Raw genomic sequence first — 57079 nt, forward strand, 5'->3', positions numbered from 1 at the left:
CGTGTGTGTTGACGATGATGGCGGATGAGTTTGGGGGTGAGATTCCGGTGGGTCCGTTTGCTTTGATTGGGGATGATTCGATTGGTCGGGGGATTGTGGAGACCTTGTCGGGGTCGCGGTCGCCGGCGGTGTTGATGGCGAATCACGGCCCGTTCACGATCGGGGTCGATGCGCGGGCGGCGGTGAAGGCCGCGGCGATGTGTGAGGAGGTGGCGCGTACCGTGCATATCGCGCGTCAGGGGGGTGAGCCGGTGCCGATCGAGCAGAACCTGATCGACCGCCTCAACGACCGCTACCAGAACGTCTACGGCCAACACTAACGAACCCGTCCGCCCCGAGCCGGTGCCCCGCCCCGAGTCGCCGCCCGGCACGGTGCGGGCCGCCCCTGAACCTTTTTCAACCTACTGTCTATCAACGCAATTCAAAGGAGAAGACTCATGACTGCTCTACCCAACCCCTTCGACGGCAAGGAGATCTGGTTCCTCACCGGAAGCCAGGACCTGTACGGCGAGGAGACCCTGGCTCAGGTCGCCGACCAGTCCCAACAGGTAGCCGCCTGGCTCGACGCCGCCGATGCCATTCCGGTGCGCATCGTCTGGAAGCCGGTCCTGAAGGACCGCGACGCCATCCGCACCGCCATGCTCGCCGCCAACGCCGACGACGCCTGCATCGGTGTGATTGCCTGGATGCACACCTTCTCCCCGGCCAAGATGTGGATCGGTGGCATCGACGCGCTGTCCAAGCCCCTGGTTCAGTTGCACACCCAGTACTCGCAGTCCCTGCCGTGGTCCACCATCGACATGGACTACATGAACCTCAACCAGGCCGCCCACGGCGACCGCGAGTTCGGCTACATCCTGACCCGCCTGAGCCAGCCCCGCAAGGTCGTCGTCGGGCACGCCACCCAGGCGGCCACGCAGGCCAAGATCGGCACCTGGGCCCGCGCCGCCGCCGGCTGGGACGCCCTGCATGCCACGCGCCTGGTCCGCTTCGGCGACAACATGCGCAACGTCGCCGTCACCGAGGGCGACAAGACCGAGGCCGAGCTGCGCCTGGGCGCCAGCGTGAACACCTGGGGCGTAAACGACCTGGTCGAGGTCGTCGACGCCGTCACCGAGGCCGAGATCGATGCCCTCATCGAGGAGTACCTGGACGCCTACGACGTCGTCGAGGAACTGCGTCCCGGCGGCGAGCGTCACGAGTCCCTGCGCTACGGTGCTCGCATCGAGGCCGGCATGCGCCGCTTCCTCCAGGAGCGCGGTGCCACCGCCTTCACCACCAACTTCGAGGACCTCGGCGGGCTGCGCCAGCTGCCGGGCCTGGCCGTCCAGAGGCTCATGGCCGACGGCTACGGCTTCGGCGCGGAGGGCGACTGGAAGACCGCCCTGCTCGTGCGCGCTGCCAAGGTCATGGGCTACGGCCTGCCCGGCGGCGCCTCCCTCATGGAGGACTACTGCTACGAGATGACGCCCGGCAAGGAGAAGATCCTCGGCGCCCACATGCTGGAGGTCTGCCCCTCGCTCACCGAGTCCAAGCCCCGCCTGGAGATCCACCCGCTGGGCATCGGGAACCGCGAGGACCCCGTGCGCCTGGTCTTCGACGCCGACCCCGGCGCCGGACTCGTAGTCGCCATGTCCGACATGCGTGAGCGGTTCCGCCTGACCGCCAACCTCGTTGAGGTCGTCGGTCCCGACGAGCCGCTGCCCAAGCTGCCCGTCGCCCGCGCCGTATGGGAACCGGCTCCCGACTTCTACACCTCCACCGAGTGCTGGATGCAGGCCGGCGCCGCCCACCACACGGTCATGACCACGGCCACCACCCTGGAGATGTGGCAGGACCTGGCCGAGATCGCCCGGATGGAACTGGCCGTCATCGACTCCTCCACCACCACCCGCGGCTTCGTGCAGGAGCTGCGGAATAACCAGGTCTACTACCGCCTCACCCAGGGCTGAGATCAGACCTGTCCGCGGTGGGGCTCGCCCCGCCGCCCCGGGGCCGCCCCGGCGTCGTCGACCGTGGACCCACGCACCGACAACGCCGGGGTGGTCTCCACTGGCCGCGGCTCCAGCGGCCCCGGTGCGGGTGAGCCCTCGCTACCAGTCGCGTCCGCTCCGATACTGAGCAGCGACAACGCCCCCTGGCGATGGCCGGCAGATCCAGGTCCACGCTGGTGATCGTTGGGGTGGCGAAGGCGGCGGCGTCGGTGTTCCCGCGGCCGATCACGGCCACCTCCAGAGGTACCCGTACGCCGCGTCGTCGTAGCGCGCTTACGGCGCCCGCGGCCAGCGCATCGTTGTGGCACACCACCGCGTCCACGGGGAGCCCTGTGTATGCCAACCGTGCCACCGCCTCGACTCCGCCGAGCATCCCGTCAGGAGAACCGACACGCAGGACGGCATCGTCGTCGACGCGCAATCCCGACTCCCGTAGGCCTCGCACGCAGGCGCGCGTCCAGCGGTCGGCGGCACTGGCGACGCCGACGACGGCGGGACGGATTCGTCCCAGCGACCGCAGATGGGCGGCGACCAGCGCCGCCTGGGCATCGAGCGGGCAGCTCACTCGCGGCACGCCCACGGGGCCGGAATCGGCGATGAGCGCCAGGGGTGCGGGGGATGACGCCTCACCGGCCGGCAATGACGCCGGATCCAGCGCCCGGGGCACCAACACCGCGGCATCGGAGCGCCTCGCCCATGAGCCGGCCAGGATCTCCTGCTCGTGCTCCGCCTCACCGCTCGTCAGTTCCAGAATCACGGTCGTGTCGTCGGCGGCACGCATCAATTCCTGGGCCAGTGCGGCGTACAGCGGCTGCTGCAGGGTGGGGATCGCCAAGGTGATGCTTCCCCGCCGGCCTGAGCGCAGTGCCGAAGCGCTCGGATTGAGCCGATAGTCCAGCGCCGTGACCGCTTCCAGCACGCGCCGGCGCGTAGCGGTAGAAGCGCCGGGCGCGCCGCGCAGCACGTTCGAGACGGTCTTGGTGGACACGCCCGCCCGGCGGGCGACATCGCTCATGGTCACACGCGCGGCCACGGCGTCTCACCCCCGACGGTGGAGTCCCGGGCCAGCAGTGTCACATCCTCGATGACGGTGCGGGCGGGAGTGTCCGGGACGGCTATGCGCCGTCGCAGCAGTGAAACGGCGTCCGCCGCATATGTGCTCAGGTTCGGCGAGACGGTGGTCAGCGACGGGGAGGAGTAGCGCGCCAGTTCAAGGTTGTCGATGCCGGTGACGGCCACGTCCTGCGGCACTCGCAGCCCCGCCGCCGCCAGTTCATGGAGCGCGCCGAGCGCGAGCCCATCGTTGAAGCCGATCACGGCGTCGAAGTCGACGCCGCGCTCCAGCAGCTTTCGCACGGCGGCGGCGCCGTCGACGGGACGCCACTCGGTGGAGGCGACCAGGCGATGCTCGTCGAGGTCGAGTCCGTGCTCCTCCATGGCTGTGCGCAACGCCTCGGTGCGGGTCAGGCCCGCCGCATGCGTCCACTGGCCCGGTGCGGCCACGCCCAGCGCGGCGACGCGGCCGCGTCCGAGGGCCTGCAGGTGAGAAACGACCAGATCAATGCCGCGCTCGTTGTCCATGGCGACGCGGTCGACGGCGTCGTGTCTCCGCTCCCCGAGAAGCACCAGCGGGCGCTGTGCGGCCGCGGCGGCGATCTGCTCGGGTTCCATGCCCTGCCAGTACATGACGGTGCCGTCCAGGTCGGGATGCTCCGCCAGGAACTCCGCCTCGCCCTGCCCCCGCTCGCCGGTCACCCCGAGCACCACCGCCAGGTCGTGGCGGTGCGCCTCGGCGGCAATGCGGTCGGCGATCTCGGCGAAGAACGGCTGATTCAACTCCGGCACCGCCAGCCCGATGGCTCCGGAGCGACCGGTGCGCAGCGAGCGTGCGGAGGTGTTGGGGGCATAGCCTGCGCGCGCCACGGCGTCCAGCACTCGCTCGCGGGTAGTGGGGGAGACCCCCGGCTCGCCGTTGACCACCCGCGAGACGGTCTTCGGCGAGACGCCCGCGAGGGCGGCGACGTCGAGGAGCGTGGCGGCCATGCGCGGCAGCATACAGAAACGCACGCCGACTGTGTCGCGACGCACGTTCAACGATGTCAAACGTTGTCAATTCGCCTTTGTTTCCCCGTTCGCTCCAGCTGTGCGCTGGTACGGCAGAAGAAGTCGGGTTGATGTTCGTTCGTGGACGGCGCCGTGGGGATTGACAACGTTGAAGTAGAGGGTCACCATGGTGACAACGGCAGCGCGCCGGCACCGCCCGCCGGAGGCGCGGCCCACAACCGACTCAAAGGAGAGGATCCCTTGACAGCACGCATCTCGGTCGACGCCGACCGCCCCATCGGCCGTATCTCGCCCCGCATGTACGGCTCCTTCGTGGAGCACATGGGGCGCTGCGTCTACACCGGCATCTTCGAGCCCGACCACCCCACCGCCGACGCCAACGGCCTACGCCAGGACGTCATGGAACTGGTGCGCGAGCTCGGTGTCACCACCGTGCGCTACCCCGGCGGCAACTTCGTGTCCAACTACCGTTGGGAGGACGGCGTCGGCCCCATTCAGGACCGGCCCCGGCGGCTCGAGCTCGCCTGGCACACCACCGAGCCCAACACCTTCGGCACCGACCAGTTCATGACCTGGTGCGACCAGGCCGGTATCGAGCCGATGCTGGCCATCAACCTCGGCACTCGCGGCGAGACCGACGCCGTCAACCTCCTCGACTACGTCAACGGCCAGGCGGACACGCAGTACGCCAACCTGCGCCGCACCAACGGGCACGAGGACCCCTACAACGTGCGCATGTGGTGCCTGGGCAACGAGATGGACGGTCCCTGGCAGGTCGGCCACAAGAACGCCGAGGACTACGCCTACCTGGCCCTGTCCACCGCCCGCGCCATGCACATGGTCGACCAGAACCTCGAACTGGTGGCCTGCGGCTCCGCCGCCTGGGAGATGCCCACCTTCGGCGACTGGGAGCGCACCATCCTCGACCTGGCCTACGACGAGGTCGACTACATCAGCCTCCACCGCTACGTCGACCCCGACGCCCAGGACCGGGCCAGCTTCCTCGCCGCCGGCGTGGACCTGGACCGCTTCATCGACGGGGTGATCGCCACCGCCGACGCCGTCGGCGCCAAGCACCGCTCCAACAAGAAGATCATGGTCAGCGTCGACGAGTGGAACGTGTGGCGCCTGGGCGCCTGGAACTCCATCGAGCACGGCTTCGCCCCCGACGACTGGCCGGAGGCCGCCCCCCGCATCGAGGACGTCTACACGGGTGCCGACGCCCTGGTGGTCGGCGGCCTGCTGATCTCCCTGCTGCGCCACGCCGACCGCGTCAAGGCCGCCTCCATGGCGCAGCTGGTCAACGTGATCGCCCCGATTATGACCGAGAAGGGCGGACGCGCCTGGCGGCAGACCACCTTCCACCCCTTCGCCATCGCCTCCCGGATCGCCCGCGGCCAGGCCTACGACGCCGTCGTCGCCAGCCCGGTCACCGGCACCGAGCGCTACGGCGAGATCGACGCCGTCGACGCCGTGGTCACCTGGGACGAGGAGACGGGAACCGGCTCGCTGCTGGCCCTGAACCGCTCACTGACCGATGCGGTCGACGTCACCGCCGCGCTGGGGGCCCTGGGCGTGAGCCGCGTCAAGGCGGCCCAGATCATCGCGCCCGACGACCTCGACGCCGTCAACACCGCCGACGACCCCGACCGCGTCCACCCCGTCCCCCATGAGGTGACGCTGGCCGACGGCGTGCTCGCCACCACGCTGCCGCCCGCCTCCTGGCTGGCGGTCGAGCTCGCCTGAAAGAAAGGAGCCCGTAGCGTCGGCGGCGGGCCGGCCCGCCCCTCTGTCGACGCCCCACCCGGGCGGCGCGTACGACTCGACAGCCCGTACGTGCCGCCCCAACGGGCGTCACTCACTCACGACTGACAAGGAGGTCACGTTGAGTCAACCATCGATTCCGTACGCGCTCCCGAGCAGACGTCGCTTTCTGACCGCGGCCATGCTTTCGGGCGCCGCACTGGCCGGAACCGGCCTGCTGGGCGGCTGCTCGTCCTCGGCATCCGCCTCCGACCGCACCAAGATCCAGCTCTGGCACCTGTTCACCGGCGGTGACGGCGGCGTCTTCCAGGCCATGATGGACACCGTCGGCCAGCAGAATCCGCAGCTTGAGATCGACCCCGTGGTGCTCACCTGGGGCGGCCCCTACTACACGAAGCTAGCGATGTCCTCGGTCGGCGGGCGCTCCCCGGACCTGGCCGTCATGCACGCCACTCGAGTGATCGGCTACGCCCCCGGCGGGCTGCTCGACACCTGGGATCTGGACCGGCTCGCGGACCACGGCATCACCCCCGAGATGTTCCCCGATCTGCTGTGGGACAAGTGCTTCGTGGACGGCCGGCTGTACGCCGTCCCGCTGGACTTCCACGCCTTCATCCTCTTCTTCAACACCGAGCTGTGCGACCAGGCCGGGTTGCTCGCCGCGGACGGCACCCTGACCGGACTGGACTCCCCCGAGGGCTTCCTCGACGCCGGCCGCCGTCTGGCGGAGGTAACCGGCGGGCAGGGCATGTCCTTCGGCTACACCGGCGACGGCGCCCAGGTCTCCCGCATGTTCTGGGGTCTGTACGCCCAGACCGGTGCGGAATGCACCCTCATTCCGGGGCAGGAGGCGCAGATCGACCGAGACGCCGCCATCAAGGTCACCTCCCTGATCAAGGACATGCTCGACGGCACCGTCGCCGAGCCGGATATGGACTACGGCGGCGCCATCGCCTCCTTCTCCACCGGCCGCACCGGCATCACCTTCATGGGCAACTGGGAGTACCAGACCTTCCTGAACGCCGGCGTGCCCCTGGACGCCATGCCGATGCCGAACATCTTCGGCACCCCGGCCACCTTCGGTGACTCCCACGTATTCGTGCTCCCGCACCAGACGAGTGTGGATGAGGCCAAGCGCGATGCGGCCTACGAGGTCGTGGCCGGCATGCTCAAGAACTCCCTCGACTGGGCGGCCGGCGGGCACACCCCCGCGAACGTGGAGGTCACCTCATCCTCCGCCTACGCCGAGCTCGTGCCCCAGTCCCACTATGCCGACGCCATCGACCAGGCCGTCTTCGAACCAGCCGCCTGGTTCACGGGATCCGGCTCCGATTTCCAGGCCCGCGTGGCGGAGGTCATGCAGTCCTGCTGGCTGTCCGGCTCCCTCACGCCGGAGCAGGCCGTGGATGGACTCATCGACCGCTTTAACCGCATGCTCGCCCAGAACCCGCCGGCCTGAGTGAAAGGAGACCCGCTATGACTGTTAGAACCGCAGCGAATACGGCAGCCGGTACGGATCCGGCTGCGGCCTCCACCACGAGGACCGGTCGCCGGGCCGGCGCGAGCCGGAGCGCACGGGACTCCTCCCGCGCGGTTAGGCGACTCGGCTCCGGCATGCCCTTCGTCATTCCCTTCCTCATCGTCGCCTTCCTGTTTCTGATCGCCCCCATCGTCTACGGGCTGTGGCTGTCTTTCACGGAGCAGTCCCTGATGGGCAACGGCGGCTGGGTGGGACTGGCCAACTATGTTGAGACCTTCGGTGACGCGACCATGTGGTCCACTCTGGGCCACACGCTCGCCTTCACGCTCATGAGCACCATCCCGCTGGTACTCGTCGCCCTGATCATGGCACTACTGGTGTACACCGGCATCCCCGGCCAGTGGTTCTGGCGGCTGTCCTTCTTCGCCCCCTATCTCCTGCCGGTCGCCGTCGTCGTGCAGATCTGGACCTGGCTGTTCAACTCCGATGTCGGCTTCATCAACTACTGGCTGGTCAGGTTCGGGCTGGACAAGGTCGGCTGGCTCACCGACGTGAACGTGGCCATGTGGTCCATGGTCATCCTGACCGTCTGGTGGACCGTGGGCTTCAACTTCCTGCTGTACCTGTCCAGCCTCCAGGCGATCCCGGACCTGCTGTACGAGGCCGCCGAGGTCGACGGCGCCGGCTTCTGGCGCAAGCTCTTCTCCATCACGCTGCCGCAGCTGCGTGGCACCACCGTGCTGGTGGCCACCTTGCAAGTGATCGCCTCACTGAAGATCTTCGACCAGATGTTCATCGCCTTCGCCGGCGGATCGGGCCCCGAGGGCTCCACCCGCCCCATCCTCCAATACATCTACGACACGGGTTTCACGAACTACCGCATGGGTTACGCCTCGGCGATGTCATACATCTTCTTCATCGTCATCATTGTCATCACCGTGGCCTTCCGGTTCCTGACCCGCTCTCGGAAGGACGCCAACAATGAGCGCTGAGTCCATCGCCCCGCCGATTTCCTTGCGCGACCGGCACCGCCGCGAGCGGGCCGAGCGCAATGCGGAGATCCGCCGCACCCGCGGTCTGCTGTTGGGAGACAGCAAGGTGGCCCGCGTCGTCGCCTTCCTGATCCTGGCCCTGTTCGCCCTCACCTGGCTGTTGCCGCTCGCCTGGGCGATCGACACCTCCTTCAAGACCGAGGTACAGGCACAGTCACTGCCGCTGCAGTGGGTTCCCGACGGCGGCTTCACCCTGGAGAACTACCGCACCGTATTCGCGCGCGGCGAGGTGTTCACCTGGATGGGCAACACCTTCCTGATCGCCACCGCGGTCACCATCCTCACGGTCATCATCTGTGCGCTGGCCGGCTACGCCTTCTCCCGCACCATCTTCCGTGGGCGCAAGGCGCTGCTCGCGCTGACGATCGCCCTGATCATGGTTCCCGGGCAGATCCTGATCGTGCCGCTGTTCAAGGAGATGGTGCTGCTGAACGCGGTGGACACCTTCGCCGGTGTGATCCTGCCACAGACCATCGCGCCGATGATGGTGTACATCTTCAAGCAGTACTTCGACCAGGTTCCCCAGGAACTGGAGGATGCCGCCCGCGTGGACGGCGCCGGGAACTGGCGCCTGTTCTGGAACATCATCCTGCCGGTGTCCCGGCCGATTGTCACCGCCGTGGCTATCTTCGTGTTCATCGGTGCATGGAACAACTTCATGTGGCCGTTCATCGTCACCAACAACCCCGACCTGATGACGTTGCCGGTGGGGCTGTCCACGGTGAAGAACGCCTACGGCACCATCTACGCCCAGACCATGGCCTCCGCCATGATCGCCGGGCTGCCGCTCACGATCCTGTTCATGCTCTTCCAGCGCCAGATCATCAAGGCCGTGGCCACCACCGGCCTGGGCGGCCAGTGAGGGCGCACGGGATCTGTCTGGCCGTGCAGCGGTCGCAGCCGGTGGCGGCCTTACTGACCTTGAAGCAGGTTCCTGAGTTGACTGACCGTCTCCGCTCCTTTCATATCGACGTCGGCGAGGAGCGGATAGACGGCGTCCTCCTCCACTTCAAGAATGCCCTGGGTCGGGTGGGTGAGCGTATACAGCCCCGGTTCATCGGAGGCCGTCAAGAACAGAACCGCCTTATCGCCGCCAATTTCGGCCAGAGGCGCCTGCCCATCGGATTCCACCGGCTCTTGCCGGATGCGCACCGATGCCACGTCCAGGCCCGTCGGCGCCAGGACCTCGCTGGCATCAACGACTGCGGTACCGTCCGGATCGATCGGTACGCCATCGACGCTGCCGATGATGACGAGGTCCGAGGCCTCGGCGAGTGCCTGGACGTCTTCATAGGACTGCGGCAGGATCGGTTGGTAGGAGCCGTCTGTGATGGACTCGGCTTCGGCGTCGGGCTTACTTGGACGGTCGAGCCGAGTGACCGCAAACGATCCTACGGCTAGCACCACGGCGGCCGCAGCCGCGACGGGGATCAAGAACCGGGGCGAGCGGGTGGCCCGTTCAAGCGGTGAGGATTGCTGCGCGGGACGGCCGTGCTGGGGATCGTAGACGTGGCCGGTTATGTCGGTGAAGTCCGCTTGTGCGCGCCGCGAGAGCGAGGAGTTCCGTCCGGGGCCCCGGGGGCGGGAGTTCCTAATCCTGCGCTCAAGATCGTTCATTGACTGGTGTTCTCCTCTCGTATGCACTTGTCACTCCGGCTCCTCGAGAGCGGCGCGCAACCGCTTCTTGGCTCGTAGTAGGCGCACTCGGACAGCGACTGTCGTGATATCGAGTACGGATGCCATCTCGGATCGCGTCAGCTCCTCCCAGTACGCCATTCGTAGTATTTCGCGGTCGTCGGCGCTGAGTGACCTCATGGCCTGGCGAACCAGGATGGAGTCATCAATCGCGGTCTCGATCGACTCGTGTGCGTCTTGGGTGCCGCTCATCGAGTCGAAGTACTTCGTGTCACGCTCGTGTCTGCGGTACTGGTTGGCGATCAAGTTGCGGAGTGTCTTGTAAAGCCATGGAACGCTGACCTCTCCGCCCGATATATGGTGCTGCCAGGCTATTCGGAAGGTCTCGGCGGTAATGTCCTCCGCCACCGCCTGCTGTCCGAGGCGCTGTCTGGCGATTGCTAGCATGTGGGGCTGGTGATCGGTGTAGATCTGCTGGAATGTCTCGACGGCATCGGACCGCGTCAAGGTAATATCAGAATGGGCGGCTGCGGAGGAGGCCTGACTTGTCGGTGAGTCGGACCTCCCCCGCAGCGATGAATGAGTCTCATTCGGGGGCATCGTTGACCATGAAGTACTCGTCGTATCCGGGGCTCGGGGAGGGCGTCACGGGAGCGGACGGGAAGTAGCCTCCACCCAGCGAGACCTCCGGGCCGATGGGGATGGTGCCTCCGCTCGGCAGGTGTATCTCGGTCCCGTCAGACGTGACCTCGGTTCCCTCGGGGAAGACCATACCCACAGGCTTCGGGCCGGTCTCCGTGGCATGGTCCGCGCCGCTGCCGGCTTCCTGTATGCAACCGCTGTGCTCGTCGACTTCCAACTGCCCTTGCCAGAGCGCATCCAGATAGATTCGCTCCTCATCTTGGGCGACCTCATAGGTGAGCACGTATGGCTGCTCCGTCGGGCCGGTGTGTACGTCGTCAGCCTGGTTCCCCGCGCATCCTCCCTGGGCCATCACCGCCAGGGCGACACCTATGGCGGCGGTGCGGCGCGCGACAGTGCGGCTGGTGCTGGTCATCTGGCTCTTCTTCAACCGGCTCAATGTCGGTCGCCTCCTTGACAGCGGCACCTGCTGGGCCTCAGCAAACACGTTCCGCGGGAGTGCGGTGAACTCTTCTGGCGGAGTTTCGCGGAATACCGGCCTCGGGTCGACGTCGCTGCGGGCTGTGCGCATTTGTGCCTCCTCGGGTCGGTGGATGTTTCAGACGCCGGCGTTCCGATTCGGAACGAGATGGGTTGGCGACTGGTATATGTCTGGGCGGGCGGTCGCGTTACATCCCAACGGGAACCGTCGACTAGCATTGCACTCAACCGGAAAACAATCCGGGGCGGCGGCCCCACGAGAGTCTGGAAGCAACCATGCAACACCCTTCGCTCAATGGAGAGCTCATCGACCTGCGCGCGGGCGACTACGAAGCCCGGATCGCCACCGCAGGTGCCACTCTGGTCCACCTGCGCCGGCAGGGGCGCGACCTGGTCATCCCCTTTGATGCCGAAACCGCCCTGCCCGGCGCCTGGCAGGGCAAGACGCTGGTCCCCTGGCCCAACCGCATCGCCGACTCCCACTACACCTACCGCGGCGTGGATTACCCGGTGCCCTGCAATGAGCCCGAGACCGGGGCCGCCCTGCACGGCCTGGTCGGCTGGACGAGCTTCGCCGTCGCCGAGCCCGAAGCCGCCGGCGCTGCCACGCCGGAGGCGGCCGAGGCGGTCACCCTGGTACTCAGTCTGCCCGCCTCCTACGCCTACCCCTGGGCGCTGGAGGTCGCCGTCCGCTACGCGTTGGACGCGGGCACGGGCCTTACCGTCACCACCACAACCACCAACGCCGGCGCCGCCGTCTCCCCGGCCGCCGGCATCGTTGGCGCCCCGCTCGAGGGCGGGATTCCCGCGCCCGCTCCTTACGGCGTCTCCTGCCACCCCTACCTGACCCGCTCGGTCCCGCTGGACGAATGTGTGCTGCAGGTGCCCGCCGACCGCGTGCTCGACGTCGACGCCCACATGGCGCCGGCGGGGGAGCGGGACGTGACCGGCAGCGACTGGGACTGGCGCGCCGGGCGCCTGGTGGGGAGCACCGCCACCGACAACGCCTACACCGGGCTGCCCGCCGGTGCCTGGCAGGTGCGGCTGACCGGCGGCGAGGGCGAGCACAGCGTGGTCATTAGCGCCGCGGCCCCCTGGGTGCAGGTCTACAGCGGTGAGCACCTGGGACGGCGGGGCGTCGCCGTCGAGCCCATGACCTGCCCGCCCAACGCCTTCAATACCGGACAAGACCTGGTCACTCTGGCTGCGGGCGAGTCCCACACCTTCACCTGGCGGCTCTGGGAGGAGGACTGAGCCGGTCCGCGGGTACGCCGCCCATGTCTGCGCAGGCAGTGCCCGGAACCGTGGGGCGCCGTCCGGGAATGATGGACGTCGCCCGCCTGGCCGGCGTCTCCCACCAGACCGTCTCGCGCGTCATCAACCGCCCCGAATCCGTCCGCCCCGCCACTTTGGCGAAGGTCCGGGCCGCCATCGATCAGCTCGGTTACCGGCCCAATATGGCCGCGCGCGCCCTGGTCACCGCCTCAACCCGCATGATCGGCGTGGTCACCACCGGATCCCACTTCCAGGGGCCCGCATCCACCACCGCCGCCATCGAGGTCGCCGCCCGGCAGGCCGGCTACGCCACCCTCGTCACCGCCCTCAAGCGCGAGGCCGACGACGCGGAGAAGGAGATCCGCGACGTCTTCGACTTCCTGATCGAACGCGGCGTGGACGGAATCATCGCGGTCGCCCCACAGACCTGGATCGCCACCTCTGCCGAACGGGTCGCCCGGGCGGTGCCGCTCGTCGTCGTCGCCGACGGCCTGACGCCGAGCGAGCGCATCCATGTGGTCTCGGTGGACCAGGAACTGGGCGCACGCATGGCGGTGGGACACTTGCTGGGACTAGGGCGAAAGCGCATCGCGCATCTCGCGGGACCGGCGGACTGGTACGACGCCCTCGCCCGCGCTCGCGGCTGGCGCGCCGCCCTGGAGGACGCCGGCTGCGAGATCCCGCCGATGCTGACGGGGGACTGGAGTGCCGAGCGCGGCTATGAGGTCGGCGCCGAAATGGTGGCGCGCGGTCTGCCCGACGCCGTCTTCTGCGCCAACGACCTGATGGCCCTCGGCGTGCTGGCCGCATTGCGCGACCAGGGGGTGCGCGTGCCCGAGGAGGTGGCCGTGGTCGGCTTCGACGACACTCCCGGCACGGCCTTCTTCTCCCCGCCGCTGACCACGGTGCGCCAGCCCTTCGACGAGCTCGGCGTGCTGTGCATGGAGGTGCTCCTGCGCGCGATCGACGGCGAGGCCGGCACCACCCACTCGATCTCCCCAACCCTGCGCGTGCGCCGCTCCAGCTGCTGACGCCTGAGCGGCCGACGGCCACTCATTGGCGGCCGGTCCTGCACCGGCTCGAGGGAGACTCGTCAAAACATGGATGTTAAGGTTCACTCTACATGAGTGGGTTGTTAACCGATCTAAAAGGCGGATATTTAGCCACTTGGTCCGTGTGTGTCGGTGGTTACGGGAGATTGTTGACACGCCGAAAGTGAACGTTCACACTAGTGTTGGATCCCGCGGACGGCGTGCCGAGGCGTTGTGTCCGCGGGGCTTCCTGAAGATCTCGAAGAGGAGGCTCAACATGTCTCGACCCCAAGTCCCGACTCTTTCGCGTCGCTTAGCTCTCGCCGGTGGTGTCACCGCCGCGGTGGCGACGGCGCTGGCCGCCTGCGGTGGGCCCGGCGCGACAGGCGGAGCCGGAAACGACACCGCCGGCAAGGAGCCCGCGGAACTCAAGATCGGCGTGGCCATGCCGACCAAGTCATCTGAACGCTGGATCAAAGACGGTAACAACATCAAGCAGCAGCTCGAAGAACTCGGCTACAACGTCGATCTGCAGTTCGCCGAGGATGACATCCCCACGCAGGCCAACCAGATCGACAACATGATCACGCAGGGCGTCAATCTGCTCATCATTGCGCCCATCGACGGCACCGCGCTGTCCGGTCAACTGGACTCCGCCGGCGAGGCCGGTATTCCGGTCATCTCCTACGACCGCCTCATCCGGGACAACGAGAACGTCAGCTACTACACCAGCTTCGACAACTACGACGTCGGCACCCAGATGGGCACCTCACTGCTCATCGGCATGGGCATTCTTAACGCCGATGGCGAGGACGCAGGTGTTTCACCGGACGAGACCTACAACATCGAGCTGTTCGGTGGTTCTCCGGACGACAACAACGCCCCCTTCTTCTTCAACGGCGCCATGGACGTCATCCAGCCGTACCTCGGCAGCGGCGTCATCACCGTCAAATCCGGTCAGACCGACTTCGACACCGTGGCCACCATGCGGTGGGATGCCGCCACCGCCCAGTCCCGCATGGACAACCTGATCACCTCCACCTACTCCGACGGCAGCCGGGTGGACGGCGTCCTATCGCCGCTCGACTCCATGTCCATCGGCATCCTCGGCGCCCTCAAGGGCGCCGGGTACGGCACCGATGCGCAGCCCTACCCGACGGTGACCGGGCAGGACGCGGAAATCGCGGGCATCAAGTCGATCATGGCCGGAGAGCAGTACTCCACCATCTTCAAGGACACTCGCGAGCTCGCCGACGCCGCGGTGCAGATGGCCGTGGCGGTGCTCAGCGGCGAGGAGCCCGAGGTCAACGACACCGAGACCTACGACAACGGGGTGAAGGTCGTCCCCTCCTACCTGCTGAAGTCCGAGATCATCACCAAGGACAACGTACAGAGTTCCCTCGTGGACACGGGCTACATCACCGAGGACGAACTCAAGTGACCGGAATTGCTTCGTGGTACCGGGTGCATCGGTGCCCATCCGTGACAGGAGTCGGGGCTGAACATGGCAACTGATAACATTCTTGAGATGCGTGGCATCACCAAGCGGTTTCCCGGGGTGGTGGCGTTGGATGACGTCAACTTCGCGGTGAGGCGCGGCGAGATCCATGCCATCTGCGGCGAGAACGGGGCCGGTAAGTCGACCCTGATGAAGGTGCTGTCGGGTGTGCACCCGCACGGCACCTACGAGGGGCAGATCCTGCTCGACGGCAAGGAGGTGAGTTTCTCCGACATCAAGGCGTCGGAGAGCGCGGGCATCGCCATCATCCACCAGGAACTCACGCTCAGTCCGTTCCTGTCCATCGCGGAGAACATCTTCCTGGGGAATGAACGCTCATCCCGCGGCGTCATCGACTGGCACCGCACGAACACCGAAGCCCAGAAGATCATGGCCCGCGTGGGGCTGGCGGAGAATCCGGCAACCCGGGTTCAGGACATAGGTGTGGGCAAGCAGCAGCTTGTGGAGATCGCCAAGGCCCTGTCCAAGGACGTGCGCCTGCTCATCCTGGACGAGCCCACCGCCGCCCTCAACGACGACGACTCCGCCCACCTGCTCGACCTAATACGTCAACTCCAGGAGCGGGGCATCACCTGCATCATGATCTCCCACAAACTCGGAGAGATCAGGCAGATCGCCGATTCCACGACGATCATTCGCGATGGGCACACCATCGCCACGCTCGACATGCATCGCAAGGGCGGTGTCGAGGAGGACGAGATCATCCGCCTCATGGTCGGCCGCACGCTGGACCAGCGCTTCCCCGATCACGTCTCCCAAGTCGATGGAGAGGCGCTGCGACTCGAGGGCTGGACCGTGCACCATCCCGCCGACCCGTCGCGCACCGTCGTCGACGCCGCCGACCTGGTGCTCAGGCACGGTGAGATCGTCGGCCTCGCTGGCCTGATGGGGGCCGGACGCACCGAGCTGGCCATGAGCCTGTTCGGCCGCTCCTGGGGTAGCGACATTTCCGGCAGAGTCTTCAAAGACGGCCGCGAGATCCAAATCAAGGACGTGGCCTCGGCCATCGCCAACGGCATCGCCTACGTTTCGGAGGACCGCAAGCGCTACGGGCTCAACCTCATCGAGTCCATCAGGCGCAACGTCTCATCGGCATCCCCGCGCAGATTCTCCCACCGCGGCGTGCTCGATCTTCATGAGGAACGCGCCGTGGTCACCGAGCTGTGCGGTCAGATGGCTGTAAAGGCACCCACCATTGAATCCGTCGTCGGCGGACTGTCGGGAGGCAATCAGCAGAAGGTCGTGCTCGCCAAGTGGGTGGCCGCCGCGCCGGACGTGCTGATCCTCGATGAGCCCACCCGCGGGATCGACGTCGGCGCCAAATACGAGATCTACCAGATCATCAACCAGCTCGCGGACGCGGGCAAGGCCGTCCTCGTCATCTCCTCGGAGCTGCCCGAACTTCTGGGCATCTGCGATCGCATCTACACCCTTTCGGCTGGGCGCGTCACCGCCGACCTGGATCGCGGCGATGCCGACCAGGAGACGCTCATGCGCTATATGACTCAGATCAAGGAAGACTGACCAATGTCCAATACATTCTCAACGCTCAAGGGAGCCTTGCGTACAAACCTGCGGCAAGGGGGTCTGGCGATTGCACTCGTCGTCATCGTGATCTTCTTCGCGATCGTCACCAATGGCCAGATCCTCTCCTCCCAGAACGTCTCCAACATCATCGTGCAGAACGCCTATGTGTTGGTTCTGGCGATCGGCATGCTCTTCGCCATCCTGATGGCCGACATCGACCTGTCGGTCGGCTCGGTCGTGGCTCTGACCGGGGCCGTCGCGGGCGTGGTGACCGTCAACCATGGCATGCCCTGGTGGGCCGGAGTCATCGCCGCCCTGATCACCGGTCTGCTCGTCGGCGTGTGGCAGGGGTTCTGGATCGCCTTCGTCGGCATCCCCGCCTTCATCGTCACCCTCGCCGGCATGCTGATCTTCCGCGGGCTGACCATGATCGTGCTGCACAACCTGTCCATCTCCCCGTTCCCGAGCGGATTCCGGGAGATCTCGTCGGGCTACCTCAATGGATTGCTCGGCGGGTACGGGTACGACGTATTCACGCTGCTGCTTGTCGCCATCGCACTCGCCGCATATGTGTTCTCCGAGGTGCGCAACCGGAGGCGTTCCATCGCCAATGAGGTTCCCGTCTCCGCCTCCGGGACCTGGATCGCGCGCATTGTGCTCGTTTGCCTGATCGCCATGGCCTTCGCCTGGAAGATCGGCACCTACAAGGGCACCCCATACGTGCTGATCATCCTGGCGGCACTGATTCTGCTCTACTCCTTCGTCGCCGGGCGCACCGTCATCGGTCGCCAGATCTACGCGATCGGCGGGAACAAGGAGGCGGCGGCCCTGTCCGGCGTCAAGGTGCAGTGGGTCCGCTTCTGGGTGTTCGTCAACAACGGGGTGCTGTGCGCCCTCGCCGGCATCATCTTCACCTCCCGGCTCAACATGGCCGGACCCAAGGCCGGCCAGGGCTTCGAGCTCGACGCCATCGCCGCCTGTTTCATCGGCGGTGCGGCCGTCACCGGCGGTGTGGGCACCGTCGTCGGCGCCATCGTCGGCGGCCTGGTCATGGCCGTGATGAACAACGGCATGTCCCTGCTGGGGGTCGGCATCGACTACCAGCAGGCCATCAAGGGCCTGGTCGTACTCGGCGCCGTCGCCTTCGACCTGCTCAACAAGCGTCGTCCCGTGACCGCCTAGGCGGAGGGGCGCAGCAATCCGTTCGAACCGCGGGCGGTGGTGGGGCGACACCGGCCCACCACCGCCCGCGGTGGTAAGCAGGCCGCGCTACCGGGGCGGCGCCGCGGAGTCGCGGATGACCAGGCGGGTGCTCAGCCGCACGGGCGTGGTGGTCAGCATGGGGCGGCCGTGGTGATTGTCAACGATCATGCGGACCGCCTCCTGCCCCATGCGGAACAGCGGCTGACGCACCGTCGTCAGCCGCGGCGCCGCCCAGCCGGCCATTTCCGTGTCGTCGAAGCCGACCACGCTGAAGTCCTCCGGGATACGCAGCCCGGCCTCCCTGGCCGCCTCGTAGATGCCCAGGGCGGTGGTGTCCGAGGCGGCGAAGACCGCGGTCGGGCGCTCGCCCTCCGGCAGCCGCAGCAGCCGACGTCCCTGCTGCAGGCCGGTCTCGTAGGTGAAGGGGCCGGAGGAGATCAGGTTTGCGTGTACGGGCAGTGAGTGCATCTGCAGCGCGGACAGGTACCCCTGGTGGCGTTCGCGGGCGGGTACCGAGTCGTCCGGGCCGCCGACCAGGGCAATGCGCTCGTGGCCGAGCCCGATCAGGTACTCGGTGGCGTCCACGCCCCCGTTCCAGTTGGTCGCGCCGATGGAGGCTATGCCGCGCTCCTGCTCGCCGGAGGGATCGATCATCACCACGGGCAGGCCGATGCGCCTGGCACTGGTGTGCTGCTCGCGGGTGAGCGAGGAGGTCAACACGATCAGGCCGAGGTAGTCGGTGGCCTTCAGCAGTGTGAACCACTCCGGTTCGAAGGGCACCGGGTGCGCGCGCTCGGCCGGGGTGGGCGTGTAGGTGGTGTGCAGGGCGACCCCGGCGTCGAGCGCGGCGGTCGCGGCCCCCTTGAGCACTTCAATGGTGTAGGCGGTGGCGAGGTCGTCGGAGACGATCGCGATCGGCGGGTAGGTGCGGGCCGGCGTCGTCTCCGGGCGCACGTAGCCCAGATCCTCGCTGGCGGCCAGGACGCGCTCCCGTGTCGCCGCAGACACATCAGCGCGGTTGTTCAGCGCCTTGGAGGCGGCCGACTTGGAAACGCCGGCCGCCGCAGCGACGTCGTCCAGGGTCACTCGCTGCCGAGATTCCACGTCTTCTCCCCTCAGGACCCGCCGGGCCCGTGTGCTTCCAGGAGGTTAACAGGACTATTCGAGGTTCTGATGCAGCGCGGCGAGCCAGGCCACCTGCTCGCGCCACTGGTACGACTCGCCGCCCTCGTGCCCGTTGAAGGGGTAGACGCGGATCTCCGGGCGCGCCGGTGCCGGGACGGCCGCCTGCCCCCATCGGTTGCGGGCGGCGAAGACGGTCGACGGCGGGCAGGTGGTGTCCATCAGCCCGGTGGAGAACAAGGCCGGGCAGGTCGCCCGCGCGCCCAGCAGTGCACCGTCGAAGTAGGCGAGCGTGCGGCGCACCTGTTCCACCTCGTCGCGGTGCACGGCCAGGTAGCCGGCGATATCGGCATAGGGCGGGTCGTCCGTCAGCCCGACCGCGCGGGTGAGCGCACACATGAACGGCACGTCCGGCATGGCGGCAATGACGCGGTGGTTCAGGCCCGCCGCGGCCAGCGTGAGTCCGCCGCCCTGCGAGACGCCGGTGACGGCAATGCGGGAGGCATCCACTTCCGGCAGGACCGCGGCGGCTTCGACGGCGTGGTGGGCGTCCACGAACAGCCGCCGATACAGGTACTCCTCGGGGGACTGCAATCCGTGCGTGGCGAAGCCGGCCGCGGCCGGGCCCGTGCCGTGCGGGTCCGGCGTATCACCCCCGGAGCCCCAGTGCGAGCCCTGGCCGCGGGTGTCCATCACCAGGTGGGCGTAGCCGGCGGCCGCCCACGCCAGGTTGTCCTGCGGCAGGCCGCGGCCCCCGCCCATGCCGAGGAACTCGACGACGGCGGGCAGCGGTCCGGACTGGTCGGCCGGGGCGATCAGCCAGGCGCGGATGGGGTCTCCGGCGTAACCGCCGAAGGTGACGTCCTGGACCCGGTGGGTGCGCAGCGGTGTCGTCACGGGGGCGATGCTGACGCTGGCCGGATCGAAGGGGTTTTGTGCGAGCGTGTGCGCCCAGAAGGCGTCGAAGTCTTTCGGCTCGGGCAGTTCGGGGAGTAGTCCTCCAGCTCCGACGGCGGCAGGTCGAAGTAGGCCATGGCGGCTCCTTGCGGTGACTGTGTGGTTGGCGGTGGCGCGTCGGTCGGAGGCCGGCGGCGACCGCAGTTGACAGGATAATGTGCGCAGCTATACTAAATATGTCAGACGGATTCGCGAAATATTTCGATCAGCCTGATCGGACGCGTCCGTACCCGGAGGTTTCAATGATGAAGCTTAGTGCTCACCGCCCCCACCCCACACGTTCCCGCCGTCGCGTCGCCGGAGTGATGGCCGGCGTGCTGACCGCCTCGCTGGCGCTGGCCGCATGCGGCGGGGGATCCGGCGCGGGCGGTGACGACAACACCCTCACGCTGTGGCACAACGCCACTACCGGCCCCGGCTCGGAGTACTGGGAGACGGTCGCAGCCGACTTCGAGGCCTCCCACGAGGGCGTAACCGTCGAGGTGCAGGCCATCCAGAATGAGGACCTGGACGGCAAGCTCCAGACTGCACAGAACGCGGGTGAGGGGCCCGACGTCTTCCTCGCGCGCGGTGGCGGCAAGTTGCGCGACATGGTCGATGCCGGACTCATCCTCGACATCTCGGACATGATCGATGAGACCGTGGCCGCGGACGTCCCCGAGGGCGCTTTCTCCGCGTACATGGTGGATGACGGCATCTACGCCATGCCCACCTCGCTGCAGCCCGGCGGCATCTACTACTCCCAGGACCTGTTCGACGCCGCCGGCATCACCGAGACGCCCACCACCATGGAGGAGCTGTCCGACGCCGTCGCCAAGCTCAAGGACTCCGGCACCTCCCCGATCGCCCTGGGGGCCAAGGATGCCTGGCCGGCCGCGCACTGGTACTACTTCTTCGCCCTGCGCGAGTGCAGCCAAGACGTACTCGAGTCCTCGCTGTCCGAGCTGGACTTCTCCGACCAGTGTTGGGTCGACGCCGGGCAGGACCTGGCCGACTTCGCCGGCACCGAGCCCTTCAACAGCGGCTTCCTGACCACCTCCGCCCAGCAGGGCGCCGGCTCGTCCGCGGGCATGGTGGCCAACCACCAGGCCGCCATGGAACTCATGGGGACCTGGAACGTCGGCGTCATCGCCTCGCTGACCCCCGACGAGGAGCCGCTGCCCGACCTGCGCTGGTTCCCCTTCCCGGCCGTTGAGGGCGGCGAGGGCGACCCCACCGCCATCATGGGCGGCGTCGACGGCTACGCCTGTTCCTCCACCGCCCCGGCCGAGCTGTGCGCCGAGTTCCTCAACTTCTTCATGAGCGAGGAGAAGCAGGAGGCCTACGCCGACGCCTTCGAGACCATCCCCGTCAACGAGAAGGCGCAGGACGTCGTCACCTCCGAGGCGCTGCTGCCGCAGGTGGAGGCCAACAACGACGCCGCCTACTCCCAGGTGTGGCTGGACACCTCCCTGGGACAGAACATCGGCAACGCGCTCAACGTCGCCGTGGTCGACATGCTCGCCGGCAAGGGCGACCCCCAGGGCATCGTCGACGCCATGACCGCGGCCGCCGCCAAGGAGTAAAGCCTCCTCCCTCCGCTCCAACCACCAGGCCGCGGCGCGCCCAGAAGCGTGCTCTGGGTGCGCCGCGGCCAACGCATGAAACGAGACCCTCACATGACAGCTGCAACCGCTACGCTGCCCGCCGGTACGGCGGAACAGGGCAAGCAGCGGGGCCGGAAACGGCGGAGCCCCAACGCCCTGTCCTGGCGGGACCGTATGGAGATCACGGCCCTGTCCGCCCCCGCCGTCATCCTGTTCATCACCTTCGTCATCCTGCCGGTGATCATGGCCGCCTACTACGGCTTCTTCAAGTGGAAGGGCTTCGGCGTCCCCACCAACTTCGTCGGCTTCGACAACTATCGCACCATCCTCACCGACCCCGAGTTCCACAACGTGCTGCGCCACAACGCCATCGTTGTGGTCGGCTCACTCGCCCTGCAGGGGCCCTTCGCCCTGCTGCTGGCGCTGCTGCTGAACAAGAAGATGCGTGGGCAGTCGCTGATCCGCGTGCTGATCTTCATCCCCTACGTCATTTCCGAGGTTATCGCCGGCACCGCCTGGGGCCTGATCCTGCAGACCGACGGCGCCATGAACGGACTGCTGCGCAAGCTCGGGCTCAGCGCCCTCGTCAATGACTGGATCTCCGACCCCAAGACCGCCCTGACCGTCCTGCTGTTCATCCTGACCTGGAAGTACGCCGGCTTCGCCGTCATCATCTTCCTGGCCGGTATGCAGGGCATTCCCGAGGAACTGACCGAGGCCGCCAAGGTCGACGGCGCCTCCTACTGGCAGATCCAGCGCAAGATCACCATTCCGCTGCTGGGCCCGACCATGCGCATGTGGGGCTTCCTGTCGATCATCGGTTCCCTACAGCTGTTCGACCTGGTCTACATCATCTGGGGCCAGTACATCTCCTCCACCGCGGGTACTTCCACGATGGCGACCTACATGGTGGTCAACGGCCGTATGAGCGGCAACTACGGCTACGGGAACGCCGTCGCCGTCGTGCTGTTCTTGATCTCCCTGGTGATCGCCCTGACCTATCAACGATTCGTCCTGCGCCGTGACACCGAGGGCGCACTGACCGGGAGCAGCCGATGACCGCCGCCGCATCCTCCATCAAGCCTCTCGACCCCGCCGCGCCCGCGCCGGCCAGTGCGCGCCGCCGCGTCCGCTCCGCCAAGGCCAAGCCCGCCTGGGCCAGCCCCGTGGTCTACCTGGTGGCCGCGCTGGTGATTGCGGCCCTGCTCGCCCCGGTCGCCTACGTGATCCTCGGCGGCTTCCGCAACAACTCGCAGATCACCTCCGATCCCGCCGGCCTGCCCGATCCCTGGGTGGTCGACAACTACCGCGTGGTGCTGACCTCCTCCGGATTCTGGCAGCAGGTCGGCAACTCCACCATCACCGCCGCCTGCGCCACCATCGGCACCGTGACGCTCGGGCTCATGGTCAGCTTCGTGATCGCGCGCTACCCCTTCAAGGGCGGCAACGCCCTGTACATGCTGTTCGCGGCCGGGCTCATGTTCCCCATGACCGTGGCCATCACGCCCCTGTACATCCTGATCAAGAACCTGGGCATGATGAACTCCCTGGCCGGCATCATCATCCCCGGCATCGCCTTCGCGCTGCCGCAGACCGTCATCATTCTGGTGCCCTTCCTGCGGGCCATCCCGAAGGAGCTGGAGGAGGCCGCCTCCCTGGACGGCTGCGGGCGCATGGGCTTCTTCTGGCGGGTGGTCGTACCCCTGTCCGCGCCCGGCGTGGTCACCACCGGAATCCTCACCTTCGTCGGCTCCTGGAACTCCTACATGCTGCCGCTGTTCATCCTGACCGACCACGCGAAGTACACCCTCCCGCTGGGGGTCCAGGCCTTCGCCTCCGAGCACTCGGTCAACACCGCGCAGGTCCTGGCATTCACCTCCCTGTCCATGATCCCCGCCCTCGTGGTCTTCAGCCTGTTCGAGCGGCGCATCGTCGGCGGCCTGACCGGCGCCGTCAAGGGCTGACCCAAGGCCGACCGCCAACCACCGCAACCTGGAGCCAACCGTGAACACCTGGAACGACACCTCCCTGCCTGCCGACCAGCGGGCCGCAGCCCTGCTTTCGGTCATGAGCCGACAGGAGAAGATCCACCAGCTCGCCTCCTTCTGGGAGCGCGACGAGGAAGAGGCCGTGCCCGCACCGGAGCCGGTCGACGTCGGTGACCACGACGACGAGGCGGCCGCATCCGAGGCCGCTCACCAAGTCGCCCCCATGGAGGACGCGTTCAAGGTCGGACGCCAGGGCTGGGAGGAGAGCGTCGACGGCGGATTGGGCCACCTGACCCGCATCTACGGCACGGACCCCGTCAGCGTCGCCGACGGAGCGGCCAAGCTGGCGCGTCTGCAGCGCGACATCGTCTCCCGCAACGCCTTCGGCATCCCGGCCATCGCTCACGAGGAGTGCCTGACCGGTTTCACGGCGCTGGGGGCGACCGTATACCCGGCCGCCATCGCCTGGGGCGCCACCTGGCGGCCCGCACTCGTGGAACAGATGGCCGGCCGCATCGGTGCCGACCTGCGCGCCGTCGGCGTGCACCAGGGCCTGGCCCCGCTGCTCGACGTCGTGCGCGACTACCGGTGGGGGCGCGTGGAGGAGACCTGCGGCGAGGACCCGTACCTGGTGGGCACGCTCGGCACCGCCTACGTGCGCGGCCTGCAGGCCCAGGGGGTGCACGCCACCCTCAAGCACTTCGTCGCCTACCCGGCATCAAAGGCCGGCCGCAATCACGCCCCGGTGTCCATGGGCCAGCGCGAACTGGAGGACGTCATGCTGCCGCCCTTCGAGATGGCGGTGCGTGAGGGCGGCGTCGCCTCCGTCATGAACTCCTACTCCGACATCGACGGCGAACCGGTGGCCGCCTCCCGCCACCTGCTCACGCAGGTGCTGCGCAAGCGCTGGGGCTTCACCGGCACCGTGGTCTCCGACTACTGGTCGGTGCGCTTTCTTCAGGCCATGCACCACGTGGCCGGGGACTACGCCCACGCCGCCGCGCTGGCGGTACGCGCCGGGCTGGACGTGGAGCTGCCGGAGACCACCTGCTACTCCCACCTCGAGGCGGCGCTGGACGCCGGCCTGCTCACCGAGGCCGAACTCGACACCGCCGTCGTCCGGGTCCTGACCCAGAAGGCCCGGCTGGGCCTGCTAGACGCCGACTGGGAGCCGACCGCCGGCGTCGATGCGGGCCGCGACCTCGACTCTCCCGGCAACCGGGCGGTGGCCCGCGCCCTGGCGGAGGAGTCGGTGATTCTGCTGAAGAACGACGGCGTGCTGCCGCTCGCCCCCGACGCGAGCCTGGCCGTGTCCGGCCCGGTGTGGGAGGACGTGCGCTCCTTCCTGGGCTGCTACTCCTTCCCCAACCACGTGCTCAGCCGCGACGGCGGCCGCACCACCGGGCTGGAGATCCGCGACCTGCCCGACGCGCTGCGCGCCGCCCGCCCCGGTGGGGCCACCTTCCACCGGGGTGTCGGCTTCATCGACGGGCGTGCCGATGACTTCGGTGCCGCCGTCGACGCCGCCGCGGCCGCCGACGTGGCCGTGGTCACTCTCGGTGACATCGCCGGGCTCTTCGGCGGGGGCACCTCCGGGGAGGGCTGCGACGTCGTCGACCTGGGCCTGCCCGGACGCCAGGGGGAGCTGCTGGAGGCGGTGCTGGCAACCGGCACCCCAACCGTGCTGGTGCTGGTCACCGGGCGCCCCTACGCGCTGGGGGAGTATGCCGACCGCTGCGCCGCCATCGTGCAGGCCTTCATGCCGGGCGTGGAGGGCGCCGATGCCATCGCCGGTGTGCTCACCGGGGCGGTCAACCCCTCCGGGCGGTTGCCCGTCGCCATTCCCAATGGTCGCGGCGGCCAGCCGGGCACCTACCTGGCGGCGCCGCTCGCCTGGCACGCCGACGGCATCTCCAACCTGGACCCCACCCCGCTGTACCCCTTCGGCTACGGGCTCAGCTACTCGACCTTCGCCCTCACCGACCCCGCCGTCTCCGCCACCCGGATGGACGCGGACGGACGGGTCGACTACACGGTCACGGTCACCAACACCTCCGACCGCGCCGGCGCCGAGGTCGTCCAGTTGTACCTGTCCGACCCGGTGGCCGAGGTGGTGCGCCCGCTGAAGACCCTCATCGGCTTCGCCAAGGTCGACCTGGAGGCGGGGGAGTCCAAGCGGGTCACCTTCACCGTGCACGCCGACCGCACCTCCTTCACCGGCGTCGACTACCGGCGCATTGTCGAGCCCGGTCAGATCCTGCTCGCCGCCGGCACCAGCAGCGAGGACCGGCTGGCGCCGCTCGCCGTCGAAATCACCGGCCGGCGCCGCGTGGTCGATGAGGGCCGCGTGCTCACCACACCCGTAGTCGTGGCGTCGGCATGAGGGCCGGGGCGGCGCGGGCTCCACTGATTAACCAAACCGAACAACTCTTCACGGAGGTTTCAAAGATGAAGCTGTCTGTTAGGCATAGGCGGGGTCTTGGCGTCGTCGGAGTGCTCACCGCCTCGCTTGCCCTCGCCGCATGCGGCGCGAATTCGGCCAACGGCGGTGACGAGGTCACACTGACCTTCTGGAACAACTCCACCACTCCCGCCTGGGCTGCTTATTGGGAGGAGGTCACGGCCGACTTCGAGGCCTCCCACGAGGGCGTCACCATCGACGTGGTGGCGATCTCCAACGAGGACATCGATGGCAAGCTGCAGACGGCGCTGGCCGGCGGACAGGCCCCGGACCTGTTCGTCCAGCGCGGCGGCGGCAAGATGGCCGACATGGTCGAGGCGGGGCAGCTGCTCGACATCACGGATCTGGTGGAGCCAGAGGTACGCGAGTCGGTGGCTGAGGGTACCTTTGCGCCCTACACCATCGATGGCTCCTTGTATGCGATGCCCACTTCCTTCCAACCGGAGGGGATTTACTACTCGCAGGAACTGTTCGACGCCGCGGGCATCACCGAGGCACCCACCACCATGGAGGAGTTGTCCGACGCGGTGACCAAGCTGAAGGACTCCGGCACCTCCCCGATCGCCCTGGGGGCCAAGGACGCCTGGCCCGCTGCCCATTGGTACTACCAGTTCGTGCTGCGCGAGTGCAGTCAGGAAACGCTGGAGTCCTCGCTGGCGGAGTTGGACTTCTCCGACCAGTGCTGGGTTGATGCCGGGCAGGACCTGGCCGACTTCGCCGCCACCGAGCCCTTCAACGACGGTTTCCTGACCACTTCCGCCCAGCAGGGCGCGGGTTCGTCCGCGGGGTTGGTGGCCAACCACCAGGCCGCCATGGAGCTCATGGGGACCTGGGATGTGGGCGTCATCGCCTCGTTGACCCCGGATGAACAGCCGCTGGAGGACTTGGCCTGGTTCCCCTTCCCGGCCGTTGATGGTGGCGAGGGCGACCCCACCGCCATCATGGGTGGCGTCGATGGCTACTCCTGTTCTGCTACGGCCCCGGCCGAGCTGTGCGCCGAGTTCCTCAACTTCATCATGACCAAGGACAACCAGGAGGCCTACGCCGACGCCTTCGACATGCTGCCCGCCAACCAGGACGCCCAGGGGGTAATCGCGGCGGGCCCCCTGGCCGACGCCATGCAGGCGGGCAACGACGCCGCCTACTCCCAGGTGTGGCTGGACACCTCCCTGGGACAGAACGTCGGCAACGCGCTCAACGTCGCCGTGGTCGACATGCTGGCGGGCAAGGGCGACGCCCAGGGCATTGTCGACGCCATGACCGCAGCGGCCGCCAAGGAGTGAGGAGGCCGGGCGCGGGCTTGTGCGCGGCGGCTCCCGTCCGGTCTGATGCCGCTCCGCTCAGTGGCGGGGCGCGGGTCCTGTCGACGAACGCACGACCAGGGTCGTGGCGAGCTCGATGTTCTGCGCCGGCGCGTGCGGATCCTCGGAGAGGTCAATGACCATGCGCGTGGCCTCCTGCGCCATCTCGATCAGGGGCTGGTGGACGGTGGTCATGGGGGGCGAGACCCACTGACACAGGTCCACGTCGTCGAAGCCGATGACGGAGATGTCTTTGGGGATGGCCAAGCCGGCGTCCTTGATCGCCCGGTAGCTGCCGTAGGCCTGCTCGTCGGAGCCGTTGAGGATTGCCGTCGGCGGGTTGTCCAGGGCGAGGAGCCGCGGCGTGAGCCGGTAGCCGCCCTCGAACAGGGAGTTGCCGGCGACGACGAGCTCGGGGTCGTAGGGGATCTGGTGGCGGCTGAGGACGGAGCGGTAGGCGTCAAGGCGGTCCTGGTGAGAGACGAGGTCCATCGGGCCGGTTATGTAGGCGATCCGGCGGTGACCGAGGGAGATCAGATGCTCTGTGGCGTCCCGCGAGCCCGCCCAGTCCGTGGCCGCGACGGTGGGGACATCATGGCGCTGGTGTCCTGACGGGTTGAGAAGGACCACCGGCATCTTCAGCTGGCGCATCTTGCGCTCGGTCACCTCGAGCAGTTCCGAGACGACGACGACCACTCCTGCGGAGCCGCGGGTGACCAGATGATCCACCCAGTGGGCTCCCCCAACGGGAGATCCGTGGGTCGCGGTGACCACGAGGTCCTTTCCTCTGCGGGCGGCCTCGGCCTGGGCGCCGGTGAGCAGCGCGGATGCCCACTGCGTGTCGAGCCCGGAGATCACGAAGTCGACCAGATGGCTCGGAGTCGGACGGGTGGTGCGGCGCGGCTTGTAGCCGAGCGCCGACGCGAGCGCCTCGACCTCGCGGCGCGTCGTCTCTGAAACGCCGGGGCGGCCGTTGAGCACTTTCGAGACCGTCGGGACCGAGACCCCGGCCTGCCGGGCGATGGAGGCGATCGTGACCCGCTGACTCACCGTCGGGGCTCCTCTCTTGACAGGTCCAGCCGATGGAACTAGATTAGCGAGTCACGAAAGGTTAAAGAAACTTTCGTGGCACTCGAAGGTGTGTGCAACCCTTCTTGGGGACAATGAGCATGCTAGGAGGAAGGTGCAATGATGCACGACTCGCGAAACTTTCTCATGACTCGTCGATCCTTCGGCGGTCTAGCCGCGGCTATCGCCATCGCTGCCGGCATCGGCGCGTGCGGCGGCGGGCAGGAGCAGCAGGGCTCGGCCACGGCCGGTGACATCACCTGGTGGGGCTGGACGCCGGACGCCGCCAACGCGGCTAAGATCATCGAGGCCTTCAACCAGGAGTTCCCCGATATTCACGTCGAGTTCGTCTCCAAGCCGATCGACTCCTACGACTCCGTGCTCAGCCCCGCAATCACCTCCAAGGACGGACCGGACGTCTTCAACGTCGCTCCTGGCTCTGCCAATGGCGGAGTCCAGACCTTCGAGGCCGGCGCCATCGACCTTACGGAGGCGGTCACCGCGGCGCTGGGCGACGACTGGAGGAGCAGGCTCGCCGCGATCGGGGTTGACGGACTCACCGTCGGCGACAAGCTGGTCGGCCTGTCCGCCGGCGCCGTGTACTCCGGCGGCCTGTGGGTCAACCAGGACCTCTTCGACGAGCACGGCCTCAAGCATCCGACCACTTTGGCGGAATGGAAGTCGGCCTGCGAGGCCTTCCGAGCGGCGGGTGTCGGCGGCTTCGTTCAGGGTGCCGGTCAGCACGCCTTCGACATGGACACCTTCGAGGCGATCATGGAGAACATCAGGCCGGGCTCATATGTGGCGGCTGCGAAGGGGGAGATCCCGTTCAGCGACCCGATCTTCACCCAGGGCCTCGAGATTTGGCAGAGCCTCTTCGATGAGGGGATCATGCAGGAGGGTGCGATCGGGCTCCAGCAGTACCCTGACGCCAACAACATGTTCATGTCCGGCAAGTACGCCATGATCATGATGGGGTCCTGGTACACGCAGTACGCGGTCAAGGACGCGATGGTGGCGGCCATGGAGGCCGCCGGGGTGTCCAACCCGGAGCCGTTCACGATCCTTCCGATCGACTTCCCGGACGTCGCGGGCACGGGCAATATCGGCGGCTACTTCGGTGACGCGGATTACGGTGTTGCCGTCAGCGGCATGTCTCAGCAGCAGGCCGCGGCCACGACATTCGTCACCTGGTTGGCCGCCTCAAGTGCCGGTCAGCAGGCGATCGCCGACACTCTCAATGACATCCCCGCGCTTGAGGGAGTCACCCCCGACTGGGACGCCATCGACCTGGTCGACCCCGAGGTGCAGAGGGAGCCCCTGCAGACGTACACGGAGCAGGCCGGCGGCAGCAGTGTCACGCGTTTCGCCGACGTCAGCGCGGATCTCAACAGCGCCTACCGGGACGGTCTGATCGGCCTCATCGCGGGGACGGTCACGATCGAGGAAGTGCTGTCCGCGCTACAGGCGGTTGTGGACTCGGAGAGGTGAGCGCAATGCCTGAGTTGCTTCCACAGCGGTCTTCCCACGATGCGGCAGCGACGAGTGGAGAACCGCTATGACGGTCGTACGCCCCGCCCGGGCAAGGCGTGCTACCGGGACCGAGGTCGCGGCGCGGCGTGGCATCGACATGCAGTCATGGGGCCTGCCCTGGATCCTGCCCGCGGCCGTCCTGGTCATCGGGCTCGTCTACTTCGCGATCGGGTACACGGGCTTCGTCTCTACGCTCGACTGGAACGGTTTCATCCTCTCCGCACCCGACTTCATAGGTGCGGGGAACTATGCCGAGCTCGTCGGCGACAACGTCTTCTGGGGATCCCTGTGGCACACCCTGTACTTCTTCATCATCACCTTCACCGTGCAGACGGCCGTGGGGTTCATTCTGGCGGCGCTGCTGCATTCCCGGGTCCGCCTGGGTGCGGTGTACAAGGTGATCATTTTCGTGCCGACCGTCTTGGCCCCCGCGACCATGGCCCCGGTCTTCCGTCAGATCTTCGACGCCGATGGACAGCTCAACTGGCTCCTGCAGCACGTCGGGCTCGGCTCGCTGAGCCAGCCCTGGCTCGCCTCCCCGTCCACCGCGATGGGGGTGGTCATGGTGGTCACCGTCTGGCAGTGGACCGGCATGACCTTCATCCTCTACTACGCGGCGATGAGTCAGATCGACTCCGAGATACTCGAGGCCGCAAGGATCGACGGTGCCGGAGGCGTGCGAACCATGCGCTCGATCATCTGGCCGATGTGCAGGGGAACCACCGGCGCGCTGGCCATTCTCGGCCTCATCGGCGCCCTGAAGACCTTTGACGTGCCCTACCTCGTGACCAAGGGTGGACCGAACCACGGCACCGAGTTCCTCGGCACTTACATCTACCACACCATGGTGCAGGAGAAGCACTTCGGATATGCGGCCGCCGTCGCGGTGATCCTGCTTGTCCTCGCCATTGTCGGCGGAGTCGCCTCCAGCGTCCGCAGCAGAAAGGGGGCGAACTGACATGTTCGACTCTCGTAGCCGACGCTCCAGGGTTCTGATCCAGGCGCTAGCCACGGTCTTGACCGTCCCCTTCCTGCTCCCGCTGCTGGCGATGGTGCAGGGATCGTTCGCGGGCCGTGGAATCGGTAACTACCAGAAGGTCTTCGCAACCGGCGTCGTGCCGATTTACTTCAGGAACAGCGCCATCATCGCCGTCAGCGTGGTCGTGATCGTCTACGTGGTCACAATGCTCGCCGCCTTCGGTTTCTCCAAGCTCAGGTTCCGCGGCAAGGAGATCTGGTTCTGGGCGCTGCTGGCGGCGCTGACGATGCCCGAGGCCGTCCTGCTCACGCCGCTGTTCGTCATGGCCTCACGATTCGACCTCTACAACGAGTATGCGGCGGTCATTCTGCCTCTCGCGGCGCTGCAGACGCCCTTTACGGTCCTGCTCGCCCGCAATTACGTGGGCGGCATCCCCAACGAGCTCATGGAGGCGGGCAAAGTCGACGGAGCCAGCATCCTGCAGGTCTTCCGCCACGTCATCCTTCCACTGACACGGCCCATTGCCGCGACGATCGTCGTACTGACCTTCATCAACTCCTGGAACTCATATCTTCTGCCGATGCTCATGCTCAATGATCCGGGCAAACAGGTAGTCACGCTCCTGCCCTCGTTCTTCACAAGCCAGTACACCAACGACCAGACCGGAGTGCTCGCGGCTGCCGTAATCACGGCCGTACCCGCCATCGTCGCCTACCTGTCCGCCCAGAAGTACTTCGAGCGGGGCATGGCGGCCGGCGCACTCAAGTAGCGGTCTCCTCATTGTCACAACCACCCAGGGCGCTGCTTCGCCCGCTGACACGAAAGCCGAGCAGTATGACAACATCATCGCCTCCCATCCGCTTCGCCATCATCGGGGCCGGGTGGAGATCGGAGTTCTTCCTCCGTATTGCCGCCACAGTCCCCGAAGTCTTGAACTGCACCGCGGTACTGGCTCGCTCTGAGCCCTCCCGCTCCCGTATTCGCGACGGCTGGGACGTGCCGGTTGTCCCCGCAGTGGAGGATCTGCTCGCCACCGATCCGGAGTTCGTGATCGCTTGCGTCTCCTGGTCCTCGATGCCCGAGGTCGTCCGCGACCTCGTCGCCCGCGGCGTCAAGGTCCTCGCCGAGACCCCTCCGGCACCGGACCTGGAGGGGCTACGGGCGCTATGGCACGACGTCGGGTCTACGGGCCTCGTCCAGGTCGCAGAGCAGTACCTGCGCATGCCCGGCCACGCGAGCCGCAAGGCCGTCGTGGACCGGGGTGTGATCGGGGCCCCGACCTTCGTGGAGGTCGCCTCAACCCATATGTACCACTCGATGTCTCTTATCAGGAGCTTCCTCGGCCTCGACATGGAGGAGGCGGTGGTCAACGCGCACCGGTTCACGGCGCCGCTGGTCGATCCGCTGTCCTTCTCCGGGTGGGAGGCTAATCCGCAGCCCAAGGAGGCGGCCACCACCATCGCCACACTCGACTTCGGCGACGGACGCTGCGGCCTGTACCTGTTCACCGACAACCAGTGGTGGAACCCCCTGCTGTCGCGGAGGATCCTGGTGCGTGGCGGGAAGGGGGAGATTGTCGACGACAGTGTCGTGCGCCTGACAGATGAGGGCGTTGTCTCGTCTCCTCTGAGCTACAGACGGCTTGGAGTCGACATGAACCTCGAAGGCAACGAGCTCGCCACAGTCGCCTTCGACGGGCAGATCGTCTACCGCAATCCCTGGCCGGGAAGCCGCTTCTCGGAGGACGACATCGCCGTCGCCTCCTTCCTCCTCGAGGTCGGCGCGTGGGCGCGTGGTGAGGCCCCGGAGCCCTACCCGCTTGCCGAGGCATGCCAGGACCACTACCTCGCCCTGGCCATTGAGGAGTCCATCCAGAGGGGACGCAATGTTCGCGCAGTCAAGGAGGTGTGGGCCTGATGCCCGAACGCAGATTAGAAGGTCAACTCGCACTCGTCACCGGCGCCACCGCCGGCATCGGATTCGGCGTTGCCCGGCGTCTGATCGCGGAGGGCGCGGACGTCGTCGTAACCGGACGCCGCAGCGACATGCTCGCTCGGGCGCGCCGGGAACTCGGCGAGCACTGCCTGACCGTGCAGGGCGATGCCTCGAGCATGGAAGACCTCGACCGCCTCATGGGGCGTATCGCGGCGCTCGGGCGCCCGCTCGACGTCATCGTCGCCAATGCGGGCGGCGGTGGTGACCGGCCGCTGGCCGAGATGGACGAGGACACCTACGACCGGGTCATGGACCTGAACGTCAAGAGCGCCTACTTCACCGTCCGCAAGGCCCTGCCCCTCCTGCGGGACGGCGCGCGGGTAGTCCTGCTGTCCTCCATCTCCGGGTCCAACGGCGACCCCGGACACTCGGTGTACAACGCCTCCAAGGCCGCCGTGCGCTCGCTCGCGCGCACCTTCACCGCCGAGCTGCGTGAGCGACGCATCCGGGTCAACGCGGCCAGCCCGGGCCCAACCATGTCCGAGGGCTTCGCCGCCTTCGTCGGCGGGCAGGAGGCTATCGACCGGATCACGAGCATGGTGCCCGTGGGCCACATCGCCTCGATCGATGAGACCGCCGCCGCGATCGTCTTCCTCGCCGCCGAGGACTCCGCCTACGTGGCCGGCGCGGAGCTGGTCATCGACGGCGGCATGAGCCAGATCTAAGACCCCACTGCGAATCCACCACTGTTTCCGCACACGATGAGTCTGCGCACGCGGACTCGCTACCACAGGAGCAAGCCTTGAACCACGTAAGCACCGTAACCGTCCCACCAGCCATGCGCCACCGCCTGTCCGAGCGCGTCATTGCCGTCACCGGCCCCGACGGGGCGCCGCTGGCGGAGACCGACGTCGTCGTCGAGCAGACCCGGCACGAGCTGGGAATCGGCAACATCGGCTTCGACTTCGTCGCCGTCGCCAACGGGGAGGAGTCCAACGCGGACAGCCTGTTCGGCGGGGCCCGGCCCGAGCTGGCCGAGACCTTGACGGACCGCTTCTTCGACCTGTTCAACGTCACCACCCTGCCCTTCTACTGGCGTTCATTCGAGCCGGAGGAGGGGCATCCGCACACCGAGCGGCTGGCGAATGCGGCCCGCTGGATCCGCGCCCACGGTGCCGATGTCAAGGGACACCCGCTGGCCTGGCACACGCTCGCCCCGCAGTGGCTGCTGGGACGCGACCCGGAAGAGGTCGAGCGCATCCTGCGTGCTCGCATCACCCGCGAGGCGAGTGGCTTCCGCGGCCTGGTGGACACCTGGGACGCCATCAACGAGGTGGTGATCATGCCGGAGTTCACCGCCGAGGACAACGCCATCACCCCGCTCGCCCAGCGCCTCGGCCGCGTGGGCATCGTGCGGCTCGCCTTCGAGACCGCCCGCGCCGCCAACCCCGACGCCTTCCTGCTGCTCAACGACTTCAATATGAGCGAGAAGTACGTCCAGCTGATCGAGGACTGCCTGGAGGCGGGGGTGAGGATCGACGCGATCGGCTTGCAGTCACACATGCACCAGGGGTACTGGGGCGAGGAGCGCACCCAGGAGGTGCTCGAGCGTTTCAGCCGCTTCGGCCTGCCGCTGCACTTCACCGAGACCACACTGGTCTCCGGCCACCTCATGCCGCCCGAGATCGTGGACCTGAACGACTACCAGATTCCGCACTGGCCCAGCACACCGGAGGGGGAGGAGCGCCAGGCCGATGAGATCCGCCGCCACTACACCACGCTCGCCTCCCACCCCGCGGTCGCGGCGATCACCTACTGGGGCTTCACCGACGATGGGGCCTGGCTGGGCGCCCCGGTCGGCTTCGCCCGCGCCGACGGCACCTTGAAGCCCAGCTACGCGGCCCTGCACGACCTGGTCAAGGGCCAGTGGTGGACGCCGCCTACGACGGTGCGCACCGACGCCGACGGGAAACTGCGCCTGTCCGGCTTCCGCGGCACCTATCGGGTCACTGCCGCCGACCGCAGCGGCGAGGTGAAGCTCGATGCGGCGGCGGACCAGGCGGAGACGAGAGTCGGCCTGCGGAAATAGGACGCCCTCATCGTGTGGGCCGTGCTCTTTGCACGCAAAGGCCGTGTCCGGAACCTAAGCCTATCGGGACTTTTTGGCGCAATCTAGCCAATCGCGGGATTTGGGCCCGGATGGGTGGCGAGGCTCCGGTGTGCAACGAGGGGTCCGTTGCACACCGGAGCTCTCTGAGCGGTTCGCGATAGTAGGGTAAACCCGCACAATTCCGCCAATTCGGGCTTCAGCGTCCAGCCTGAAGCGTGCAACGCCGCCCCGGCGACCTATTCGACTCAGCCGCGGTTGGCGAAGCGCTCCAGGAGCATGGCGTCCCCACCGACCACGAGCACGTCGTCGGGGGAGACCAGGGTGGCGGGGGTCGCGTACTCGAAGGCCTCACCCGGGCTCATCAGACCGAAGACGGTCACCCCGTAGCGGGAGCGGATCTTGGACTCGCCGATGGTGAAGCCGTGCAGTTCGACGGGCGGGCGCATCTTGACGATGGTGAAGCCGCCCTTCTCCATCTCGATGTAGTCCAGCATACGGCCGGATACCAGGTGGGCGGCGCGCTGCCCGGCGTCGAACTCCGGGTAGACCACGTGGTGGGCGCCGATGCGCCGCAGGATGCGGCCGTGCGCGCGGGAGACGGCCTTCGCCCAGATCTGCGGGGTCTCCAGGTCCACCAGGTTGCCGGTGATCAGCACACTGGCCTCCAGGGAGGTGGCCACGCCCACCACCGCGGTGCCGAACTCGGTGGCGCCCAGCTGCTCCAGGGCCTCCATGTCGGTGGCGTCCGCCTCCACCAGCGGGATGCGTCCGGTCCACTGGCGCACGATGACGGGGTCCCGTTCGACGGCGAGGACCTCCCTGCCCAGGCGGTCCAGCGTGGCGGCCATGGCCGAGCCGAAGCGGCCGAGCCCGATCACCAGGGTCGAGTCGTTGTAGGCGGAGCGGTCAGGCATGAGTCCTCAATGGCGATGTGTGGATACTCACCGAATGATAGCGAGCGTTGCCCGGAGAACGTCACCGAGCGGGTACTGCCCCCAACGGTAGTCCCCTCCGCTGAGCCCGGTTGCTGGTACAGGCAACGTGATCAAGATTGCTCAGGAACCGCTCAGAATGACGTTGGGTCGCGGTAGCATCACGGTGTCGCGCGTGATTGGTCCGTTGGACCTCTAGGAGATGACTGCGTGAGCACCGGAAGTCTGAACATAAACCCCGAGACCCTCGATCATGCGGCTGGAACGCTTGATGATGTTGCCGGTGACCTTGAGGATGCCTCCTTTCCAGCCGACCCCGATGTGGGCCGCTCGTCGTCCGCGGTGTCAACGGCGCTGAGTAGGCTGTCCTCCAAGACCTCGGGTGCGGCCTCCTCACTGCGCACCACGGCCAGCGGCCTGAGGACGACCGCCTCGGACTTTCGCAACACGGACCAGGACGCCGCCTCGGCCACTCCCTCGGCCGGTGATAACTGATGTCTCTTGACGCGCGGGTGATCACCGAGCCCTCGGAGGCGTGGAATGCCGCACGGAGCTTGAGCACGATATCGACGACGGTCTCGGACGCCTCCGACGACGTTGCCGCCACACGCAGGACCATCGCCTCCGACTGCTTCAGTGAGTCGACGAATGCGGCGCTGTCGAGGCTGAGTACCCAGGGCGCGGACCTCGACGACGCCTCCACCGATGCCACGTCCCTGTCCAAGGCACTCAACGACTTCGGCTACTCCATGGACTCGGTCAAGACCCGGCTCGCGGACGTGATCGCCGACGCGACGGCCGCCGGACTGACGGTCTCCGGCAGCACCATTCAGGAGCCCGCGGAGGACGACTCCGACGCGGACTACGCCACCAAGAAGGCCGCCTACGACACGCTCTCCTCCACGCTGTCCCTGATTCGTGCCGACGAGTCGACGGCGCACGACACGCTCATCTCGGCCTGTGACTCCCTCAAGAGTGCGGGGGAGTGGCTCCGGGATCAGTTCATCCCCACCTGGGATGCGAGCGGCGTATCCAAGGCGGCAGACATTGCCGACGGTGTTGCGGTTGGTGCTCAATGGGCTGCGATCAGAGCGATTTCCGTGTTCCGGCCCCGCTACCCGAGCTGGCATCCGGGTGCGGGCCGATTCATGTCGGCGGCGGACCGCTCCGAGATGGGGCTGCTGCGAACCCTGTGGGCCAAGGCCAAGACCAGTAACTGGATCAACAAGCCCTACACCCGCGGGACCACCGCGTGGAAGGTACAGCAGTATGCCGGAAAAGCGGCTCGTGTCACCAAGGGCATAGGTGTTGGTGCAGCCATATTCTCTGGCGTTGTTGGTGGGTACGAGCAGTACCAGAAGGACTCGGCCAACCCCTCAATGGGCGCGGGCAAGAAACTCGTGCGTGCCGGAACGCAGGCAGTTACGCAGGGTGGCCTGGGATACGGTGGGGCTTGGCTGGGAGCTCAAGCCGGGATGGCGATCGGTGCTCTTGGAGGTCCGGTCGGTATCGCCGTGGGCGGTATTGTCGGCGGTGCGATCGGAGGAATCGCAGGATCCGCTGTGGGTAAGGCGGCGGGAGATTTGATCAACAAGGGTGTCAGTAAGCTGTTTCACTGGTGACGGTAGGGCTAGCGGGAGGTGTGACTTGTGGTGAAGGCAGCTGCGATTTTCTTGTTCGGAGCGGTCCTGCTGGCTCATTGGAGTTTGGCGATGTTCACCGATACGGGGCCCGGTGAGTTTGCGCGGGAGATCAGTACGGAGATGGGAGTCAAGAACAATCTGTCTCTTGTAATGCCCTCCGGCGCATTGACGTTCATTTTCGGTGCGGTGTTTGGTTTTGGGGATCCTGACTCGGTGTTCGAGATTATCTGTGGCTCCATATCGGCGTTCTTCTTGCTGGTCATGTTGGTGGGCTTCTTGCCGATTCCTTTGCCGGCGTGGATGTATCCGGAGTGGCATGTGGAGTGGCGGCGTCGGCGGCGGCGCGAGCGGCTGGCCGGGGAGAACTCGTGGCGTGACACCTCACGGCTGGAGCCCGGTGAGCCCTCCCGCCCGGAAGTCGGGCGCACCAATAACCGCTCCAGTTCGGAGGCTACGCATCCGTCCCCCGACTCTTCAGGAGATGACGCATGACCTCGCGATCGAACCCGGACCTGCCCCAGGAGTTCACGGGCGACGTCGTCAGGATCTCCGCGCCAGCCGGCTGGGTGCAGGTGAACCCCGCAAGTATCCCCGGCATCCCGGACCCTGAGATGGCCCCCGGCGGTGCGGGGCGCGTGGACCTAATCTGCGCCGAGCGGCCGGACAGTCCCCGCTTCGCCAAGAACTGCGTGATCACCGTCGCAGAACTGCCCGAGGCTACCTCTGCGGAGGACTGGTATCGGGACTCGACAATGCAACTCGTCAACTCCGTGCCGGGCTTCCAATTGATCGACATCACCGAGTGGGAGGCGGTCGGACCCGGCCTGCTGCGCTCAGGCGTCTACATCCAGGACACGGTCTCGGTCACCGCCCTGCAATGGACCTGGGTGAGCGAGACCTCGCGGCGTGGGCTGACCGCGACCTTCTCCTGTGCCACTCGCGACTGCAGTACGGCGGTGGAGCGATTTCTGGCCATGATCGTCACACTTGAGGAGATCTGATGGCGCGGCTGGACACGAGCGGATACACCCCGGTCCTGATCATCGGTGACGCGGAGTGGTTGTCTCTGCGCGCCGTCGCGATGGGTGGGCGCATGCCGAAGGGCCGCGTCGCCAGGCGGCTGCAGCGCAGCGGCATTCTGGATGATCAGGGCATCATGCCGTCGGCGGCTCCCGCACTGCACGGCGTCGCCGGGGCCACCCGGCATCTCGACGTCTACCGCTTCGAACCAACGCGCCCAGGGCGGCGTGCCGAGGCGTGGATAGGTCCACAGCGGGCGACCATCGTCAAGCATGAGCCGGACGGTTATCACGTGTACGGCCTCGACGAATGCGAGGTTCCGTCCGCCTTCGCACAACTACTCGACGTGCAGCCGCGTCACAACATCGACCTGGGGCCGCGGATTCTCCCGCCGTCGGTATACAGCTTCATCGATTCTGGAGACCTGGATGCCCTGACAGAGGAACTCGCCCGTCTGGCGCGTCAGTTGGATCGTGGCGGGGAGCCGGGGCAACTCGGCGGGCCCACGCCGCTCACGGACGGGTTCGCCAGTGGGCAGTGGACGCTTTCGCTCATCTCAACGAGCGTGCCTCGAGATGGAGGTTGGGAAGTCGTTGGCTCCATGACGACCCTGTCCGTGCCCGAATGCCTGTACGAACTGGTACCCAAATCGGTCGCTGAAGCCCTGGAGGCTGGTGCTCCGCCCGAAGTGGTCGCCCAGAAGGCGACCTCGAACCTGCCCGAGGAGCTGTTCCTGGAGCACATGACCTCACTTGAGCTGTGGGCGCGCGTGAGTCCCTGGTTCTTCGCCTCCTAACGTGAGCCGTTAGTCCCGGTGCAGCAACGGCTCCTCCCAGGCCAGGATGGTGCGCACCGCCAGCCCCAGGTTACCAACCTGGCAATGGGAGGCACATCCCTCGGCCTCGGTGAATACACGCGTGGTGACTGAGCGGGCGCCCGTGAGACTGCCCGCCTGCCGGGTCAGCTGGGACAGCGGCACGTAGTGGTCCTCTGCTCCGGCGAGCAGTAGCACGTCTGCGCGCACCCCTGGGGACGCTTCACGGGTATGCAGCCGCCCGGCGAAGCGCAGGAACTGTGCCGGGGACCGAGTACCGGTGACCCGCATCCCCTGTTCCAGGCCCCACTGGATGACGGAGCGCCTGCTTGCCAATGCGAGCAGCCGGTCCACCAAAACGCTCGGCAGTCTGGAGAACGCCCGGCCCATGTGCGGCGGTACAGGGGCCACCTGCCGCATGAGGACGTCGAGGAAGTCATCCATCACATCCCAAGCCACGACCCGCTTGACCCGTGTTTCAAAGGCTGCGGCCCGGATCACGAGCTCTCCGCCCAGGGAGAGACCGACCAGGGTCACGTTATTCAGCCCGAAGTGATCCAGAACCGCTGACACCGGCCGCTCCCACCCCGCCACGAGTGGCACCCCTTGTTCCTCCAGCACGCCGCCCTGGCCGGGCCCGTCGAAGGCGATCACACGGTGCCCCCGCCGGGCCACGGCGTCCAGCAGTGGGAACCACTCCTCGATATAGGAGTCGAAGCCGCCGCACACCACCCAAGTGCTGCGGGGCTCCTCGCTCGGACCTAGCCTGAGGGCGGGCAGGTCGTATGCGGGCAGAACGGCGCCGTCGCAGGGGATGTCGACGGGATCAAGGCTGAAGCGTTGACGCATGAAGTCCACAAAGCGCTCCCGGATGGGGAATCGACGCGGGTCGCCGCCGCTCATGAAGAACTGGGCGGCGCGCTCATAGACGACGGCGTCGAAGTCCCTGCCCGCGGTCCGGGCGCCGCGCGCCAGATGCAGGTACGCCCCGACCCAGCCGGCATTGGTACGCGGCAGCGGCGACAGTGCGCTGATCTCGTCGATCGCGTGGGGGCCGATCAATTCCGCCCAGCGCAGCGCCTGGAAGGCCTGGTCGGTCTCGGCCGGGAGTGCATGCGCACCCAGGGGCGGGGCGTCAAGGTCGAATGCGTGCGAAGTGTTCAACAGCTCTCCTAATGAAACCGTACGTTGTTGTTTGACGCGGGATGCTAGTGGTCGTCGGAATCCAAGTCAAAACGATCGTTGTTGTATGTGGTGAGGTTGAGTGTGAGGGCGGGGCGCATATCGGCGCGCCATATCCTGTCCCCATGCCTCGCGTCACTCAGTCCTACCGGGATCGCCAGACCGCCCGAATCGTGGCGGCGGCGGAGGTCTGCTTCGCCCGCCGCGGCTTCGACGGCGCCTCCATGGACGAGATCATCGCCGAGGCCGGCATGTCCTCCGCCACCGTCTACCGCTACTTTCCGCAGGGCAAGGAGTCCCTGATCCGGGCGGTCCTCGGGCAGGCGACCGACCCCGTGGTGGAGTGGATGGCGAGGCTGTCTGCGGGTGAGGAGCTCCCGCCGTTCGAGTCCGCCTTTATCGACGCCGTTGAGCAGGCCTGGAGTTACAAAGCCTCGGTCGGCGCCGACTCGGAGGGAGGCGTCCGCGCCGACGCCGGGGCGGAGGGTGCCGGGCGCACGGTGGCCCCCGCCGACCTTCAGGCGGCCATCTGGGCGGAGCTGGCGCGCCAACCGGATCTGCGCGCCGCCAATGCCGAGAGCTACGCCCGGGTGCGTTCCGAGACCGCCCGCATCCTCGGGCGCTGGCAGGCCCGAGGTGACGTTGCCGGGCACCTCGATCCGGAGGCGGCGGCCGCCGTCGTGCACCATGCCGCCATGGGCCTGCTGGTGCGGAGAATCGTCGTCGGCGAGCCCGGCTGGCACGACGACGTCGTCGCCACCGCGCGCGCACTGGCCGGCATGCTGGGGGCTGAGCGGGCGGCGCGCCTCAGCCGATGAGAGGCCGCTCGGCGGGCATGCGGATCACCCGGCGGCGCTCGCGCAACGCCAGGGCGGAGGCCGCGGTCATGGTGCCCACGCGGCCGATGAACATCAGCACGATGATCACGTACTTGGCGCCGTGCGGCAGGATGGGGGTGATGCCGGTGGACAGGCCCACGGTGGCGAAGGCGCTGATTACCTCGAACAGAATGCGGTCCAGGGTCAGGTCGGTTAGCTGAAGCAGCAGCAGGGACGCCACGCCGACGATGCTCGCCCCGATGAATGCCACGGCCACGCTCAGTCTCACCGTGGACAGGGTGATGCGTCGTCCGAAGGCCTCGATGTCCTGGTCTCCGCGCGCCTCGGCCAGAATCGCCAGCACCAGTACCGCGAAGGTGGACACCTTGATGCCGCCGGCCGTCGACGCCGAGCCGCCGCCCACGAACATGAGCGCGTCCTGAAGCAGCCAGGTGGACTCGTGCATGTGCTCCGGCGCGATCGTCGACAGCCCGGAGGAACGGGCGTTGACGGAGTTGATCAGCGCAGTCAGAATCTTCCCGCCCGTGGACAGTGCTCCGTAGGTGTTGGGGTTGTTCCACTCGAAGGCGCCGATGGCCACGGCGGAGAACATGCTGAGGCCGGTGTAGGTGGTCAGGGTCAGTTTGCTGTGCAGGGTCAGCTGCCGGGGACGACGGCGATGGCGCACGACGTCGCGGATTACCGGGAATCCGATGGCCCCCAGGAAGGTGCCCAGCACGATCGGCAGCCCCACCCACCAGTCGCTGGCGTAGGGGGCGAGGCCCTCCGGCATGACCACGAACCCGGCGTTGTTGAAGATTGACAGCGCCATGAAGAACGCGTACCAGGCGGCGTGGCCGAGGTCGAGTCCCAGGGTGAGGAAGCGGGGCAGTAGCACCGCCATGAGCACGGCCTCGACGCCGAAGGCCGTGTAGGCGACGGCGCGCAGCAGCGACATGACGTCGCCCAGGCCGGCCATGTTCTCCGAGGCGGCGAGCATGCGCTGCGTCAGCCCCAGGTGGCGGGACACGGCGAAGGACAGCAACGAGGCCAGCGTCATGATGCCCAGGCCGCCGATGGCGGCACCGACGATGATGACGAGCTGGCCGAAGGGCGACCAGTAGGAGGCCGTATCCACGGTGGTCAAGCCCGTGACGCACACGGCCGACGTCGCGGTGAACAGGGCGTCCACGAAGGGAGCGCGCGTGCCGCTCGCGGTGGCGATCGGCAGGCTGAGCAGGGCGGCGATCCCGGCGACAATGACGGCGAAGACGGTGACCGCCAAGCGTGCCGGGGAGAAACGGGCGATGCGGTCGAAGCGGCTGCGCAGTCCCAGGCGCGCCAGCAGGCCGCGGATACCGCCGGCGTCCTCCTGGGCGGTCAGCTGCCGGGCGAGCTCATCCGGGGCGGCCGGCCGGCTGGGATCCAGGGGCTCGGTCGTCCCCATCAACCCTGCATCCGCCGTCTGCGTGTGCCAGCCGCCCAGGCGGTCCGCATCGCGCGCGACGCCGACGCGTCCGGCCCGGGCTTCCCGGCCCTGCGCGGACGACGACGGCGAGTGGCTGGCTCCGGAGTCGGGACTTGCGGAAGAGGACACGGGGCCATTGTGGGCCATGGCGGCCCGTCCCGGACAGAAGCCGTGCGGTCGCACCCGAGAGGTCGGGCGGTCGCACCCGCCGTCGGTGCGACAAATGTGTGAGATGCGGCGCCCGTGACAAATGAGGGAGGAAACATCCTGTGCGACAGTTGAGACACAGGTTATATTGGTGTTGTTTCAGCGCGCCGACGTCGTGCACCGCCTCGACACCCTCGCGCGTCCACTCCGACCTGACGACAGGACACCAATAGCCATGGCATCGGGCACCTCGACACCCCCCAGCGCCTCGGGCGCCCCCAGCTTCCTTACCGTGGCGGAGGTGGCGGCCATGCTGCGCGTGTCGAAGATGACCGTCTACCGCATGGTCCACTCCGGTGACCTGCCCGCCATGCAGGTCGGACGCTCCTTCCGTGTTCCCGAGCGCGCGGTCCAGGAGTACCTCGCCGCCGGGCTGGGTGACTGGGGACACGAGGACTCCGCCTCAACCGGCTCCTGATAGCCGCTACAATCCCTTAGTCACAGTGTGGTCGGACCCGGTTCGCCTGTCCGACGTCCGGTCGCCAGCTGCCGGCGGGCAAGCCCGCGTGTGCAGGCCGGCACGAACAACAACAAGGAGCCTCAATGGGATCTGTTATCAAGAAGCGCCGCAAGCGCATGGCCAAGAAGAAGCACCGCAAGCTGCTGCGTAAGACGCGTCACCAGCGTCGCAACAAGAAGTGAAGTGACCTGTGCCCGGGGCCTGTTCCCCGGGCACACACGTACCCAGCCGTACCGCCTAGGAGCACCACATGGCCGTGACCATGCATGACGTCGCCCGTCTGGCTGGGGTCTCGGTCAAGACCGTCTCAAACGTCGTCAACGACTACCCGCACGTGCGTGAGTCCACACGCACCAAAGTCCTCGATGCCATCGACAAGCTCGGCTACAAGGTCAACCAGTCGGCGCGCAACCTGCGCCGCGGTTCCACCGGGCTCGTCTGCCTGGCAGTCCCCGAGCTGAAACTCGCCTACTTCGCGGAACTCGCCGACGCGGTAATCGCCGCCGCCGAGAAGTACAACCGCACGGTACTGATTGAGCAGACGAACTCCGATAGGGAGCGCGAGCTGCGGGTACTGCACGACTCTCGCCGCCATCTGTTTGACGGACTGCTGTTCAGCCCGCTCGAGCTGGGGCAGGATGACATCGCCCAATTCCACGTCGACTACCCGCTGGTACTGCTGGGGGAGCGTGTTTTTGGCGCGCCCGCAGACCACGTGACTATGGCGAACACCGAGGCGGCGTACCAGGCCACCACACACCTGCTGGGCCTGGGGCGCAGGCGGATCGCGCTGATCGGTGCGCATGCGGGCGAGGTCGTCGGCTCGGCCGGACTGCGCGAGGCCGGTTACCGGCAGGCGCATGCGCAGGCCGGACTCGTGGTGGACGAGCGGTTGGTGCGCGAGGCGGGCCTGTGGCATCGGGCCAGCGGGGCGGAGGCCACGCGGAGGCTGATCTCAGACGGTGTCCCGTTTGATGCGATTTTCGCGCTCAATGACGCCATGGCCATTGGTGTGCTGCACGAGCTCGCGGTCGCGGGCATTCGGGTTCCGGAAGATGTGTCGGTGATCGGCTTCGACAACGTCGAGGACGGCCAGTACACCCAACCTTCGCTGAGCACTATCGATCCCGGTCCGGGCTGGATCGCTCAGCGCGCCGTCGCCCTGTTGGTTGAGCGGATCGAAGAGCAGCAGGCCGGTCGCCCACCCGTTCCCTACCGCAACGAGGTGGCTCCCTTCCGGCTCGTTCAGCGACAGTCGACGGCGTTGTAGCGCAGATGCGCCCTTGCGGCCCGCGCGCACCGCGTGCTCAGCGCGCTGCGGCGGGATTCGGCCGCGGCTACGCGGACGGATCGACAAGCACCCCGGTGCGCAGCAGCCGCTCGCGGGTAAGCAGCGTCATCGCCGTCAGCGGGAGGCTCACGCCGACCAGGACCTCCAACAGCGGCCAGCACCAGGCCACCGCCCCGGCGACTACAGCCGTGACCACCAGGCCGATGGTTGTAAGCGGTGAGGCTACGGCGACCCCTGCCGCCCGCTGTAGCGTCTCCCGCGCCCCGAGGTCGTCCGTGGCGCCGAGCAGGGGGATGGCGTAGCACGCCACCACGACGCACATGATGCAGATGACGATGACGGGAATTAACAGCGCCACCAGCGCGCCGCGGGCGTGAGACAGGATGCCCAGGTCGATGCCGCCCAGCAGTGTCACGGTGACCAGCGGCGCCCCGACGCCCGCTGCAGGGCGGAAGGACTCCCGGTAGATTCGCCAGAAGTCGCGCCACAGATGCATGGAGGGATCGCGGCGGCTGCGCCGTGCAAGCTCGTGCACGGCGCAGCCGGCGGGAAGCGCGCCGCACACCACCAGTCCGGCGAGAAGACCGAGCCACCACAGGATGTTCAGCGCCACGAGCTGGGTGGCCACGCGCAGCCAGCCCATGACGGTGCCGCCCCAACCCGGCAGGTCGATGTCGGCGTCGTCGACTGGCTGCATACGGCGTTGTCTCATTCCGCCCGGACTCCCAGCACGACCTCGTCCCCCGACAGCCCCGCGAAGGCGGTGGAGGCCCGGGTACGCCAGACGACGGCGTCGACGGTGGTGCCATCGACCTCCAGCGTGACCCGGACGCCGCCCTGTTCCGCGGGTGTCGGGAGTAGGGCCCCCAGGCGCACCGCGCCCACGGACGGCGTTGCGGGGCGCGTGGATTCGGCGTCCATCCGCCACACCTGCCAAGGGTCGTCGAGGTCGGTGCCCTCCAGCGGCAGCAGGGGGAGCGCGTCGTATTCGACGGGGCTCACCACCGGCCAGCCGGCGGATGTCAGCGCCATGCGGCGCAGCTGCGCCCGGTGGCGCTTGGGATCGGCGCCCATGCGGACGTGATGGACCAGGAGCATGCCGTCCGGGGTAACCAGGTGATTGGAATGCCCAGGCGCCAAATCCGTCTCGCCCGCGGTTGTCACCAGAGAGCCGAGGATCTTGGTGCCGCCGTCCACCACGTCGCCCTCCCGGGAGCCCAGGCGGCGACCGGCGGCATCGAGGAACGGGCCCTCGGGGTGCTCGGAACGCGCGACCCTGATGTTGTAGGTGTCGAACAGCGAGTCGAATGAACACACCAGCAGGTAGCGCCCGGTCTCCGCGTCGTACCACATGTGCGAGCCCTCGATGGGGCCGTTGTGCGCAGTGGTGCGCCGACCGACCGACACGCCCAGGTCGCCCGGCCGGCGGGGCAGACCCCGCTCATCCAGGGCGAGCAGCCGCAATCCCCCGAAGAAGGAACCGTAGAGCATCAGGTCCGTTCCCTCTGCGGTGCGCACGACGGCGGCATCGATGGCGTTGACAGGATCCTCTGCGCGCGTGCGCACCACCGGGCCCAGATCCGTCCAGGGGCCTTCCAGGCTCCCGGACACCGCCAGGTTTATGCACGAGCGCCGTGAGCCGAAGGTGGAGGCGGAGTAGTACATGCGGTACTCGCCGTCGCGCTCGACGACGTCGGGTGCCCAGATGCCCTGCGCCCCCGACCACCGCTCGGCCGAGGCCGGCACGCCGTCGAAGGCATGACCCACCCACTGCCAGTGCATCAGGTCGTCGGAGCGGCGGACCTGCACGCCGACCCCGGGCGATCCCGCGACTTCGGTGTCCGTGGAGAACATGTAGTAACGGCCGTCGCGAGCGCGGATGACCGCGGGGTCGTGAGCGCCCCAGGGGCCGGGGTCGGCCCCGGGACCGGGCGTGTTGGCGCTCTCTGGCGCCGCGTTCGGCGAGGCGACCGGGCGGGGTCGTGGGTTACTGCCCATGGGCCTCATGCCTTCGTTCCGGTCAGTGCGACGGACTCAATGATCTGCCGCTGGAAGACCAGGAAGATCACGAAGATCGGCAGCAGCGCGACGATGGAGGCCGCCATGATCAACGGGTAGTCGGACTGGATCGCGTAGTTGGAGTTGAAATTGGCGATCACCAGCTGCAGCGTCAGCTTCTCGGGGCTGTTGAGGTAGATCGTCGGCGCGAGGTAGTCGTTCCACACGCCCATGAACCACAAGATGAATTGGGCGGCTATGGCGGGACGGATCAGCGGCAGGATCATGCGGAAGAAGATCTGCGGGAAGGAGGCCCCGTCAACCCGGGCCGCCTCAATCAGCGAGTCCGGGGTGGAGGTCAGGTACTGGCGCAGGAAGAAGATCATCATGATGTTGCCGAACATGCCGGGCACGATCAGCGGCAGCAGGGTGTCCACCCAACCGATACGAGAGAACATCATGAACTGCGGGATCATGAGTGTCGGGAAGGGAATCATCATTCCGGACAGCAGCAGCAGGAACAATCCGTTCGTCCCGGGCAGCCGCATCTTGGCGAAAGCGAATGCGGCCAGTGCCGAGACGAAGGAGCCGACGATCGTCACCGACAGGGAGACGACAAGGCTGTTCTTGATGCCGCTGGCCAGTGGTCCCTCGGTCCAAATGCGCAGGTAGGTGTCCCAGTGCGCCGGGCTGGGGATCCACTCCGGTGGGAGCGCGAAGACGCCCTCCTTGTCCTTCAGCGAGGTGGTGAACATCCACAGCAGCGGAGCGACCATGATGACCGCTCCGATCGCCAGCAGGATGGTGATCCAGATATTGGTGATGGTGTAGCGGGTCTTGGCCTTCAGGGGGGTCCGGCTACGGGTCTGCTTGAGAATCTGCATGGTCGCCTCACTCGACGCTGAACGCGTTGCGCGCGTTCATGCGCATCTGGATCGCCGTGATGATGAAGATGAGCACCCCTAGCACGAGCGCCATCGAGGTCGCGTAGCCCATCTGCAGGTTCTTGAAGGCCTTCTGCCAGATGTACCAGACGATGGTTGCGGCGGAGTACTCGGGGCCGCCAGTGGGGGTCATGATGTTGATTTCGGTGAACATCTGGGAGCCGTTGATGATGTTGGTGACGATCAAGAAGAAGGTCACGGGACGCACCATCGGCAGCGTGATCGAGATGAACTTGCGTAGCGACCCGGCGCCGTCGAGTTCGGCCGCCTCGTACAGCGACTTCGGTACCGACTGGATGGCGGCCAGGTACAGCAGCATGGAGTAGCCCAGGCCCTTCCAGACGGACATGATGATGATCGCCGGTTTAACCGTTGCGGTGTCTTGGAGCCAGTTGGGGCCCTGGATTCCGAAGATGTGCAGCACCTGGTTGACCAGGCCATAGTCACCGTTGTAGGCCCACTGCCACAGAATGGCGATGGCCGCGAGCGAGGAGATCACCGGAATGTAGTAGACCGTGCGGAAGAAGGTCCGCCCCGGCAGTCTCCGGCTCAGAGCCATGGCCAGCAGCAGTGACAGGACCAGGCCGATCGGGATGCCCAACATGTAGAAGAACGTGTTGAACAGCGTCTTGCGGAAGTAGGGGTCGGAGGCGATGGCGATGAAGTTGTTCAGCCCGATGAAGCGAGGGGCGGACAGGCCGTTCCATGAAGTGAACGAGGCATAGATGGAATAGCCCAGTGGAAAGAGAGTGAACAGCAGGAAGCCGATCACGGGGGCGGCGACGAAGACCGCCGCCCAGCGGTGCTCACTGCGGTGCAGTGTGGACTTGCGCTGCGGCGCTACGGCCGCCGCGACCGGCCGTGGGGGCGCGGTTTTGGTAAGGGACATGGTGCAAACTCCGGGTTGGCGCTGAGGCAGGCGTCTCCACCCGCCTCAGCGAATGGGAATCAGGCGCCGGCCTGAGCCTGCTTGGCGGCCTCGACGGCGGCGTCGAGCTTTGCCTGCATGACGGGCTGCACCTCCGCGCAGTACTCGCTGGCGGTCTTGTCCCCGTCCAGCACCGGCTGGATGTTGGTGAAGAACTCGTCATACCACTCGGGGCTCCAGGTGACCGCACCGGGAAGGGCGTGGCCGTCGGTCTCGACGATCTGGAGGAACTCCTCCTTGTTGGCCGGTGCCGTCTCGGTGTCGGTGGCGTACTCGTCCTTGGCGTAGTCGATCAGGTTGGGAATCTGGATGCCCGCCTCAACCAGTTGCTTCTGGCAGTCGCGGTCGGCCGAAAGGTAGGCGACCAGCTTGGCGGCGAGTTCGGGGTACTTCGTGCCCGAGGAGACGGCGATGCCCAGCGAGCCGATGTAGGTGGACGGCTTGCCGGTCTTGCCGGCGGGGAACGGAATCAGGTCCCACTCGAAGTCCAACTCCTGGTAGGTGGACACGTCCCAGGGGCCGACGGGGAAGAAGCCGATCTGGCCGCGCATCCAGCGCTGGTAGGTGTCCATGGTCTGGGCCTGGGCAATGGAGGGGGTGATGCCGTACACGTTCTGCATGTCCGCGAAGAACTGCAGTGCCTCGGCGAACTCCGGGGTGTCGACGGTGACGGTGGTGTGCTCCTCGTTGCACCAGTCGGCGCCGTTGGACCACACGAAGGCCTGCAGGCACCAATTGACGTTCAGGCCCGTGCCCCACTGGTCGAGCTCGCCGTCGCCGTCGGTGTCCTGGGTGAGCTGCTGACACACGTCGACGAACTCGTCCCAGGTGTAGGGCACGTCCTTGTCGGGCAGCTCGAGCCCGGCCGCCTCGAACATGGTCTTGTTGTAGCCGAAGGCGAACGGGCCGACGTCCTTGGGCAGGCCGTAGATCTGGCCCTTGCCGACCTGGGTGCCGTCGTAGCGGTAGGAGTCCACGCCGTAGGCCCAGATGTTGTCCAGGTCGACGTCGCCGAGCATGTCGGTGATGTCCATGACGATGCCGTTGGAGGCGAAGGACATGACCGAGCCCTGCTCCAGGTAGAAGACGTCGGGGACCTGGTTGCCGGTGATGGCGGCCTGCAGCTTGGTGGAGTACTGGTCGGCGTCGGTGGTGATGACCTTGACGGTGCAGTTGTTGGCCTTGGAGAAGTTGTCGATGGCCGTCTGGTAGGCGGCCTTCTCGTCCGTGCCTCCGCGGAACATGTAGGTCAGCTCCGGGGTGCCGGAGGCGGAGGAATTAGAGGAGGAGCAGCTCGCCAGGGCGGAGGCTCCAGCCAGAGCACCCGCTGCCAGGGCGAGTGAGTTGAAGGAGCGACGGCTGAGCATCTGGTGCTTCATCATTGAAGGACTCCGTTCGGAAGAAGTGGGGCATCATCGGCCCGCTTGATTTACAACGTTAGAAAGTATGGCATGTGACCGGCTGCACGTCAATACCGCAATTCGTGCCGGAATCATGCGGGAAACTCCGGGTATTGACAGGCTGGGCGAGTGCGTGCAGCATCGTCTATAACGATGTACCAATGAGGGTGCGTGCCGCTGCGGGCCCGACCGGCTCGGTGGGGCTTGCCCAGGGGCGGGGCCCCTGCAGCCGTTCCCCGCACAACTTCGGGAGCAAACATGAACCGACGTTCGCTACTGGTTCTAGGAAGCCTGTTGTCGTCACAGGCAGTGCTTGGACTTGCTGGCGGCTGCGCCGCGAGGTCGAACGCGGACGATGCCGACCGCGGTCCGGCCGCGGAAGTACCCACCCTCGCCGGTGACCTGGTCGCGCACGACCCGGCACTGTTGCTGGACGAGCAGGGCGCACCGCTGGCGGTCTTCTCCACCGGGGATGCGAGCATCGCGGGCGGTGCCATCCTGGTGCGCATCAGCGAGGACGGCGGTACCACCTGGGGGAAGCGAACCGGTGCGTGGCGCCTGGCCGACGAGCCCGCCTGGACGCACGAGGCGGTACCCGGGTTGACGAACTACTGGGCGCCCGACGTCGTCCGTGTGGGTGACGAGATCCGTCTGTACTACGCGGCTTCTACCTTCGGCTCCTCCCGCTCGGCAATCGGCCTGATGGCCAACGCCGCCTTCGACCCGACCGATCCTCAGACCGGCTGGGAGGACCGGGGCGTGGTGATTACCTCCGGCGACGGCGAGGCCTACAACGCGATCGATCCCTCCGTCCTGACCGACGCCGACGGGCGCACCTGGATGGCCTTCGGCTCCTTCTGGGCTGGGATCTTCGCCGTGGAGCTGGGGCGGGACGGACTGCGCGCAGACCCCACCGCAGACCCCATTCGGCTCGCCGACCGCGGCACCGCGCTGAGCGACGTGGAGGGGGCCGCCCTCGCCCAGCACCACGGGTGGTACTACCTGTTCGTCTCCTTCGGCAGCTGCTGTCAGGGAACCGACTCAACCTACGAGACCGCGGTCGGGCGTTCCGAGGCGATCACCGGCCCCTATCTGGACCGTTCGGGTGCGTCGCTCCTCGACGGCGGCGGTACGGTACTACTTAGCAGCCAGGGGAACATGATCGGCCCCGGAGGTGGGGCCGTGGCCGGGGACTGGCTGGTCCACCACTACTACGACGCCGACAACGGCGGCACCCCCACGCTGGCCCTGCGCAGGCTCGCCTGGGACGACGACTGGCCGGTTCTGCTCAGCAGTGAGGAGTTGAGCGCACGTGCGCAGGCGACAGCCTGAGTGGAGGCGGGTCGCCTATTCTGCTCCTGCAAACACGACCCGAGCGGAGCCTCCATGTCACTACCCCCAGACGCCGGCCGCTTCGGCCTGAGCGCGCCCGATCCGTTGTCCGGCACCGAGGCGTGCACCACGCCCATGTCCATGCATTCCGACCCCGCCGACTGGCCCGCACCCGTCCCCGCCCTCGCCCGCCCACTGGGATCCGCCGCCGGTTCGACCCCGTGCCTGGCCGAGCTGACCACCCTGCGGGTGGGTGGCCCGGTCGACAGCTACGTCGAGGCCCGCACCGAGGCTGAACTGATCGACGCGGTCCGCCAGGCCGACGCCGCCGGAACCCCCCTGCTGGTGATCGGCGGCGGTTCCAACATCCTGGCCGCCGATGCGGGATTCGCCGGCGTGGTAGTGCGCGACGCCCGCCAGGAGGTCAGCCTGTCCGCGGATGACCGCTGCGGAGGCGTGGAGTTCACCGCCACCGCCGGCACCACCTGGGACGACCTGGTGCGCGAGGCCATCGCCAACCAGTGGGGAGGCTTCGCGCCCCTGTCCGGGATCCCCGGGACTGTCGGCGCCGCCCCGGTGCAGAACATCGGCGCCTACGGCGCGGAGGTAGCCGAACTGCTCGCATCCGTGCGCGCCTGGGATCGGGCCGCCGGCCGCCCCGCCCACCTGCCGCTGGCCCGCCTGCGCCTGAGCTACCGCGACTCCGACCTCAAGCGCTCCCTGACCGACGCCACCATCGGCGGCGGCCGCACCTGGGGGCCCACCGGGCGCTGGGTGGTGCTGTCGGTGACCTTCTCCGTGCGCACCGCCTCCCTGTCCGCCCCCATCGCCTACGCCCAGCTGGCGCGCACCTTGGGGGCCGAGGTGGGCGACCGCGTGGATGCCCGGGCGGTGCGCGACGCCGTGCTGGAACTGCGCCGCTCCAAGGGCATGGTCCTGGACGACGCCGACCATGACACCTGGTCCGCCGGCTCCTTCTTCACCAACCCGATCCTCACCCGCGCCCAGGCCGATGCCCTCCCCGACGACGCCCCCCGCTTCCCGGTCACCGACCACTCCCAGGCGGTGACGGGCACCCGGCAGGCGCCCGTCGTCGAGGGACTGGTGAAGACCTCCGCCGCCTGGCTGATCGACCACGCCGGCTTCGGCAAGGGCTTCGCCCTGCCGGCGGCCGGAGCCGAGCCGACCGCCAGCCTGTCCACCAAGCACGTGCTGGCCCTGACTAACCGGGGCCATGCCCGCGCCGCCGACCTGGCCGGGCTGCGCGACGCCGTCGTCACCGGGGTGCGTGAGCGCTTCGGCGTCACGCTAGTGCCCGAGCCGGTGCACGTAGGCTTCTAGGTCGTGTTGTGTAAGTGCTTGGGTGGCGGTGCGTGGTTGGGTGTCTGTGTGCGTGGCCGTCGACCCGCCGGTTGGACCCTTGTTCCCCGGTTGGACCGCTGTTCCCCCGTTGGACCCCTGTTCCCCCGTTGGACCGCCGTAGCCGCCGGTTACAGCGGTCCAACGGGGCGTGGGCGGTCCAACGGGGCGTTGGCGGTCCATCGGGGTGGTGCAAGACCCGCTCGCCCCACTTCGACCGTCGACACCGGGTCCCCTGGCACCGCGGGAACGGCCCTGGGCGCCTGAGCGCGCACAACGATCCTCGCTGAGCACACAACCGGCCCGCCCGGAGGCACCCGCGTCGACAACCCGGCTCGGGACGACGCTCCCGAAGGCGCGAGCGTGCTCCCGAAGGTGACTCTGCGTCCTCAACGGGCGCACGCAGCCCACTCAAGCGGGTGGGTCTCGTAGCCACCAGACACGACGAACTCGCCATCGGCTACCAGACCATCACCCACATCGCCGGCACCGACCCACCACAAACGACTAACACAACACACGACCTAAGCGGGCGGCTCCCGGGCCCCGACCGCCCGCGCACCGCCCGGCCCGCCGGCACGGGCAGGCGGCCCGGGGGTCAGTCGTCCGCCGCCAACCAGGCGTCCACCTGCGCCAGCCACTCCCGCTTGGACGACGGCGACGCCAGCGAGGCCCGGATGGAACCGCGCGCCAACTCCGCCAGTGCGGCGTCGTCGAGCCCCTGGTCCCGGGCGATCTGGTACTGGTCCACCAGCCGGGACTGGAACAACAGCGGGTCGTCCGCGCCCAACGCCACCTGAGCGCCGTGCTCCAGGAGCGCCGGAAGCGGCACGTCGCCCGGCTCCCGGTACACGCCCAGGCACACATTCGACGCCGGGCACACCTCCAGGCTGATGCCCGCCGCCGCCACGGCGTCCAGCAGGTCCGGGTCCTCACTGGTGCGGATGCCGTGCCCCAGCCGGGTCGGCCCCAGCGCGGAGACGACGTCGCGCACGTGCTCGGGGCCCAACAGCTCCCCGCCGTGGGGGAGTGAGGCCAAGCCGGCGCGGCGCGCGATCGCGAAGGCCGGCCCCCAGGAGGTGGTCTCACCCGCCCGCTCGTCGTTGGACAGCCCGAAGCCGACGACGGTGCCCGGTTCGTCCCCCGCGTAGTGCGCGGCCAGGCGTGCCAGTGTGCGCGCCTCCAGCGGGTGACGTATGCGGGAGGCGGCCACGATCACGGCCACCTCGACGCCGGACAGGATGGTGGCCTGCTTGGCGGCGTCGAGGATGATCTCCAGGGCGGGGGTGATGCCCCCGACGAAGGGGGCGTAGGAGGTCGGGTCCACCTGGATCTCCAGGCGCCGCGACCCCTCGGCGGCGTCGTCGAGCGCCGCCTCCAGCACGATGCGGCGCATGATCTCCTCGGTGACCACCAGGTGGCGGGCCGTGTCGTAGGCCCGCTGGAAGCGGAACCAGCCGCGGTGATCGGCGGGCACGTGCAGCGGATCCCCCTCCAGGAATGACGAAGGCAGCCGGGCGTGGGCGGAGGAGGCCAGCTCCACGAGCGTCTCCAGGCGCATGGAGCCCGTGAAGTGCAGATGCAGGTGCGCCTTGGGCAGGGCGGCGAGGTCGCGCATGGCGGGATTGTGCCACCCCCGGCGCCCCTGTCGGCCAACCGTCGCCTCACAGACGCAGCAGTCGGCGGCGCCGTGAGGCAGACTGTGCTCATGAGCACCGTCATGGCCGGACACGAGCCCGAGGAGGTTGCCCTGCTCACCGGCGCGCGCGCCGCCTCCGTGCTGGCCGCGGCGCTCGCCCCCGCCGGGCAGCAGCTGATGAGCTGGGAGGTCCACTCGGTGCACCACCGGCCCGGAGCCGGCGTCTCCGTCGGCTACACCGCCGTCGTTGCCCGCCCGGACGGCAGCCGCGCCACCGAGTACCTGTGCGCCACCACGGCGCGCCTGTCCAACCCGCAGGCCGCCGGCCTGACCCGTGTGGCCCCCACGGGCGGGGACGGGCCGATCGTGCACGTATGGCGGCACCCGGCCGACCCGGAGCTGCCCGCGCTCGCGGTCGCCTGCACCCCCTCCCTGCTCTCCCAGCGGCTGGGGTCCCCGGTGAAGGCCACCATGGTCGCCTACCGGCCCACCCGCCGTGCCGTCGTGCGGGTTACCTACCCCGACACCTCCACCGCCTACGCCAAGGTGCTGCGTCCCAGCCAGACGGCGGCCTTCGCCGAGCGGCACCGTATGCTGCGTGCCGCCGGTGTCCCCGCGCCGGACGTGCTGCGCGACGATGCGGACGGCCTGGTGCTGCTGTCCACCGGCCGGGGTGTACCACTGTCCGGGCTGCTGTCGCGAGGCATGGACGAGGCCCAGGCGGCCCGCGTGTTCCAGGGGCTGACCGGTCTGCTGGATTCCCTGCCCGCCGCCGCCCTGCAGTTGGCGGCCCACCCCGCCTGGTCCGATCGTGCCCGCCACTACGCGCACGCCGCCGCCACCGTCCTGCCCGAGCACCTGGCCCGCGCCCGCGCCGTAGCCGAGGGCGTCGAGCAGTTGATGGCCGCCTCCGACCCGGGACCGGTGGTGCCCGTACACGGCGACTTCTATGAGGCGAACGTGCTCATGGAGGGGGAGCGAGTCGCCAGCCTGCTCGACGTCGACTCCCTCGGACCCGGGCGGCGCGTGGACGACCTGGCCTGCCTGCTCGGACACGTCAGTGTCCTGGACCACCTGGCACCCGCCTCCTATCCGCACCTGCGTCCCGTGCTGGAGACATGGACGGCCCTGGCCGAGCAGCAGGTTGACCCGGTGGCGCTGCGCGCCCGCTGCGCCGGCGTGGTGTTGTCGCTGGTGGCCGGGGCACGCCGGGAGGACGGCGGACCGTGGCGCGCCGACGCCGAGGGGCGCCTGGCCCGCGCCGAGTCCTGGCTCGCGCAGGCGCGTGAGCTACAGGCGCGTCGCGGTGCCCACTGAGCGAGGCGGCCGGAGCTCGACGCGGTGGGTGGGAACCAAGCCGCGCGTCGTCGTCGGTCCTCGAGACCGGAAGGGGAACGCAGCCACGTTTTGGACAGTTACACACTCGAAACCGCCGGAGTGCGTAACCTGCGGCCGCGCCGGTGCCCGCCGGCTGAAAGGCAGAAACCGTGTTCCCCACGTCCTCCGCTATTCCCGCAATCTCCGCACTCACCGCCCTAGGTACGGCATCGACCTCGGCCCGACCGGCCGGCTTCAGTGAGGCCCTGACCGCCGCCGACGATTTCCTCTGGGGCCCCTGGCTCCTGATTCCGCTGCTGCTGGGCACCGGCATCTGGCTGACCATCCGCCTGCGCGCCGTCCAGCTGCGCAAGCTCTTCCCGGCGCTGCGCTTCGCCTTCGTGGACCGCAGCGACGGTGAGGCGGACACCGCCGAGGGCGACATCTCCCACTACCAGGCGCTGACGACGGCGCTGGCGGCCACCGTGGGGGTGGGCAACATCATCGGAGTGGCCACCGCCATCCACCTGGGCGGTCCCGGCGCCCTGTTCTGGATGTGGGTGACCGCGTTCTTCGGCATGGCGTCGAAGTACTCCGAGGCCTTCCTCGCCGTCCGCTTCCGCACCACCGACGCCAACGGGCAGAAGTCCGGCGGCCCCCAGTACTACCTGCAGCACGCGATCAAGGGACGTGTGGGCACAATCCTGTCGGTGTTCTTCGCCATCTCCACACTGTTGGCCTGCTTCGGCATCGGCTCCATGACCCAGTCCAACTCGGTCGCCGCCCAGCTGGAGCACTCCTTCGGCGCGGACCCGGCGCTGGTCGGCATCATCATGGCGGTGGCGATCGGTGGCGTGCTGTTGGGCGGGATCGAATCCATTGGGCGCGTCACCGCCGCCTTCGTGCCGATGATGATCGTCTTCTACGTGGGCGGCTGCCTGTACATCCTCGCCGTCAACATCACGGCGATCCCCGCCGCCCTGGCGCTGGTGCTCGCGGATGCCTTCACCGGGCACGGCGCCGTGGGCGGCTTCGCCGGCTCCACCATGCTCATGGCAATCAAGTTCGGGATGGCCCGCGGCATCTTCTCCAACGAGTCCGGCATGGGCTCCGCCGCGATCGCCGCCGCCGCGGCCAAGACCAACCACCCCGTCCGGCAGGGACTGGTCTCCATGACCCAGACCTTCATCGACACCTTCGTGGTGGTCACCTGCACCGGTCTGGTGGTGCTGTCCACCGGCGCCTGGACGGGTGACGACCCGGCCACCATGACCGCCACCGCCTTCACCACCGGCCTGCCCGGACAGTGGGGCCACTACATCGTCTCGGTGGCGCTCATCTTCCTGGGCTGCTCCACGATCCTGGGCTGGGCCTACTACGGAGAGCGCTGCATCGTGCGGCTGGTGGGCGTTCACGGGGTGCTGCCCTTCCGCCTGTTCTTCACCGTCCTGATCTTCCTGGGCACCGTCACCAGCCTGGACGACGTGTGGACCTTCGCGGACATCGCAAACGGCCTCATGGCCATCCCGAACCTGATCGGTCTGGTGCTGCTGTCCGGCCTGATCGCCCGCGAGACCAAGGCATACCTGGAGCAGGACCCGTACTTGCGGCGCCCCGGCGA

The 57079-nt window shown here is 67.7% G+C and carries 52 protein-coding genes (2 of these 52 cut by a window edge); 35 read left to right on the forward strand and 17 right to left on the reverse strand.

Annotated elements, in window-relative coordinates; translation table 11 throughout:
- Window positions 1-320: the 3' portion of an L-ribulose-5-phosphate 4-epimerase gene (locus C3B71_RS03200; protein WP_108966113.1), read on the forward strand. 418 nt of this gene lie to the left of the window's left edge; the window shows 320 of its 738 coding nt (coding positions 419-738); the start codon falls outside the window, past its left edge; its stop codon occupies window positions 318-320.
- Between the two features lie 117 nt (window positions 321-437).
- A complete protein-coding gene (gene araA, locus C3B71_RS03205; RefSeq protein ID WP_108966116.1) occupies window positions 438-1952 on the forward strand; it encodes an L-arabinose isomerase in 1515 nt (504 codons plus the stop codon).
- Here araA and C3B71_RS03210 read toward each other — a convergent pair.
- Both C3B71_RS03210 and C3B71_RS03215 read right to left on the reverse strand, forming a co-directional pair.
- Window positions 1939-3009, reverse strand: a complete 1071-nt coding sequence (locus C3B71_RS03210; protein WP_159097633.1) for a LacI family DNA-binding transcriptional regulator — start codon at window positions 3007-3009, stop codon at window positions 1939-1941. The two genes, araA and C3B71_RS03210, sit on opposite strands and share 14 nt — an antisense overlap.
- Before the next feature lie 2 nt (window positions 3010-3011).
- Window positions 3012-4037: a LacI family DNA-binding transcriptional regulator gene (locus tag C3B71_RS03215; protein WP_073327856.1), complete on the reverse strand. Its 1026-nt coding sequence runs from the start codon at window positions 4035-4037 to the stop codon at window positions 3012-3014.
- 261 nt (window positions 4038-4298) lie between these two features.
- Here C3B71_RS03215 and arfA point away from each other — a divergent pair, with 261 nt between their 5' ends.
- The 4 genes from arfA to C3B71_RS03235 all read left to right on the forward strand — a co-directional run bounded on the left by arfA (window position 4299) and on the right by C3B71_RS03235 (window position 9216).
- Complete coding sequence (gene arfA, locus C3B71_RS03220; protein WP_234416074.1) at window positions 4299-5804, forward strand: arabinosylfuranosidase ArfA; 1506 nt, start codon at window positions 4299-4301, stop codon at window positions 5802-5804.
- 139 nt (window positions 5805-5943) lie between these two features.
- Window positions 5944-7281, forward strand: coding sequence for an extracellular solute-binding protein (locus C3B71_RS16670; RefSeq protein ID WP_199912564.1), 1338 nt, complete (start codon window positions 5944-5946; stop codon window positions 7279-7281).
- A gap of 17 nt (window positions 7282-7298) precedes the next feature.
- Window positions 7299-8294, forward strand: coding sequence for a carbohydrate ABC transporter permease (locus C3B71_RS03230; protein WP_108966125.1), 996 nt, complete (start codon window positions 7299-7301; stop codon window positions 8292-8294).
- Window positions 8284-9216, forward strand: coding sequence for a carbohydrate ABC transporter permease (locus tag C3B71_RS03235; protein WP_108966127.1), 933 nt, complete (start codon window positions 8284-8286; stop codon window positions 9214-9216). The genes C3B71_RS03230 and C3B71_RS03235 overlap by 11 nt, the downstream gene beginning before the upstream one ends.
- A 50-nt stretch (window positions 9217-9266) precedes the next feature.
- Here the strand turns inward: C3B71_RS03235 and C3B71_RS03240 are convergent, their stop codons facing one another.
- The 3 genes from C3B71_RS03240 to C3B71_RS03250 form a co-directional block, all read right to left on the reverse strand.
- Window positions 9267-9788, reverse strand: coding sequence for a hypothetical protein (locus tag C3B71_RS03240; protein WP_159097634.1), 522 nt, complete (start codon window positions 9786-9788; stop codon window positions 9267-9269).
- 213 nt (window positions 9789-10001) lie between these two features.
- Window positions 10002-10496 carry an RNA polymerase sigma factor gene (locus C3B71_RS03245; RefSeq protein ID WP_159097635.1) on the reverse strand — a complete coding sequence of 165 codons (495 nt, stop codon included), beginning with the start codon at window positions 10494-10496 and terminating at the stop codon, window positions 10002-10004.
- A gap of 79 nt (window positions 10497-10575) precedes the next feature.
- The gene (locus C3B71_RS03250; protein WP_146752401.1) at window positions 10576-11046 is read right to left on the reverse strand and encodes a hypothetical protein; all 471 of its coding nucleotides are present in this window, start codon (window positions 11044-11046) and stop codon (window positions 10576-10578) included.
- Between the two features lie 341 nt (window positions 11047-11387).
- On the opposite strand from C3B71_RS03250, the gene C3B71_RS03255 reads away from it, so the two are divergent.
- The 5 genes from C3B71_RS03255 (at window position 11388) to mmsB (ending at window position 17645) form a co-directional block, all read left to right on the forward strand.
- Entirely contained in the window at window positions 11388-12365 is a 978-nt protein-coding gene (locus tag C3B71_RS03255) for an aldose epimerase family protein (RefSeq protein ID WP_108966136.1), read from the forward strand.
- Between the two features lie 23 nt (window positions 12366-12388).
- Window positions 12389-13417 (forward strand): LacI family DNA-binding transcriptional regulator, encoded by a 1029-nt coding sequence (locus C3B71_RS03260; RefSeq protein WP_234416076.1) that lies wholly within the window; start codon window positions 12389-12391, stop codon window positions 13415-13417.
- Between the two features lie 277 nt (window positions 13418-13694).
- Complete coding sequence (chvE, locus tag C3B71_RS03265; RefSeq protein WP_073327627.1) at window positions 13695-14858, forward strand: multiple monosaccharide ABC transporter substrate-binding protein; 1164 nt, start codon at window positions 13695-13697, stop codon at window positions 14856-14858.
- Window positions 14859-14921: 63 nt separating this feature from the next.
- Window positions 14922-16460, forward strand: coding sequence for a multiple monosaccharide ABC transporter ATP-binding protein (gene mmsA, locus C3B71_RS03270; RefSeq protein WP_108966141.1), 1539 nt, complete (start codon window positions 14922-14924; stop codon window positions 16458-16460).
- Between the two features lie 3 nt (window positions 16461-16463).
- A complete protein-coding gene (gene mmsB, locus C3B71_RS03275; protein ID WP_073327624.1) occupies window positions 16464-17645 on the forward strand; it encodes a multiple monosaccharide ABC transporter permease in 1182 nt (393 codons plus the stop codon).
- Between the two features lie 87 nt (window positions 17646-17732).
- Here the strand turns inward: mmsB and C3B71_RS03280 are convergent, their stop codons facing one another.
- The gene (locus C3B71_RS03280) at window positions 17733-18770 is read right to left on the reverse strand and encodes a LacI family DNA-binding transcriptional regulator (RefSeq protein WP_108966143.1); all 1038 of its coding nucleotides are present in this window, start codon (window positions 18768-18770) and stop codon (window positions 17733-17735) included.
- A 54-nt stretch (window positions 18771-18824) separates the two neighbouring features.
- Window positions 18825-19910, reverse strand: coding sequence for an acetylxylan esterase (locus C3B71_RS03285; RefSeq protein ID WP_325048223.1), 1086 nt, complete (start codon window positions 19908-19910; stop codon window positions 18825-18827).
- 77 nt (window positions 19911-19987) lie between these two features.
- Here C3B71_RS03285 and C3B71_RS03290 point away from each other — a divergent pair, with 77 nt between their 5' ends.
- From C3B71_RS03290 to C3B71_RS03310, 5 genes are all read left to right on the forward strand, one after another.
- Window positions 19988-21310 (forward strand): ABC transporter substrate-binding protein, encoded by a 1323-nt coding sequence (locus tag C3B71_RS03290; protein WP_199912565.1) that lies wholly within the window; start codon window positions 19988-19990, stop codon window positions 21308-21310.
- A gap of 93 nt (window positions 21311-21403) precedes the next feature.
- Window positions 21404-22390, forward strand: a complete 987-nt coding sequence (locus C3B71_RS03295) for a carbohydrate ABC transporter permease (protein ID WP_073327619.1) — start codon at window positions 21404-21406, stop codon at window positions 22388-22390.
- Window positions 22387-23295 carry a carbohydrate ABC transporter permease gene (locus C3B71_RS03300; protein ID WP_073327618.1) on the forward strand — a complete coding sequence of 303 codons (909 nt, stop codon included), beginning with the start codon at window positions 22387-22389 and terminating at the stop codon, window positions 23293-23295. The genes C3B71_RS03295 and C3B71_RS03300 overlap by 4 nt, the downstream gene beginning before the upstream one ends.
- A gap of 40 nt (window positions 23296-23335) precedes the next feature.
- A complete protein-coding gene (locus C3B71_RS03305; RefSeq protein ID WP_199912566.1) occupies window positions 23336-25702 on the forward strand; it encodes a beta-glucosidase in 2367 nt (788 codons plus the stop codon).
- A gap of 65 nt (window positions 25703-25767) precedes the next feature.
- Complete coding sequence (locus C3B71_RS03310; RefSeq protein WP_108966147.1) at window positions 25768-27063, forward strand: ABC transporter substrate-binding protein; 1296 nt, start codon at window positions 25768-25770, stop codon at window positions 27061-27063.
- Window positions 27064-27120: 57 nt separating this feature from the next.
- Here the strand turns inward: C3B71_RS03310 and C3B71_RS03315 are convergent, their stop codons facing one another.
- Window positions 27121-28131 (reverse strand): LacI family DNA-binding transcriptional regulator, encoded by a 1011-nt coding sequence (locus C3B71_RS03315; protein WP_108966149.1) that lies wholly within the window; start codon window positions 28129-28131, stop codon window positions 27121-27123.
- Window positions 28132-28296: 165 nt separating this feature from the next.
- Here C3B71_RS03315 and C3B71_RS03320 point away from each other — a divergent pair, with 165 nt between their 5' ends.
- From C3B71_RS03320 to C3B71_RS03345, 6 genes are all read left to right on the forward strand, one after another.
- Window positions 28297-29640, forward strand: a complete 1344-nt coding sequence (locus C3B71_RS03320; RefSeq protein WP_159097636.1) for an ABC transporter substrate-binding protein — start codon at window positions 28297-28299, stop codon at window positions 29638-29640.
- Window positions 29641-29707: 67 nt separating this feature from the next.
- A complete protein-coding gene (locus tag C3B71_RS03325; RefSeq protein ID WP_199912567.1) occupies window positions 29708-30640 on the forward strand; it encodes a carbohydrate ABC transporter permease in 933 nt (310 codons plus the stop codon).
- Between the two features lies 1 nt (window position 30641).
- The gene (locus C3B71_RS03330) at window positions 30642-31430 is read left to right on the forward strand and encodes a carbohydrate ABC transporter permease (protein ID WP_108966153.1); all 789 of its coding nucleotides are present in this window, start codon (window positions 30642-30644) and stop codon (window positions 31428-31430) included.
- 65 nt (window positions 31431-31495) lie between these two features.
- Window positions 31496-32578 (forward strand): Gfo/Idh/MocA family protein, encoded by a 1083-nt coding sequence (locus C3B71_RS03335; RefSeq protein ID WP_108966155.1) that lies wholly within the window; start codon window positions 31496-31498, stop codon window positions 32576-32578.
- Window positions 32578-33321 carry an SDR family NAD(P)-dependent oxidoreductase gene (locus tag C3B71_RS03340; RefSeq protein ID WP_146750796.1) on the forward strand — a complete coding sequence of 248 codons (744 nt, stop codon included), beginning with the start codon at window positions 32578-32580 and terminating at the stop codon, window positions 33319-33321. Before C3B71_RS03335 ends, C3B71_RS03340 begins: the two co-directional genes overlap by 1 nt.
- A gap of 77 nt (window positions 33322-33398) precedes the next feature.
- Window positions 33399-34685: an endo-1,4-beta-xylanase gene (locus C3B71_RS03345; protein ID WP_199912568.1), complete on the forward strand. Its 1287-nt coding sequence runs from the start codon at window positions 33399-33401 to the stop codon at window positions 34683-34685.
- A gap of 266 nt (window positions 34686-34951) precedes the next feature.
- Here C3B71_RS03345 and C3B71_RS03350 read toward each other — a convergent pair whose 3' ends face one another.
- Entirely contained in the window at window positions 34952-35620 is a 669-nt protein-coding gene (locus C3B71_RS03350; protein WP_108966162.1) for a potassium channel family protein, read from the reverse strand.
- 228 nt (window positions 35621-35848) lie between these two features.
- On the opposite strand from C3B71_RS03350, the gene C3B71_RS03355 reads away from it, so the two are divergent.
- The 5 genes from C3B71_RS03355 to C3B71_RS03375 are packed head-to-tail and all read left to right on the forward strand — an operon-like array spanning window position 35849 to window position 39097.
- Window positions 35849-36133: a hypothetical protein gene (locus C3B71_RS03355; protein WP_108966165.1), complete on the forward strand. Its 285-nt coding sequence runs from the start codon at window positions 35849-35851 to the stop codon at window positions 36131-36133.
- The gene (locus tag C3B71_RS03360; protein WP_234416078.1) at window positions 36133-37260 is read left to right on the forward strand and encodes a hypothetical protein; all 1128 of its coding nucleotides are present in this window, start codon (window positions 36133-36135) and stop codon (window positions 37258-37260) included. The genes C3B71_RS03355 and C3B71_RS03360 overlap by 1 nt, the downstream gene beginning before the upstream one ends.
- A 27-nt stretch (window positions 37261-37287) precedes the next feature.
- Window positions 37288-37773 (forward strand): hypothetical protein, encoded by a 486-nt coding sequence (locus tag C3B71_RS03365; RefSeq protein ID WP_108966169.1) that lies wholly within the window; start codon window positions 37288-37290, stop codon window positions 37771-37773.
- On the forward strand, window positions 37770-38282 hold the full coding sequence (locus C3B71_RS03370) for a hypothetical protein (RefSeq protein WP_108966171.1): 513 nt from the start codon (window positions 37770-37772) through the stop codon (window positions 38280-38282). The genes C3B71_RS03365 and C3B71_RS03370 overlap by 4 nt, the downstream gene beginning before the upstream one ends.
- Window positions 38282-39097 carry a hypothetical protein gene (locus C3B71_RS03375; protein WP_108966174.1) on the forward strand — a complete coding sequence of 272 codons (816 nt, stop codon included), beginning with the start codon at window positions 38282-38284 and terminating at the stop codon, window positions 39095-39097. Before C3B71_RS03370 ends, C3B71_RS03375 begins: the two co-directional genes overlap by 1 nt.
- A gap of 9 nt (window positions 39098-39106) precedes the next feature.
- Here the strand turns inward: C3B71_RS03375 and C3B71_RS03380 are convergent, their stop codons facing one another.
- Window positions 39107-40279, reverse strand: coding sequence for an alpha/beta fold hydrolase (locus C3B71_RS03380; RefSeq protein WP_108966176.1), 1173 nt, complete (start codon window positions 40277-40279; stop codon window positions 39107-39109).
- A 143-nt stretch (window positions 40280-40422) separates the two neighbouring features.
- Here C3B71_RS03380 and C3B71_RS03385 point away from each other — a divergent pair, with 143 nt between their 5' ends.
- Window positions 40423-41115, forward strand: a complete 693-nt coding sequence (locus tag C3B71_RS03385; protein WP_108966178.1) for a TetR/AcrR family transcriptional regulator — start codon at window positions 40423-40425, stop codon at window positions 41113-41115.
- Here C3B71_RS03385 and C3B71_RS03390 read toward each other — a convergent pair.
- A complete protein-coding gene (locus tag C3B71_RS03390; protein WP_073327849.1) occupies window positions 41105-42712 on the reverse strand; it encodes a TrkH family potassium uptake protein in 1608 nt (535 codons plus the stop codon). The two genes, C3B71_RS03385 and C3B71_RS03390, sit on opposite strands and share 11 nt — an antisense overlap.
- 253 nt (window positions 42713-42965) lie before the next feature.
- Here C3B71_RS03390 and C3B71_RS03395 point away from each other — a divergent pair, with 253 nt between their 5' ends.
- The 3 genes from C3B71_RS03395 to C3B71_RS03405 all read left to right on the forward strand — a co-directional run bounded on the left by C3B71_RS03395 (window position 42966) and on the right by C3B71_RS03405 (window position 44520).
- Window positions 42966-43208, forward strand: coding sequence for a helix-turn-helix domain-containing protein (locus tag C3B71_RS03395; RefSeq protein ID WP_073327603.1), 243 nt, complete (start codon window positions 42966-42968; stop codon window positions 43206-43208).
- A gap of 125 nt (window positions 43209-43333) precedes the next feature.
- A complete protein-coding gene (locus tag C3B71_RS03400) occupies window positions 43334-43432 on the forward strand; it encodes a 30S ribosomal protein bS22 (RefSeq protein WP_003792170.1) in 99 nt (32 codons plus the stop codon).
- A gap of 68 nt (window positions 43433-43500) precedes the next feature.
- Window positions 43501-44520 (forward strand): LacI family DNA-binding transcriptional regulator, encoded by a 1020-nt coding sequence (locus C3B71_RS03405; protein WP_108966180.1) that lies wholly within the window; start codon window positions 43501-43503, stop codon window positions 44518-44520.
- A gap of 67 nt (window positions 44521-44587) precedes the next feature.
- Here the strand turns inward: C3B71_RS03405 and C3B71_RS03410 are convergent, their stop codons facing one another.
- The 5 genes from C3B71_RS03410 to C3B71_RS03430 are packed head-to-tail and all read right to left on the reverse strand — an operon-like array spanning window position 44588 to window position 49793.
- On the reverse strand, window positions 44588-45238 hold the full coding sequence (locus C3B71_RS03410; RefSeq protein ID WP_159097637.1) for a YesL family protein: 651 nt from the start codon (window positions 45236-45238) through the stop codon (window positions 44588-44590).
- An 11-nt stretch (window positions 45239-45249) separates the two neighbouring features.
- The gene (locus C3B71_RS03415) at window positions 45250-46539 is read right to left on the reverse strand and encodes an arabinan endo-1,5-alpha-L-arabinosidase (RefSeq protein WP_159097638.1); all 1290 of its coding nucleotides are present in this window, start codon (window positions 46537-46539) and stop codon (window positions 45250-45252) included.
- A gap of 5 nt (window positions 46540-46544) precedes the next feature.
- Window positions 46545-47423: a carbohydrate ABC transporter permease gene (locus C3B71_RS03420; protein ID WP_108966187.1), complete on the reverse strand. Its 879-nt coding sequence runs from the start codon at window positions 47421-47423 to the stop codon at window positions 46545-46547.
- A gap of 7 nt (window positions 47424-47430) precedes the next feature.
- Window positions 47431-48372: a carbohydrate ABC transporter permease gene (locus C3B71_RS03425; RefSeq protein WP_108966189.1), complete on the reverse strand. Its 942-nt coding sequence runs from the start codon at window positions 48370-48372 to the stop codon at window positions 47431-47433.
- A 59-nt stretch (window positions 48373-48431) separates the two neighbouring features.
- Window positions 48432-49793 (reverse strand): ABC transporter substrate-binding protein, encoded by a 1362-nt coding sequence (locus C3B71_RS03430; RefSeq protein ID WP_199912569.1) that lies wholly within the window; start codon window positions 49791-49793, stop codon window positions 48432-48434.
- Window positions 49794-50069: 276 nt separating this feature from the next.
- Between C3B71_RS03430 and C3B71_RS03435 the strand changes: the two genes are divergently transcribed.
- Together C3B71_RS03435 and C3B71_RS03440 are read left to right on the forward strand one after the other, a co-directional pair.
- The gene (locus C3B71_RS03435; RefSeq protein WP_108966191.1) at window positions 50070-51143 is read left to right on the forward strand and encodes an arabinan endo-1,5-alpha-L-arabinosidase; all 1074 of its coding nucleotides are present in this window, start codon (window positions 50070-50072) and stop codon (window positions 51141-51143) included.
- Between the two features lie 54 nt (window positions 51144-51197).
- A complete protein-coding gene (locus C3B71_RS03440) occupies window positions 51198-52484 on the forward strand; it encodes a UDP-N-acetylmuramate dehydrogenase (RefSeq protein ID WP_396027147.1) in 1287 nt (428 codons plus the stop codon).
- A gap of 616 nt (window positions 52485-53100) precedes the next feature.
- Here C3B71_RS03440 and C3B71_RS03445 read toward each other — a convergent pair.
- Complete coding sequence (locus tag C3B71_RS03445) at window positions 53101-54120, reverse strand: adenosine deaminase (RefSeq protein WP_108966193.1); 1020 nt, start codon at window positions 54118-54120, stop codon at window positions 53101-53103.
- A 90-nt stretch (window positions 54121-54210) separates the two neighbouring features.
- On the opposite strand from C3B71_RS03445, the gene C3B71_RS03450 reads away from it, so the two are divergent.
- Both C3B71_RS03450 and C3B71_RS03455 read left to right on the forward strand, forming a co-directional pair.
- On the forward strand, window positions 54211-55458 hold the full coding sequence (locus C3B71_RS03450; RefSeq protein WP_108969505.1) for a phosphotransferase: 1248 nt from the start codon (window positions 54211-54213) through the stop codon (window positions 55456-55458).
- Between the two features lie 200 nt (window positions 55459-55658).
- Window positions 55659-57079 carry the 5' portion of an alanine/glycine:cation symporter family protein gene (locus C3B71_RS03455; protein ID WP_083565420.1) on the forward strand. It continues 43 nt past the right edge of the window, so 1421 of the gene's 1464 nt are visible here — the first part of the coding sequence; it begins with the start codon at window positions 55659-55661; its stop codon lies beyond the right edge, outside the window.

Source organism: Actinomyces sp. Z16, assembly GCF_003111765.1.
Classification (GTDB): domain Bacteria; phylum Actinomycetota; class Actinomycetes; order Actinomycetales; family Actinomycetaceae; genus Actinomyces; species Actinomyces glycerinitolerans.

What these genes read in the sequence shown, in the direction of transcription:
- C3B71_RS03260 (WP_234416076.1), top strand. Translation starts at nt 12,389, where the DNA reads ATGTCTGCGCAGGCAGTGCCCGGAACCGTGGGGCGCCGTCCGGGAATG.
- C3B71_RS03255 (WP_108966136.1), top strand. Translation starts at nt 11,388, where the DNA reads ATGCAACACCCTTCGCTCAATGGAGAGCTCATCGACCTGCGCGCGGGC.
- C3B71_RS03450 (WP_108969505.1), top strand. Translation starts at nt 54,211, where the DNA reads ATGAGCACCGTCATGGCCGGACACGAGCCCGAGGAGGTTGCCCTGCTC.
- C3B71_RS03290 (WP_199912565.1), top strand. Translation starts at nt 19,988, where the DNA reads ATGATGAAGCTTAGTGCTCACCGCCCCCACCCCACACGTTCCCGCCGT.
- C3B71_RS03420 (WP_108966187.1), bottom strand. Translation starts at nt 47,423, where the DNA reads ATGCAGATTCTCAAGCAGACCCGTAGCCGGACCCCCCTGAAGGCCAAG.
- C3B71_RS03415 (WP_159097638.1), bottom strand. Translation starts at nt 46,539, where the DNA reads ATGGGCAGTAACCCACGACCCCGCCCGGTCGCCTCGCCGAACGCGGCG.
- C3B71_RS03330 (WP_108966153.1), top strand. Translation starts at nt 30,642, where the DNA reads ATGTTCGACTCTCGTAGCCGACGCTCCAGGGTTCTGATCCAGGCGCTA.
- mmsB (WP_073327624.1), top strand. Translation starts at nt 16,464, where the DNA reads ATGTCCAATACATTCTCAACGCTCAAGGGAGCCTTGCGTACAAACCTG.
- C3B71_RS03210 (WP_159097633.1), bottom strand. Translation starts at nt 3,009, where the DNA reads ATGAGCGATGTCGCCCGCCGGGCGGGCGTGTCCACCAAGACCGTCTCG.
- C3B71_RS03295 (WP_073327619.1), top strand. Translation starts at nt 21,404, where the DNA reads ATGACAGCTGCAACCGCTACGCTGCCCGCCGGTACGGCGGAACAGGGC.
- C3B71_RS03215 (WP_073327856.1), bottom strand. Translation starts at nt 4,037, where the DNA reads ATGGCCGCCACGCTCCTCGACGTCGCCGCCCTCGCGGGCGTCTCGCCG.
- C3B71_RS03360 (WP_234416078.1), top strand. Translation starts at nt 36,133, where the DNA reads ATGTCTCTTGACGCGCGGGTGATCACCGAGCCCTCGGAGGCGTGGAAT.
- C3B71_RS03310 (WP_108966147.1), top strand. Translation starts at nt 25,768, where the DNA reads ATGAAGCTGTCTGTTAGGCATAGGCGGGGTCTTGGCGTCGTCGGAGTG.
- C3B71_RS03430 (WP_199912569.1), bottom strand. Translation starts at nt 49,793, where the DNA reads ATGATGAAGCACCAGATGCTCAGCCGTCGCTCCTTCAACTCACTCGCC.
- C3B71_RS03375 (WP_108966174.1), top strand. Translation starts at nt 38,282, where the DNA reads ATGGCGCGGCTGGACACGAGCGGATACACCCCGGTCCTGATCATCGGT.
- mmsA (WP_108966141.1), top strand. Translation starts at nt 14,922, where the DNA reads ATGGCAACTGATAACATTCTTGAGATGCGTGGCATCACCAAGCGGTTT.
- C3B71_RS03400 (WP_003792170.1), top strand. Translation starts at nt 43,334, where the DNA reads ATGGGATCTGTTATCAAGAAGCGCCGCAAGCGCATGGCCAAGAAGAAG.
- C3B71_RS03250 (WP_146752401.1), bottom strand. Translation starts at nt 11,046, where the DNA reads ATGACCAGCACCAGCCGCACTGTCGCGCGCCGCACCGCCGCCATAGGT.
- C3B71_RS03405 (WP_108966180.1), top strand. Translation starts at nt 43,501, where the DNA reads ATGGCCGTGACCATGCATGACGTCGCCCGTCTGGCTGGGGTCTCGGTC.
- C3B71_RS03230 (WP_108966125.1), top strand. Translation starts at nt 7,299, where the DNA reads ATGACTGTTAGAACCGCAGCGAATACGGCAGCCGGTACGGATCCGGCT.
- C3B71_RS03370 (WP_108966171.1), top strand. Translation starts at nt 37,770, where the DNA reads ATGACCTCGCGATCGAACCCGGACCTGCCCCAGGAGTTCACGGGCGAC.
- C3B71_RS03325 (WP_199912567.1), top strand. Translation starts at nt 29,708, where the DNA reads ATGACGGTCGTACGCCCCGCCCGGGCAAGGCGTGCTACCGGGACCGAG.
- C3B71_RS03440 (WP_396027147.1), top strand. Translation starts at nt 51,198, where the DNA reads ATGTCACTACCCCCAGACGCCGGCCGCTTCGGCCTGAGCGCGCCCGAT.
- C3B71_RS03395 (WP_073327603.1), top strand. Translation starts at nt 42,966, where the DNA reads ATGGCATCGGGCACCTCGACACCCCCCAGCGCCTCGGGCGCCCCCAGC.
- chvE (WP_073327627.1), top strand. Translation starts at nt 13,695, where the DNA reads ATGTCTCGACCCCAAGTCCCGACTCTTTCGCGTCGCTTAGCTCTCGCC.
- C3B71_RS03425 (WP_108966189.1), bottom strand. Translation starts at nt 48,372, where the DNA reads ATGTCCCTTACCAAAACCGCGCCCCCACGGCCGGTCGCGGCGGCCGTA.
- C3B71_RS03410 (WP_159097637.1), bottom strand. Translation starts at nt 45,238, where the DNA reads ATGCAGCCAGTCGACGACGCCGACATCGACCTGCCGGGTTGGGGCGGC.
- C3B71_RS03235 (WP_108966127.1), top strand. Translation starts at nt 8,284, where the DNA reads ATGAGCGCTGAGTCCATCGCCCCGCCGATTTCCTTGCGCGACCGGCAC.
- C3B71_RS03445 (WP_108966193.1), bottom strand. Translation starts at nt 54,120, where the DNA reads ATGCGCGACCTCGCCGCCCTGCCCAAGGCGCACCTGCATCTGCACTTC.
- C3B71_RS03350 (WP_108966162.1), bottom strand. Translation starts at nt 35,620, where the DNA reads ATGCCTGACCGCTCCGCCTACAACGACTCGACCCTGGTGATCGGGCTC.
- C3B71_RS03340 (WP_146750796.1), top strand. Translation starts at nt 32,578, where the DNA reads ATGCCCGAACGCAGATTAGAAGGTCAACTCGCACTCGTCACCGGCGCC.
- C3B71_RS03300 (WP_073327618.1), top strand. Translation starts at nt 22,387, where the DNA reads ATGACCGCCGCCGCATCCTCCATCAAGCCTCTCGACCCCGCCGCGCCC.
- C3B71_RS03385 (WP_108966178.1), top strand. Translation starts at nt 40,423, where the DNA reads ATGCCTCGCGTCACTCAGTCCTACCGGGATCGCCAGACCGCCCGAATC.
- C3B71_RS03335 (WP_108966155.1), top strand. Translation starts at nt 31,496, where the DNA reads ATGACAACATCATCGCCTCCCATCCGCTTCGCCATCATCGGGGCCGGG.
- C3B71_RS03320 (WP_159097636.1), top strand. Translation starts at nt 28,297, where the DNA reads ATGACTCGTCGATCCTTCGGCGGTCTAGCCGCGGCTATCGCCATCGCT.
- C3B71_RS03435 (WP_108966191.1), top strand. Translation starts at nt 50,070, where the DNA reads ATGAACCGACGTTCGCTACTGGTTCTAGGAAGCCTGTTGTCGTCACAG.
- araA (WP_108966116.1), top strand. Translation starts at nt 438, where the DNA reads ATGACTGCTCTACCCAACCCCTTCGACGGCAAGGAGATCTGGTTCCTC.